At 70.5% G+C, this 56182-nt stretch carries 49 protein-coding genes, 1 tRNA gene and 2 pseudogenes (1 of these 52 running past the window's edge); 28 read left to right on the top strand and 24 right to left on the bottom strand.

The window, feature by feature from the left end; all coding sequences use genetic code 11:
- Together ACIOKD_RS30310 and ACIOKD_RS30305 are read right to left on the bottom strand one after the other, a co-directional pair.
- Nucleotides 1-1589, bottom strand: partial view of a prolyl oligopeptidase family serine peptidase gene (locus tag ACIOKD_RS30310; protein WP_402090279.1) — the 5' portion only. The gene continues 271 nt to the left of window position 1, outside the view; the window shows 1589 of its 1860 coding nt (coding positions 1-1589); the start codon lies at nt 1587-1589; its stop codon lies off the left edge, out of view.
- A 241-nt stretch (nt 1590-1830) separates the two neighbouring features.
- Nucleotides 1831-3918: an NAD-binding protein gene (locus ACIOKD_RS30305; protein WP_402090277.1), complete on the bottom strand. Its 2088-nt coding sequence runs from the start codon at nt 3916-3918 to the stop codon at nt 1831-1833.
- Between the two features lie 324 nt (nt 3919-4242).
- Between ACIOKD_RS30305 and ACIOKD_RS30300 the strand changes: the two genes are divergently transcribed.
- From ACIOKD_RS30300 to ACIOKD_RS30290, 3 genes are all read left to right on the top strand, one after another.
- A complete protein-coding gene (locus ACIOKD_RS30300; RefSeq protein WP_402090275.1) occupies nt 4243-5253 on the top strand; it encodes a permease in 1011 nt (336 codons plus the stop codon).
- Entirely contained in the window at nt 5250-6005 is a 756-nt protein-coding gene (locus ACIOKD_RS30295; RefSeq protein WP_402090273.1) for a TIGR03943 family putative permease subunit, read from the top strand. The genes ACIOKD_RS30300 and ACIOKD_RS30295 overlap by 4 nt, the downstream gene beginning before the upstream one ends.
- A gap of 253 nt (nt 6006-6258) precedes the next feature.
- Entirely contained in the window at nt 6259-7209 is a 951-nt protein-coding gene (locus ACIOKD_RS30290; RefSeq protein ID WP_402090339.1) for an SMP-30/gluconolactonase/LRE family protein, read from the top strand.
- Between the two features lie 76 nt (nt 7210-7285).
- Here ACIOKD_RS30290 and ACIOKD_RS30285 read toward each other — a convergent pair whose 3' ends face one another.
- The 5 genes from ACIOKD_RS30285 to ACIOKD_RS30265 form a co-directional block, all read right to left on the bottom strand.
- A complete protein-coding gene (locus ACIOKD_RS30285) occupies nt 7286-7780 on the bottom strand; it encodes a hypothetical protein (RefSeq protein ID WP_402090271.1) in 495 nt (164 codons plus the stop codon).
- Nucleotides 7781-8692: 912 nt separating this feature from the next.
- Nucleotides 8693-8911, bottom strand: coding sequence for a DUF397 domain-containing protein (locus tag ACIOKD_RS30280; RefSeq protein ID WP_402090269.1), 219 nt, complete (start codon nt 8909-8911; stop codon nt 8693-8695).
- Nucleotides 8884-9684, bottom strand: a complete 801-nt coding sequence (locus tag ACIOKD_RS30275; protein ID WP_402090267.1) for a hypothetical protein — start codon at nt 9682-9684, stop codon at nt 8884-8886. Before ACIOKD_RS30275 ends, ACIOKD_RS30280 begins: the two co-directional genes overlap by 28 nt.
- A gap of 79 nt (nt 9685-9763) precedes the next feature.
- Nucleotides 9764-10135: a hypothetical protein gene (locus tag ACIOKD_RS30270; protein WP_402090265.1), complete on the bottom strand. Its 372-nt coding sequence runs from the start codon at nt 10133-10135 to the stop codon at nt 9764-9766.
- Between the two features lie 254 nt (nt 10136-10389).
- On the bottom strand, nt 10390-10632 hold the full coding sequence (locus ACIOKD_RS30265) for a hypothetical protein (RefSeq protein ID WP_402090263.1): 243 nt from the start codon (nt 10630-10632) through the stop codon (nt 10390-10392).
- A gap of 142 nt (nt 10633-10774) precedes the next feature.
- Here ACIOKD_RS30265 and ACIOKD_RS30260 point away from each other — a divergent pair, with 142 nt between their 5' ends.
- Nucleotides 10775-11014, top strand: a complete 240-nt coding sequence (locus tag ACIOKD_RS30260; RefSeq protein ID WP_402090261.1) for a hypothetical protein — start codon at nt 10775-10777, stop codon at nt 11012-11014.
- Nucleotides 11015-11113: 99 nt separating this feature from the next.
- Nucleotides 11114-11536 (top strand): annotated as a pseudogene (locus ACIOKD_RS30255) (serine hydrolase); the annotation flags it as partial.
- Between the two features lie 151 nt (nt 11537-11687).
- Here the strand turns inward: ACIOKD_RS30255 and ACIOKD_RS30250 are convergent.
- The 3 genes from ACIOKD_RS30250 to ACIOKD_RS30240 form a co-directional block, all read right to left on the bottom strand.
- Nucleotides 11688-11761: transfer RNA gene (locus ACIOKD_RS30250), tRNA-Pro, on the bottom strand.
- Between the two features lie 50 nt (nt 11762-11811).
- A complete protein-coding gene (locus tag ACIOKD_RS30245; RefSeq protein ID WP_402090259.1) occupies nt 11812-12618 on the bottom strand; it encodes a Pr6Pr family membrane protein in 807 nt (268 codons plus the stop codon).
- A 129-nt stretch (nt 12619-12747) separates the two neighbouring features.
- Nucleotides 12748-13692 (bottom strand): metallophosphoesterase, encoded by a 945-nt coding sequence (locus ACIOKD_RS30240; RefSeq protein WP_402090257.1) that lies wholly within the window; start codon nt 13690-13692, stop codon nt 12748-12750.
- A 239-nt stretch (nt 13693-13931) separates the two neighbouring features.
- Between ACIOKD_RS30240 and ACIOKD_RS30235 the strand changes: the two genes are divergently transcribed.
- Complete coding sequence (locus ACIOKD_RS30235; protein WP_402090255.1) at nt 13932-14396, top strand: GatB/YqeY domain-containing protein; 465 nt, start codon at nt 13932-13934, stop codon at nt 14394-14396.
- Nucleotides 14397-14552: 156 nt separating this feature from the next.
- Here ACIOKD_RS30235 and ACIOKD_RS30230 read toward each other — a convergent pair whose 3' ends face one another.
- Nucleotides 14553-16871, bottom strand: coding sequence for a transglycosylase domain-containing protein (locus ACIOKD_RS30230; RefSeq protein ID WP_402090253.1), 2319 nt, complete (start codon nt 16869-16871; stop codon nt 14553-14555).
- Nucleotides 16872-17279: 408 nt separating this feature from the next.
- Between ACIOKD_RS30230 and wblA the strand changes: the two genes are divergently transcribed.
- On the top strand, nt 17280-17618 hold the full coding sequence (wblA, locus tag ACIOKD_RS30225; protein WP_055515737.1) for a transcriptional regulator WblA: 339 nt from the start codon (nt 17280-17282) through the stop codon (nt 17616-17618).
- 348 nt (nt 17619-17966) lie between these two features.
- On the opposite strand, the gene ACIOKD_RS30220 is transcribed toward wblA, so the two are convergent.
- Together ACIOKD_RS30220 and ACIOKD_RS30215 are read right to left on the bottom strand one after the other, a co-directional pair.
- Nucleotides 17967-19532 carry an ArsA family ATPase gene (locus ACIOKD_RS30220; protein ID WP_402090251.1) on the bottom strand — a complete coding sequence of 522 codons (1566 nt, stop codon included), beginning with the start codon at nt 19530-19532 and terminating at the stop codon, nt 17967-17969.
- A complete protein-coding gene (locus tag ACIOKD_RS30215; RefSeq protein ID WP_402090249.1) occupies nt 19529-20506 on the bottom strand; it encodes an ArsA-related P-loop ATPase in 978 nt (325 codons plus the stop codon). The genes ACIOKD_RS30220 and ACIOKD_RS30215 overlap by 4 nt, the downstream gene beginning before the upstream one ends.
- A gap of 222 nt (nt 20507-20728) precedes the next feature.
- Here ACIOKD_RS30215 and ACIOKD_RS30210 point away from each other — a divergent pair, with 222 nt between their 5' ends.
- The 4 genes from ACIOKD_RS30210 (at nt 20729) to ACIOKD_RS30195 (ending at nt 23214) form a co-directional block, all read left to right on the top strand.
- Nucleotides 20729-20890: a DUF4177 domain-containing protein gene (locus ACIOKD_RS30210; RefSeq protein WP_107018142.1), complete on the top strand. Its 162-nt coding sequence runs from the start codon at nt 20729-20731 to the stop codon at nt 20888-20890.
- Nucleotides 20887-21354 carry a RidA family protein gene (locus ACIOKD_RS30205; RefSeq protein ID WP_402090247.1) on the top strand — a complete coding sequence of 156 codons (468 nt, stop codon included), beginning with the start codon at nt 20887-20889 and terminating at the stop codon, nt 21352-21354. The genes ACIOKD_RS30210 and ACIOKD_RS30205 overlap by 4 nt, the downstream gene beginning before the upstream one ends.
- A gap of 106 nt (nt 21355-21460) precedes the next feature.
- Nucleotides 21461-22378 (top strand): NUDIX hydrolase, encoded by a 918-nt coding sequence (locus ACIOKD_RS30200; protein ID WP_402090245.1) that lies wholly within the window; start codon nt 21461-21463, stop codon nt 22376-22378.
- Nucleotides 22375-23214 (top strand): MBL fold metallo-hydrolase, encoded by an 840-nt coding sequence (locus ACIOKD_RS30195; protein WP_402090243.1) that lies wholly within the window; start codon nt 22375-22377, stop codon nt 23212-23214. Before ACIOKD_RS30200 ends, ACIOKD_RS30195 begins: the two co-directional genes overlap by 4 nt.
- Nucleotides 23215-23225: 11 nt before the next feature.
- Here the strand turns inward: ACIOKD_RS30195 and ACIOKD_RS30190 are convergent, their stop codons facing one another.
- Nucleotides 23226-24125: a nucleotidyltransferase gene (locus ACIOKD_RS30190; protein WP_402090241.1), complete on the bottom strand. Its 900-nt coding sequence runs from the start codon at nt 24123-24125 to the stop codon at nt 23226-23228.
- 197 nt (nt 24126-24322) lie between these two features.
- Here ACIOKD_RS30190 and ACIOKD_RS30185 point away from each other — a divergent pair.
- Nucleotides 24323-24484, top strand: a pseudogene (locus ACIOKD_RS30185) (DUF998 domain-containing protein); the annotation flags it as partial.
- A 79-nt stretch (nt 24485-24563) separates the two neighbouring features.
- Nucleotides 24564-24776, top strand: a complete 213-nt coding sequence (locus ACIOKD_RS30180; RefSeq protein WP_402090239.1) for a DUF4287 domain-containing protein — start codon at nt 24564-24566, stop codon at nt 24774-24776.
- Nucleotides 24777-25369: 593 nt separating this feature from the next.
- On the opposite strand, the gene ACIOKD_RS30175 is transcribed toward ACIOKD_RS30180, so the two are convergent.
- Nucleotides 25370-26044, bottom strand: coding sequence for a Crp/Fnr family transcriptional regulator (locus tag ACIOKD_RS30175; RefSeq protein WP_016642758.1), 675 nt, complete (start codon nt 26042-26044; stop codon nt 25370-25372).
- Nucleotides 26045-26432: 388 nt separating this feature from the next.
- On the opposite strand from ACIOKD_RS30175, the gene nth reads away from it, so the two are divergent.
- The 3 genes from nth to ACIOKD_RS30160 all read left to right on the top strand — a co-directional run bounded on the left by nth (nt 26433) and on the right by ACIOKD_RS30160 (nt 29877).
- Complete coding sequence (nth, locus tag ACIOKD_RS30170; protein ID WP_402090336.1) at nt 26433-27680, top strand: endonuclease III; 1248 nt, start codon at nt 26433-26435, stop codon at nt 27678-27680.
- A 166-nt stretch (nt 27681-27846) separates the two neighbouring features.
- Nucleotides 27847-28557 (top strand): NUDIX hydrolase, encoded by a 711-nt coding sequence (locus ACIOKD_RS30165; protein ID WP_402090334.1) that lies wholly within the window; start codon nt 27847-27849, stop codon nt 28555-28557.
- Nucleotides 28558-28677: 120 nt separating this feature from the next.
- Nucleotides 28678-29877: a MarP family serine protease gene (locus ACIOKD_RS30160; RefSeq protein ID WP_402090237.1), complete on the top strand. Its 1200-nt coding sequence runs from the start codon at nt 28678-28680 to the stop codon at nt 29875-29877.
- Between the two features lie 76 nt (nt 29878-29953).
- Here the strand turns inward: ACIOKD_RS30160 and ACIOKD_RS30155 are convergent, their stop codons facing one another.
- From ACIOKD_RS30155 to ACIOKD_RS30130, 6 genes are all read right to left on the bottom strand, one after another.
- Nucleotides 29954-30133, bottom strand: coding sequence for a hypothetical protein (locus tag ACIOKD_RS30155; RefSeq protein WP_398287609.1), 180 nt, complete (start codon nt 30131-30133; stop codon nt 29954-29956).
- A 235-nt stretch (nt 30134-30368) separates the two neighbouring features.
- Nucleotides 30369-31334: an alpha/beta fold hydrolase gene (locus ACIOKD_RS30150; RefSeq protein WP_402090234.1), complete on the bottom strand. Its 966-nt coding sequence runs from the start codon at nt 31332-31334 to the stop codon at nt 30369-30371.
- Entirely contained in the window at nt 31331-31819 is a 489-nt protein-coding gene (locus tag ACIOKD_RS30145; RefSeq protein WP_210881761.1) for a phage holin family protein, read from the bottom strand. The genes ACIOKD_RS30150 and ACIOKD_RS30145 overlap by 4 nt, the downstream gene beginning before the upstream one ends.
- 118 nt (nt 31820-31937) lie before the next feature.
- A complete protein-coding gene (gene nhaA, locus ACIOKD_RS30140) occupies nt 31938-33368 on the bottom strand; it encodes a Na+/H+ antiporter NhaA (RefSeq protein ID WP_402090232.1) in 1431 nt (476 codons plus the stop codon).
- Nucleotides 33369-33599: 231 nt separating this feature from the next.
- Complete coding sequence (gene acs / locus ACIOKD_RS30135; protein WP_402090230.1) at nt 33600-35594, bottom strand: acetate--CoA ligase; 1995 nt, start codon at nt 35592-35594, stop codon at nt 33600-33602.
- A gap of 282 nt (nt 35595-35876) precedes the next feature.
- Nucleotides 35877-38264, bottom strand: a complete 2388-nt coding sequence (locus tag ACIOKD_RS30130) for a bifunctional SulP family inorganic anion transporter/carbonic anhydrase (RefSeq protein WP_402090228.1) — start codon at nt 38262-38264, stop codon at nt 35877-35879.
- 271 nt (nt 38265-38535) lie between these two features.
- Here ACIOKD_RS30130 and ACIOKD_RS30125 point away from each other — a divergent pair, with 271 nt between their 5' ends.
- On the top strand, nt 38536-39858 hold the full coding sequence (locus ACIOKD_RS30125; RefSeq protein WP_402090226.1) for a hypothetical protein: 1323 nt from the start codon (nt 38536-38538) through the stop codon (nt 39856-39858).
- Between the two features lie 19 nt (nt 39859-39877).
- Here the strand turns inward: ACIOKD_RS30125 and ACIOKD_RS30120 are convergent, their stop codons facing one another.
- Nucleotides 39878-40864 carry an ATP-binding protein gene (locus tag ACIOKD_RS30120; RefSeq protein ID WP_402090224.1) on the bottom strand — a complete coding sequence of 329 codons (987 nt, stop codon included), beginning with the start codon at nt 40862-40864 and terminating at the stop codon, nt 39878-39880.
- A 95-nt stretch (nt 40865-40959) separates the two neighbouring features.
- On the opposite strand from ACIOKD_RS30120, the gene ACIOKD_RS30115 reads away from it, so the two are divergent.
- Nucleotides 40960-41826, top strand: a complete 867-nt coding sequence (locus ACIOKD_RS30115) for an oxidoreductase (protein WP_402090222.1) — start codon at nt 40960-40962, stop codon at nt 41824-41826.
- 443 nt (nt 41827-42269) lie between these two features.
- On the opposite strand, the gene ACIOKD_RS30110 is transcribed toward ACIOKD_RS30115, so the two are convergent.
- Nucleotides 42270-43106: an HAD family hydrolase gene (locus tag ACIOKD_RS30110; RefSeq protein WP_402090220.1), complete on the bottom strand. Its 837-nt coding sequence runs from the start codon at nt 43104-43106 to the stop codon at nt 42270-42272.
- A 559-nt stretch (nt 43107-43665) separates the two neighbouring features.
- On the opposite strand from ACIOKD_RS30110, the gene ssd reads away from it, so the two are divergent.
- The 7 genes from ssd (at nt 43666) to ACIOKD_RS30075 (ending at nt 49076) form a co-directional block, all read left to right on the top strand.
- Nucleotides 43666-44769, top strand: a complete 1104-nt coding sequence (gene ssd / locus ACIOKD_RS30105; RefSeq protein ID WP_402090218.1) for a septum site-determining protein Ssd — start codon at nt 43666-43668, stop codon at nt 44767-44769.
- Nucleotides 44766-46127 carry a TadA family conjugal transfer-associated ATPase gene (locus tag ACIOKD_RS30100; protein ID WP_402090216.1) on the top strand — a complete coding sequence of 454 codons (1362 nt, stop codon included), beginning with the start codon at nt 44766-44768 and terminating at the stop codon, nt 46125-46127. The genes ssd and ACIOKD_RS30100 overlap by 4 nt, the downstream gene beginning before the upstream one ends.
- 14 nt (nt 46128-46141) lie before the next feature.
- A complete protein-coding gene (locus ACIOKD_RS30095; RefSeq protein WP_402090332.1) occupies nt 46142-46999 on the top strand; it encodes a type II secretion system F family protein in 858 nt (285 codons plus the stop codon).
- Nucleotides 46996-47799 carry a type II secretion system F family protein gene (locus ACIOKD_RS30090; protein ID WP_402090214.1) on the top strand — a complete coding sequence of 268 codons (804 nt, stop codon included), beginning with the start codon at nt 46996-46998 and terminating at the stop codon, nt 47797-47799. The genes ACIOKD_RS30095 and ACIOKD_RS30090 overlap by 4 nt, the downstream gene beginning before the upstream one ends.
- A 125-nt stretch (nt 47800-47924) precedes the next feature.
- Nucleotides 47925-48167 carry a DUF4244 domain-containing protein gene (locus tag ACIOKD_RS30085; protein WP_402090212.1) on the top strand — a complete coding sequence of 81 codons (243 nt, stop codon included), beginning with the start codon at nt 47925-47927 and terminating at the stop codon, nt 48165-48167.
- Nucleotides 48154-48540, top strand: a complete 387-nt coding sequence (locus tag ACIOKD_RS30080) for a TadE family type IV pilus minor pilin (protein WP_402090210.1) — start codon at nt 48154-48156, stop codon at nt 48538-48540. The genes ACIOKD_RS30085 and ACIOKD_RS30080 overlap by 14 nt, the downstream gene beginning before the upstream one ends.
- A gap of 11 nt (nt 48541-48551) precedes the next feature.
- A complete protein-coding gene (locus tag ACIOKD_RS30075) occupies nt 48552-49076 on the top strand; it encodes an Rv3654c family TadE-like protein (RefSeq protein ID WP_402090208.1) in 525 nt (174 codons plus the stop codon).
- Here the strand turns inward: ACIOKD_RS30075 and ACIOKD_RS30070 are convergent.
- Nucleotides 48967-51597 carry a DEAD/DEAH box helicase gene (locus tag ACIOKD_RS30070; RefSeq protein ID WP_402090206.1) on the bottom strand — a complete coding sequence of 877 codons (2631 nt, stop codon included), beginning with the start codon at nt 51595-51597 and terminating at the stop codon, nt 48967-48969. The two genes, ACIOKD_RS30075 and ACIOKD_RS30070, sit on opposite strands and share 110 nt — an antisense overlap.
- 80 nt (nt 51598-51677) lie before the next feature.
- Between ACIOKD_RS30070 and bldG the strand changes: the two genes are divergently transcribed.
- The 3 genes from bldG (at nt 51678) to ACIOKD_RS30055 (ending at nt 55979) form a co-directional block, all read left to right on the top strand.
- Nucleotides 51678-52019 carry an anti-sigma factor antagonist BldG gene (gene bldG / locus ACIOKD_RS30065; protein WP_003975386.1) on the top strand — a complete coding sequence of 114 codons (342 nt, stop codon included), beginning with the start codon at nt 51678-51680 and terminating at the stop codon, nt 52017-52019.
- A 151-nt stretch (nt 52020-52170) separates the two neighbouring features.
- On the top strand, nt 52171-52614 hold the full coding sequence (locus tag ACIOKD_RS30060; protein WP_402090204.1) for an ATP-binding protein: 444 nt from the start codon (nt 52171-52173) through the stop codon (nt 52612-52614).
- Nucleotides 52615-53573: 959 nt separating this feature from the next.
- Complete coding sequence (locus ACIOKD_RS30055) at nt 53574-55979, top strand: sodium-translocating pyrophosphatase (RefSeq protein WP_402090202.1); 2406 nt, start codon at nt 53574-53576, stop codon at nt 55977-55979.
- Nucleotides 55980-56182: the final 203 nt, after the last annotated feature.

Genomic DNA, 56182 nt, shown 5'->3' with positions numbered 1-56182 from the left:
CCGCCGAGCAGCGTGCGGTCCATCGCCTTCAGGGCCTCCATCTCGTCGTGGTAGGCCGTCACGTAGTCCGCGACCGGTACCGCGGCGATACCGAGCGCCCACGCCTCGGGCTGCGTACCCAGACCGAGAAGGGTGAGGTAGCCGCCCCACGAGCCGCCGGTGAGGATCAGCCGGTCCGGGTCGGCGTACCCGGACGAGACCGCCCACTCCCGTACGGCCGCGATGTCCTCCAGCTCGATCAGGCCGACCCGGTGCTTGAGGGCGTCCGTCCACTCCCGCCCGTACCCCGTGGAACCCCGGTAGTTGACCCGGATCACCATGTAGCCGTGGTCCACCCAGGCCGCCGGGCCCGCCGCGAACGAGTCGCTGTCGTGCCAGGTTGGGCCGCCGTGGATGTCGAAGACGGTCGGGAGAGGACCGCCCGCTCCGGCCGGCCGCTGTACGAGGGCGTGGATACGGCCGCCGGGACCCGTCACCCACACGTCCTCGACGGGCACCGACTGCGGGGCCTTCATACCGGGCGGATCGAGGACGACCTCGCCGGACGTCGAGCGGACCACCGGCGCCTCGGCGGAGGACGACCACAGATACTCCACGCTGCCGTCGGGGCGGGCGGTCGCCCCCGACACCGAGCCCCTCGGCGTCGGTACCCGCTCCAGCCGGCGGGTCGCCAGGTCGAACCGCCACAGCTCGCTGCGCGCCTCGAAGCTGTTGACGACGAGCAGGGCGGAGCCGTCCGGATACCACTCGGCGCTCAGGTCGCCGTCCAGCTGCGCGCCCAGCTCCAGGTCCGTCTCCTCGCCCGACACCACGTCCCACACCATCGGCTCCCAGCGCCCGCGCCGCTGGTGTCCGACGAGCAGCCGCGTGTCCCCGGCCACCGGTGCGAAGCCCAGTACCTCAAGGCCCAGCTCCGCCGTACCGCCCTTGGTGTCGTCCAGCTCGGAGACCGCCGAACCGTCCATCCGCAGCACCCGCAGCGCGGAGTGCATCGCGTCGCCGTGCTCGGTGTGCTCGACCGCGATCAGCGTGCCGTCGTGCGAGAGATCGCCGACTCCCGCCGACTCGCGGTGCCGGTAGACCTCGACGGGGTCCTCACCGGCCCGGCTGACGTAGATCGTCGAACCGTCCTCGTCGGTCGACCTGCCGACGATCGCCGTCCGTCCGTCCCGCCCGAGCGCGAGCCCGGCGGGGTAGGAGGGGTCGAGCCCGGGAGCGGCAGGCGCGTCGGCACCGCCCGTGCCGCCGTCAGAGGCCCCGCCGCCCGCACCGCCCGCCCCGGCGAAGGGCTGCCGGCGCCAGATCCCGAACTCGTCGCCGTCCTTGTCGTCGAACCACCAGATCCACTCGCCGTCGGGCGACAGCACGCCGTCCGTCGTCCCGTTGGGCCGGTCCGTGACCTGGCGCTGGACACCCGTCTCACGGTCCCACGCGTACAACTCGTACGTCCCTGTCGCGTTGGACACGAACAGGGACCGGTGCGGGGCGTCCTCCGCCCAGTCCGGCAAGGACACCCGCGGCGCCCGGAAGCGCTTCTCCCAGTCGGGCATGGTTCCCTCGTGCGGGATGGCCCCGTTGCTCTCAGTCATGGCCCCATATTGCACGCACAGGACGACATCGCGCTGACGGGCCCCTCAGCCTGTGGATAACTCTGCGGCCGGAGTGGGCGGTGGTGCGGCCGAACTTCGAATCCCCGCAGTTCGGGAGTGGTTGTCAGGGGGCGGGCGCGGTTGGTGGAGCGCCGCTGAGCGATCCACGGGAAGCACGGTGACGACCTGCGGGCCGGTGGGGGCCGGTCGCGCGGTTCCCCGCGCCCCTTATGGGGCCCAGCTACGGGGCTTCGCCGACCGTACGTTCCCGGGTGCCGCGTCCCAGCAGCTCGGCGAGGCCTCGTCGGGTGGCGGCGATGACGACGCGGTCCCCGGAGCCGAGCACGTAGTTCGGGGGCAGGTCCCAGACCAGGCCCGAGGGACGGTCTGGGGACGGGGCGTTGCGGTCGCGGTCCGGAGCCGACGAAGGCGGCGGCGGGGCCGGGGCCGGGGCCGTGGCCGAAGCCGCCGTGGCCGAGGCCGCCGTGTTCAGGGCCGCCGTGTTCAGGACCGCCGTGTCCAGGGCGAGGACCCGCCACGCTCCCGCACGGAACGCCTCGGCGACGGTCCGGCCCTCCAGGTGCGGATGCCCCGCGACATCGAGGGCCGCGAAGAGCAGCACCCGGCGTTCCACGGGGATCGCCCCCAGGATCTGGCGGCCCATCATCGCTCCGGCGAAGGCGGGCGCGGCCAGATGGGAGACGCTGCGGCTGCGGGTGAGCGCGTGCGGGTGGGTGGCGCGCAGGGTGCGGTAGACGGCCGTGGCGAAGTCGTCGTCGTACAGACGCAGGACGACCCGCAGATCGGGGCGCACCGACCGTGCGTACAGGGCGGCTTCGAGGTTGGTGGTGTCGGCGCTGGTCAGGGCGAGCAGGGCGTGTGCCCGGTGGATCTTGGCGGCTTCCAGGACGCCTTCCTGGGTGACGTCGCCGAGCACGACGGGCACGCGCAGCCGGCGCGCCAGCGCGAGCCCGCGAGCCTCGGGGTCGGCCTCGACGCACACCACGGGGATGTGGAGTTCGCGAAGGCGCGCGAGGACACGCGTACCGATCTTGCCGACGCCGAGGAGGACGACATGACCGGACAGTCCCCGGGGCGGCTTGCGCAGCGCCGTCCCGCTGCGGAACGTACCGAGGCCTTCCAGGACGGCGGCGAGGAGTACGGGAAGCAGCAGCAACCCGACAAGCCCGGACAGGAGTTGGAGGATCTGGCGGCCGAGGGGATCGTCGAGCGCGGGATCGTTGATCGCGAAGAGGTCGAGGAGGGTCAGGTAGGTGGCGTGCAGCGGATGGGCGCCCGTGACGAGCATGGACGCGACCGCCAGCGCGACCACACAGGCCACCAGACCGGCGAAGGACCAGCGCAGCCGCCGGGAGAACAGCCGCCCCAGGGGCAGCCCGATGGACATCCCGCCCGGCAGGACACCGCGTCCGGCGGGCAGCGGGGGACCGGAGTACGACACGGTCTCCAGGACGACGGTACCGCGGCCGGTCGCGGCGGCCACGGACGCCTCGTCGGGCAGCAGCCGCGGCCCGTGCTCGCCACTGCTCTCCGAACCGTCCGCGCCTGCCGGGTCGTTGGTGGTGGCCGAGAGCAGGGCCAGGGTGCACAGCCCGGGGTCGGCGACCTCTCCCGGCCCCGGTGGCTGCCGTTCCACGGCCCGCAGCATCAGCCCGTCGGTCTGTACGACCTTGCTGGTCCCGGCCACGGCGGTGGCGGCCAGCGCGGGCGCGGCGGTGTCCGCGTCGGAGAGTACGGTCGTGGAGGCGTCGAGGAAACCGGGTGCGGGCGAGCCCGCGGACTCCCCGATCCCCGCCATGGCCAAGGCGGACGCCTGGTCGAGCAGGGCCTCGATGTGCTGGCCGAGACGGCGGTTGTAGAGCCGTATGACCAGGCGGAGGCGCGGGTTGAGCCGGCGTGCCATGAGGGCCGCGCGGATGTTGGTCTCGTCGTCGTCATGGACGAGGGCCAGCGCGTGGGCATGCTCGACCCCGGCCTCGGCGAGCACGGCCTCGGTCAGGACCGCGGCCTCCAACACCTGTTCCGTGCCCGGCCCCTCGGAACCATTCCCGGCACCGCCGCCGCTTCCACTGCCGCCGCTTCCGCCGCCGCTGCTCCCGCCTCCGCCGGTGACGCCGTTGCCCGCCGCCGCCCGGGTCATGGCGGCCGACACCCGGTCGAGCAGGGTCGAGGCGCGGGCCCGTCCCACGACCGGAGGCCGCACGGTCCGCTCGGCGGACGGCACGACCAGCGTCACCCGCTCCCCGTAGACGCCCCGCAACTCGGCTGCCAGCCGGTGCGCGAGAGCGTCGTCCCCGCACACCACCATGTGCGCGGCTCGATTGTCCGCACCGCGAATGTTCGACCCGCGATCGTTCGCACCGCGAATGTCAGGCCCGCGATCGTTCGACCCACGCATGTTCGGTCCGCGGTCGTTCCGTCCGCGGTCGTTCGACCCGCTCTGATTCGGAAGGCTCCCCACAACAGCACAGAGTGCCTCACGGACCCGGGTGGTTGCACGGTGGCCTGCCGCAAGGGGACCGGCGCCAGGCTCCGGTGTCAGACCTGGATGAGAAGCTGTGGCGGAACGGGCGTACTGAAGGTGGAGGGCGATCCACCGACGAAGCCCCTCCCTACCGGAGGTACCTCCCCCGTGACCACAACCGACACCGCTCCGACCGGGGTTGAGGGCAGCGAGCCGGACGAGCCCAAGGGCTGGCAGTTCAACTCCCCTCTCGTTCTGACCATGCTGCTGCTCGCGGGTGTGGTGCTCCAGGGGCCGATTCGCGGGGCGTTGTCCGCGCCGGTGATGCAGAGCTGGATGACCGTGTTCGTCGCGGTGATCGTGCAGGCGCTGCCCTTCCTGGTGCTCGGCGTGATGCTGTCGGCGGTCATCGCGGTGTTCGTCCCGCCGTCGTTCTTCGCCCGCGCGCTGCCGAAGCGTCCGACCCTCGCGGTACCGGTCGCGGGCATGGCCGGAGCGGTGCTGCCGGGCTGCGAGTGCGCGTCCGTGCCGGTGGCCGGGGCGCTGGTACGCCGGGGTGTCACGCCCGCGGCGGCGCTGACGTTCCTGCTGTCGGCGCCGGCGATCAACCCGATCGTGCTGACGGCGACCGCGGTCGCGTTCCCGGGCGAGCCGGAGATGGTCCTGGCACGTTTCGTGGCGAGTCTGCTGGTGGCCTGCGCGATGGGCTGGCTCTGGCACCGGCTGGGCCGCGCGGACTGGCTGCGCCCGCCGGACCGCCCCTCCTGGGAGGGCCTCGGCAAGGGGGCGGCGTTCTGGGGATCGGTACGGCACGACGTGATGCACGCGGGAGGGTTCCTGGTGGTCGGCGCGATGGCGGCGGCGACGCTCAAGGCGGTGGTTCCGGCCAACTGGCTCGGTCTCGCCGCCGACAACATGGTGGTGTCGGTCCTCGCCCTGGCGGTCCTGGCCGTGCTCCTCTCGATCTGCTCCGAGGCGGACGCCTTCGTGGCCGCGTCCCTCACCCAGTTCTCCCTGACGGCCCGGCTGACCTTCCTGGTCGTCGGCCCGATGATCGACCTGAAACTGTTCGCGATGCAGACGGCGACGTTCGGCCGCGGTTTCGCCCTGCGCTTCGCACCCGCCACCTTCACCCTCGCCGTCCTGGTGTCGTCCCTGGTAGGGGCGGTGCTCCTGTGAACCGCCAGGCACAGGCAGCCGTACTCCTCCTCACCGGCGGAGCGATCCTGCACGCGGGCCTCACCGACCTCTACCTGCGGTACGTCAAGGCGGGGTTGCGGCCGTTGCTGCTGGCGGCGGGGGTGGTCCTGATAGCGACGGCGATAGCGACGGTCTGGTACGAACGCCGCGAACGACGGACCCGTACGACTCGCGCGGACCCTCACCCCAAGGCTGAGGCTCACGCCCAGGCTCACGCCCACCGGGAACCCGGCATCGCCTGGCTCATGATCCTCCCCCTCCTGGCCCTCGTCCTGGTGGCCCCGCCGGCGCTCGGCTCGTACAGCGCGATGCGCACGGGGACGGCTCTGCAGAAACAGCCGTGGGGATTCGCCGACCTGCCCGAGGGGGACACCGTCCGCCTGAGCCTCGTCGACTACGCGGGCCGTGCCGCGTACGACCACGGCCGCTCGCTCGACAACCGCCGTATCAAGACGGCCGGCTTCCTGGCGATGGGCAACGACGGCACGCCCTACCTGGTGCGTATGGCGCTCAGTTGCTGTGCGGCGGACGCTCAGCCGGTGAAGATAGGCCTGACCGGCCACACGCCCGCGGTCCTGCGCCCGGACACGTGGCTGGAGGTCACGGGCACGTACACCGAGAAGCAGACCAAGGACCCGGTGAACGAGGGCGTCATCCCGTTCCTGAACGTCACGGAGGCGAAGCCGGTGGCGGCGCCGAGGGACCCGTACGACGAGAGCTGGAACGGCTGACGACGGAAACGGCTGAGACGTTACGTACCCGCGCGGGCCAAGCTGTCGATCCCCTGTCGATGCGAGGTAGGCGAGGGGGAGGGGCGCCGGTGTTGAGCCAGGATGTACGAGCGGCGCGGCCGACATCGCGGTAATGGCCGGACACGCAACCGGAGTTACAGTTCTCAGCCCTCCAAGGAGGCCCGGAACAATGACCCACAAGACCCACAAGACCCACAAGACCCACACGACTTACAAGACCCGCAAGACGAATATGACCGGTGACGGGATGAACCCCTCCAGGCGAGCGCTCCTGGGCGGCGCTGCCCTCACCGCGTTCACGGCGGCGGCAGGCGCGGGCAAGGCGACCGCGGCCACGAGGACGTCCTCGCCCAGGTGGCCGACGGAATTCCCCCTCCCCGACGGCTTCCTCCCCGAGGGGATAGCCATCGGCAGAGAGCCGTACGCGTACATGGGCTCGCGTGCGAACGGCGCGATCTACCGCACCGACCTGCGTACGGGCAAGGGCGGGCTCCTCTTCGCGGGCGGCACGGACCTGGTGGCGGTGGGCCTGAAACTGGACAGCGACGGCCTGCTGTACGTGGCGGGCAACACGGGAGTGGCCCGTACACACGACTCCCGCACGGGCGATGTCGTGGCGACACACCAACTGAGCGAAGCGACCGGCCACTTCATCAACGACGTGACGCTGCTGGGTGACCGGGCGTGGTTCACGGACTCCCGCGCGGCGGCGCTGTACGGGGTCCCGAGGGGCCGCTCCGGAGCGGTACGCACCCTGCCGCTCACCGGCGACTGGGTCCAACTCCCGGACGTCAACAACGCCAACGGCATCGTGGGGGCCCCCGGCGGCCGAGCCCTCATCGTCGTCAAGAGCACCCCGGGTGAGCTGTACAAGGTAAGTACCCGGACAGGCCACGCCACGCGAATCACCCTGGTCGGCGCGGCGAACGTCGTGAACGGCGACGGCCTCTACCGCATCGGCCGCACCCTGTACGTGGTCCAGAACCGCCTGAACGTGATCAGCGTGTTCCACCTGAACCGGTCATCGACCCGGGCCACCCTGACCGGCACGATCACGGACCCCCGCTTCGACGTCCCCACCACAGCGGCCCGCTTCGCCAACCGCCTGTACCTGGTCAACGCCCGCTTCACGAGCCCTCAGATCCCGGAGACGACGTTCACGGGGGTGGCGGTCCCGATCTGACCGAAACCAGAACCAGAACCAGGTCTGTGGGCTGCCCTGGCTCCAGTGGGCGTCCGGTGCCGGAGGTGCGGCACGGTCACCGCGGCCCGTGGTCATGCGGCGTCCCGAGGGTGGGCACCGGTCCATAGTCCTCACCATGGTCCGTCGTCAATGCGGCCAGCAGCTCGGGGTCGGAGTGGACCTCGGCGGTGTGCTGCCAGGCGATGAGCAGTTGCGCGAGGGACGCGCTGTTGCCGAGCGAATCGGCGGCGCGCATGGTGTCGACCAGTTCGACGGCGAAGGCGTGGAAGTCGGGTTCTGGCAGGAAGTGAACCCAGGGGAACGCGTCCGGCAGTATGTCGAGAAGCAGTTCCATGCTGCCGGGCTCCCGACGGGCCATGGCAGCCAGCATCCGGGTGGCTGCCGACACCACGGTCTGGTCCTGTTCGGCCCGCGCGGCGGTCGTGAGCACCAGATCCTCGCCGTCTCTGCGGTGCAGGAGCAGTCTCGGCGACTCCTGGAGGCGGGCAAGAGTCTGCCTGTTCTTGTTCACCAGCTCGGAGAAGTTCACGGCGGCGCCCTCAGTACCCATGACTTTGAAACTACTTCGAAACTCTCATTGGTGCCATCCCCCGAAAGAGGGGCACGGCCCGCCCGGCCGCTCAGCCGGCTGTGCGGAGACGGTGCCGCGATCGGCAGTCGCGGCAGTGTCCGGGCGCGTGAGCGCGAAACGCCCGCTCGCAGTCGTCGCAGGTCTGAAAGGGCACGACCGCCGTCCGAACCGCAGGCCCTGCCTCCACGGTGCCGGCTGTGGTGAGCAGAGGGAGGGGAGTCTCCTTGAGGCGGAAGGCGAGGCTGTTCGCCGGGCGCGCCAGAAGGCGATCCGGGAGCCTCGCTGTGAGGTGCTCGGTGATGTGCGTGGGCAGGAGACCGGCCGCGAGCCAGGCCTCGACCGCCGGAGCGAGCCGGGCCACCTCCTGCCCGGACAGCAGCCGCGAATCGACACAACGCAGCGAGACGGGCAGGGCGACGGCCCGAGGATCGGCTTCCGAGAGGGGAGCCTGGGTCTGGGGCTCCGGTTGCCGCGCGGGGCCGGTTTCCTGCGCAACCGGTACCTCTGCCTCTGCCTCTACCTCCGACGCCGACTCTGCCCCCGGCTGGTCCGGAGCGGGAGCGGGAGCGGGAGCGGGAGCAGGAGCGGCTGCGGTCGCGGGGGCTCTCCGGGACTTCGGCGGTTCGGTCGGTTCGGGCGGTCCGTCGGGGCCGCCGCCCGGCACGGAGCGGAAGTAGGTCCGCGTACGAATGTGCTTGTCGCGGCGAACGTAACGGCCCATATCCCGCATCTGCAAGCTGGTCACTCGGACGGGTGACGAGGACGGGAGGGTGGGTGGGCGGGCGGGTAGCTCTTTCCCTGGTTCTTTGAGGAGTCCCGCGGAGCACCGCCCCCTCGCGAACGAGGCACCGGCACCCCCGAAAGCCGGACACCGACCGGCACTTGGCCAGCTCAGAAGCGGTACGAACCGACCTTCACCCGGGCTATGAACACTGCCCAAGCCTCCGAGTCGACGATCAGAGTGGGCCCGTACGGGACCTTGCTGTCACGGACGGGGACGACGCCGGGGAAGCTGTCGGCCACCTCCACGCAGTTGCCGCCCGCCTGGTTGCTGTAGCTGCTCCCGCGCCGAGCGGCGCCGTTCAGATCGGGACGGGACGTTCGCTCCACGGTGGTTGTCCTCCATCACTGATCGAATCATGTCGAGGGACATGAGCGGGGGCAGGGCTACCGCCCGTAGCCGATCGTAAATGGGCATAGCGCGTGCGGGGATCCTGACTCGTCATGCGCCGCAGCAGCTGACCGTAGGAGATGTCGGTATCGATGCCCTTTTCGATGCTGCGCCCCTTGGCCTCGCAGACCAGCCGCTCCTCGTCGCGTACGGCCTCCAGGTCGGTCCAACGGTCCGTGGGGTCGACCGGCGTCCAGCCCTCGGCGAGCAGCCAGGTGCGGAAGGCGTCGACGACCTGCTCCTCGTCACTGCTGCTGCGGCCCTGGTACTGGTTGGCGGCGTTTCCGGCGGCGGCCAGGATCTTTCTCAGCGCCGCAAGGTCGGCGCTCTCCCTGCGGCGCAGCCGTCCGCGGCCGTCCGCATCGAGATCGGCGGGCCGGACAACGACCAGCCGCAGCCCGTGCGCGGGAATCTCCGTGTCCCGCCGGGTGTCGTACAACGCCCGCTGCTCGCCGCGGTGAACACCGCTGACAGTGAGCCGGTCCGGCTTGTCGAAATGGGGCGTCGGCTGATCGTGCTGCAATTCGCGGTACTCGACCACAAGCCCATGGCCGGGCCAAAAGGCATCGACCGGCAACCTGGCGCGGTGACCGCTGGTTCCGGGATCTCCCAGCAGCCACTCGAACTTGTGCTGCGTCAGGGCGTTCTCGCCGAGGATCAGATCGCACAGACCGACGACATACGCCTCGTCACTGTCATCTCCAGCTCCCATGGCTGCGCATCCTGCCAGCGCCAGCGCCGGCGCCGTAGGTCAGGCCGTTGTCGTCGTAACCGATCGCCGGGTGGCGGCCTCACCATCCGCAGTCGATGTCGGCCGATCCCCCGCTGATGACGGGGTCGGTGCTCGTGCCGCTGATTTGCAGAAGGCCACCGCCCCGCCCCCAGTCCAATGCGTAAGTGCCTGAGGCGACAGGCCGGTATCCGTCGTCGACCGTCCAGGAGCCCGACTCGCCCAGGGCCAGGCCGGTGCGCCCCACCGCGTACGCCTCGCCACCACCGCTCATGAGAAAGGACGTCTCGCGCACCACCGCCGTGCAGCCCCCCGGCCCCGTGGGACGCAGCACGCGGTACTCCGCGCCGAGGAACAGATCGCCCAACGCTCCACCTGCGATGCCGAACACCGCCGTGACGATCAGCAGACGAGTCCCCAGCGGTACCCACACGGTCTGCTTCCGCAGGAGGCCCGCAGCATCCACCGGCGCCGACCGATCCGCCCGGGAAAGTGCCCACCGCAGAACGAGCGCCATGACAAGGAGAACCGCACTCACTCCCCACCCGGGGACCACCCGCCCCCACACGACCAGCAGGAGGCTGCTCCAACTCCCCACTGCCGTGAGGGCCAGGCCTCCGACGCCGAGTGCGGTGGCGCGAGCGGGCGACAACCTCAAGCCGCGATATGGATGTGTACGAGTTCCGGTCACGGCGGGTACGACTCTCCGAAGGCATCGACGGTTGCGGTGCGGGACCCGAACACTTCGAGAACTCCGCGCTCCACGGCGTACCGCGATTCCCGGCGAGCGACCTCGGAGATGGCACTCGTGGAGGTCAGCTCGCCAGGAGGGACGAACCGCGGCTCAGCCAGTTCCGAGAACTTCCAGTACCGCTCGGAACTTTCGATCTCGATGGTGTGCGGCAACAGGCCCTCGATGCGGGTGGCCACTCCCTCGGCACCACGGCGGTCGGCCAACGGGGGCGCCGAACGAGTGGACTCCCCGACACGGGGACGGGCGGTCGGGCGTGCGTCGCGGACCAGGTGGTGACGTTCGTGACGTCCGCCCCCTGTATGGAAGAGGCGCCCTCGAATGAGACGTTCCACCTCCCGCCGTACCCTCTGCGCAGCGCTGCTCGCCGCTTCCCTGTGGGTGCCGACGGCGGCCCACCCCGCCGCGGCCCATCACACCGCGGCCGTTCAGCGACCGGTCACCGGCCATCCCGACAAGGACGACTGCCCGCGCAGCCTGGGGCGCAAGCTCACGTCCCGCCTCGACAAGGCCATGGACGACGTCGGAAAGAAAAGAAGGGGGACATTCCTGGGGCCGTAATCGGTCTGTGGATGCCGGGCAGGGGCTGTTACGTCCGGTCCATGGGCGTCGCCGACACCAGGACCGGCGAGCCGATGGCCGCCGACTCCTTCGTCCGGATCGGCAGCGAGACCGGTCGCGGAGGCGACGGATTGGAACCCCAGCTGGGCCTGGGCGGCGGGGGCGATGGTCTCGAACCTGCACGATCTGCGGCACTGGGCCAAGTCCGTCGCCACCGGTCAGCTGCTCAGCCCCGAGACACAGAAGCAGCGCCTCAAGATGCTGCCCACCGGCATCCCCGGCACCACCTACGGTCTCGGCATCCTCAAGACCAACGGCTGGATCGGGCACAACGGCTCCATCCCGGGCTACGAGACCGTGACGGTCTACCTGCCCTCGGAGAAGGCCACCCTGGTCGTCATGATGAACACCGACATCACGAGCCAGGGCCAGGAGCCGTCCACCCTGCTCGCCCGCGCGATCACAGCGGTCGCCACCCCGAGGAACGTCTACGACGGCTCCGCGACCGCGCCCGCGTCCTAGGCCGCGCCCGGGCGAGACCCTCGGCCTGTGTACACAGCCGCTCCGGCGAAGCAGAGGGAACCGGAGCGCTGGTAACGCACACGGACACGCATGCAGAAACAGGTGAGGCACCTACCGAAATCGGTAGGTGCCTCACCTGCTGTTTTGGCTGTCGGGGTGGCGGGATTTGAACCCACGACCTCTTCGTCCCGAACGAAGCGCGCTGCCAAGCTGCGCTACACCCCGATGTCGCTGGCGGCGAGCCACTCTCGTGGTGTGTGCCGTGGCGACGTCGTTTACTTTAGCCCACCGGTGGCCGGAGACGAAATCCGGTTTTCTGGGGCGCGGTGGCGGCGTGGGCCAGGCCTGACGTGGTCCAGGGCGACGAGGAGGACGGCCAGGGCGTAGCAGGCGAGGCCGAGGATCGTGACGTTGCCCAGGACCTCGACGAAGCCGTGCTCGGACACGTCGAGGAAGGGGTAGCGGTAGCGGGCCGGCGTGCCCGGGGGGAGGAGCAGGCCCCGGGTCACCGTGTACGCCAGGTACGCGACCGGGAGGATCAGCCAGGCAGCCGCGCTGTGCAGGCGCAGCGCCCCCGGGCGGGTCAGCAGCAGCCAGTCCAGCGCGACCGCCACCGGGATCACCGTGTGCAGCAGCTGGTTCGTGACCGCGTGCCAGCCGGTGAGCGCCGCGCCGTCGCTCGTCATGGAGAAGGGGGTCGCGTCGTCGGCCAGGAGCAGGTGGTAGACCAGGCCCGTCCCGACCGCGTACAGCAAGGTGCAGGCGGTGATGGACGGCCGCAGCGGGTGGCAGGCCTTCCATGCCCGCCGGGCCGAGACGGTGAACACCGTGGTCACCAGGATGCCGCTCAGGATCGTGGCGTAGCTCAGGACGCGTAGCGGGTCGCCCAGGAGTAGATCGAGCACCACGCCCACGGCCGCCGCCAGGGCGACGAGGAGGCGGAAGACGGCGACCAGGGGGCGGCGTACGCGCGGGACCACCGCGTACGCGGGCACGACGGGGACGGCGGAGGCGGCGGCGTTGGCGGCTATGCCGGGGATCCTGGGGATGTCCGGGATGTCCGCAGGTATGGGGGTGGTCATCCCCTCACGCTAGGAGGGGTGCACAAAAGGGGCGAGATGGATTGAACCGGACGGGTGGGGAGGGGGTGGGAGAGGAGGGAAGGGAAGGGGGAGCGGTGCGGTCCAGCCCCCCGAGAGCCTGCTGCTCCGCTACGCGGAAGCCGGTCCCCGCCCCGTGAGCGTCAACAGCGTCGCCTCCGGCGGGCACGCGAACCGTACCGGTGTGTACCTGCTCGTCCCGCAGCCCGCCGACACGTGCAGGTAGGACGTCCGGCCGGACTCCGCCTCCGTGTACGTGGACAGGCCCTTCACCCGGTCGGTGTCCAGGTCGCAGTTGGTGACCAGGGCGCCGTAGAAGGGGATGCACAGCTGCCCGCCGTGCGTGTGGCCCGCCAGGATCAGCGGGTAGCCGTCCGCGCTGAAGGCGTCCAGCGCGCGCAGGTACGGCGCGTGCACGATGCCCAGTGAGAGGTCGGCCGCGTCGGACGGGCCGCCGGCCACGCGCGCGTACCGGTCGCGCTTGACGTGCGGGTCGTCGAGCCCGGTCAGCTCGATCTCGAAGCCGTCGATCTTCAGCGAGCCCCGGACGTTCGTCAGGTTCAGCCAGCCCGCCGCGTCGAAGCCGTCGCGCAGCTCCTCCCACGGGTTGTGGGCGACGTCGACGGCGGGCGCGTTGCCGTTCAGCCCGTGCCGGCCCTGCGTCTTCTCGAACAGGTAGCGGGCGGGGTTGCGGAGCGTGGGCCCGTAGTAGTCGTTCGAGCCGAAGACGTACGCGCCGGGGAACTCCATCAGGGGGCCGAGGGCGTCCATGACCTCCGGTACGCCCTCGGGGTCCGAGAGGTTGTCCCCGGTGTTGATGACGAAGTCGGGGCGCAGCCCCGCCAGCGAGCGCAACCAGCGCTGCTTCTTCCTCTGCCCGCTCACCATGTGGATGTCGGAGACCTGCAGCACGCGCAGCGGTCGTATCCCGGGGGGCAGCACCGGGACCGTCACCCGCCGGAGTCTGAACGAGCGGGCTTCGAACCCCGCCGAGTAGAGCAGACCGGCGGCGCCAGCCGCCGCGATTCCCAGTGGTACTCCGTATCGCGCGCGCATACGCCCATCGTGTCAGACCCTGGACGCCCCGAACCCCACGGATGGCCTAGGGATGGCCTAGGGGCGGCCTGGGGATGACCTAGGGGCGGCTCAGGGGCGGCTCAGGGGCGGCTCAGGGGCGGCTCAGGATGGCTCAGGGATGGCTCAGGGATGGCTCAAGTGGGGCCCAGAGGCGGCCTCGGGAGCCGCCCGTCGAAATCCATGGGCGTCCGTCGCACCGCACCTGCGACAATCACCCCATGACCACGCTCAAGTCGAAGCTGCAGGCAGACCTCAATGCCGCGATCAAGGGGCGCGACGAGCTCCGTTCCTCGACGCTCCGGCTGACCATCGCCGCCGTCCAGAAGGAGGAGGTCGCGGGTACGCAGAAGCGCGAACTCTCCGACGACGAGGTGCAGAAGGTGATCGCCAAGGAGGCGAAGAAGCGCCGTGAGGCGGCCGACGCCTTCGCGCAGGGCGGCCGTGCCGAGTCGGCCGAGCGCGAGAAGGCGGAGGGTGAGGTCCTCGCCGAGTACCTGCCCAAGCAACTCTCCGACGACGAGCTGCAGCAGATCGTCGCGCAGGCGGTCGAGGAGGCGAAGGCGGTCGGCGCCGAGGGCCCCCGTGCCATGGGCCAGGTCATGAAGATCGTGAACCCGAAGGTGGCCGGCCTGGCGGAGGGCGGTCGCGTCGCGGCGGAGGTCAAGAAGCGCCTCGCGGGCTGACCCCGAGCACTCCAGCCGGCCGCCGCAGCCAGCCGTACGCCGATGGGGGCGCCCCTCAGAACAAGGGGCGCCCCCATCGGCGTACGGGCTGAGCAAGTGGAGCAGCAGAGCAGGTGGAGCAGGCTGAGCAGCAAGGCAGGTAGGAGTCAGGTCGGTCTACGGCCAGTTGCCGCCGCCACCGTTCCCGTTCCCGCCGCCGTTGTCGTTCCCGCCGATCGTCCACTCGTCGGGGATGGAGAAGGTCGGCGTGGGGATCTGGGGCTGGCCACCGTCGGTGCCGCCCCCGTTGTCATTTCCCCGGTTCTCCCCGTTTCCGTTCCCGTTGTCGTTGCCGTTGTCGCCGTCGTCGCCGTCGTCCCCGTTGTTGTCGTCGTCCCGGTCGCGGTCCTTGTCCCGGTCCTTGGCGTCGGGGATGTTGACGAGGTTGAAGCTCGGGGACTCCTTGCCGGACAGGGCGCCGGTCATGGCGTCCTTCCAGATCGGTCCTGGCACCGCGCCGCCGAAGACCTTCTCGTGCCACGTCCCGCCGATGGTGATGTTGACCATCTTGACCTTCTGGGTGGCGCTGCCGACCCAGACCGCGCCGGACAGGTTCGGCGTGTAACCGACGAACCAGGCGTTCTTACGGAAGTCCGTCGTACCGGTCTTGCCTGCGTTGGCGCGGTCGGTGAGACCGGCCTCCTGGCCCGTACCGGAGTCGACCACACCGCTCAGCAGCGTGTTGATCGTGTCCGCGGTGGTCTCCGACATCGCGCGCGAGCACGACGACTTCGGAACCGGCAGGGACTTCTTCTCACCGCCGAGCTGCTGGCTGATCGACGCGATCGCGACCGGCGTGCAGTACGTGCCCCGGTTGGCGAAGGCGGCGTACGCGCTCGCCATGGTCAGCGGCGAGATTCCGGTGGAGCCGAGGGTCATCGACGAGGGCTGCTCGGGCAGCTTGGTGCCGTTGCCCTGCACGACGCCCAGCTTGTCGGTCATCTCCACCACCGGGCACATCCCGATGTCTTCGAGCATCTGCACGAAGTAGGTGTTGACCGACAGCGCCATGGCCTTCTTCAGCGGGTACGGGCCGACCTCCGCCTCGTCCTCGTTCTCGACCTTCGCGTTCTCGCTGTTGCGCCAGGTCTTTCCGCCGCAGGCCTGGACGCTGTCGGGGTACGGCATCTGGTACGGCGCGGGATAGGACTGCGTGGCCGGCTTGCCGCCCTCCAGGGCCGCCGCGGCCAGGAACGGCTTGAACGTCGAACCGGTCGGGAAGCCGAAGTTCGAGCCGCCCATCTTCTGGTCGACCGAGTAGTTGATCTCGGTCTCGTTCTTGCCGTAGCCGTACGGCTTCGACTGGCCCATCGCCAGGATCTTGCCGGAGCCGGGCTCCACGAGCGTCGACGCCGCCGCGACCTTGTCCGACTTGTTGACGTGGCTCTTGAGCGAGGTCTGGACCGACTTCTGCGCCTGCGGGTCGAGCGTCGTACGGATCGTCAGACCGCCCTGGTTCCAGACCTTGGCCCGCGCCTTCTGGGTCTTGCCGAAGGTCGGGTCGGTCAGGAACACCTCACGCACGTAGTCGCAGAAGAAGCTGGAGTCCTTGACGGCCGTGATGCAGCCGTTGTTCGGCTTGCTGACCTTCAGGCCGAGCGGCTTCTTCTTGGCCGCGGCTGCCTCCGCCTGCGAGATGTCGTGCACCTCGGCCATGCGCTGCAGCACCACGTTGCGCCGCTTCGTGGCCTCGGCCTCGTCGTTGACCGGGTCGTACCGGGTCGGCGACTGGACGATGCCGGCCAGCAGCGCGGCCTCCTGCACCTCCAGGTCCTTGGCGGACTTGGAGAAGTAACGCTGGGCCGCCGCCTCCACGCCGTAGGCCTGCTGACCGAAGAACGTGATGTTCAGGTAGTTCTCAAGGATCTTCTTCTTGCCCAGCTCCTCCTCGACCTGGATCGCGAACTTCAGCTCGCGGACCTTGCGGCCGAGGGTCTGCTGGGTGGCCTGGGCGACCTTCGTCGGGTCGTTGCCGGCCTCCTCCACGAAGACGTTCTTCACGTACTGCTGGGTGAGCGTCGAGGCGCCCTCCGAGACGTTGCCGCTCTGCGCGTTCTTGTTGAGGGCCCGCAGGACGCCCTTGAGGTCGACCGCGCCGTGCTCGTAGAACCGCGCGTCCTCGATCGCGACGATCGCCTTCTGCAGGTACGGCGAGATGTCCTTGAGGTCGACCACCGTGCGGTCACGCGAGTAGACCGTGGCGATCTGGCCGCCCTGGTTGTCCAGGATCGTGGTGCGCTGGCTCAGCGGGGGCCGCTTCAGGTTGGCCGGGATCTCGTCGAATCCCTCGACCGAACCCTTGGCCGCGAGTCCGAGCGCACCGAACGCCGGCACGGCGATCCCGGCCATGACGGCCCCCGCGAGCACACTGACACCGAGGAACTTGGCGGCCTGCTGCGTGGGAGACAGACCACCGCCGGAACGCTTCTTTGGCATGAGGGCAGCCTACGTTCTCATTCGCCGGACACGCGTATAGGCATTGGCCTAAGCTGCTCTCAACTGTCACAGCAGTAGGGCCACGTATCAATACGTCCGGTGACCCCTGATTGGTTCGGTCGACACTCGACTTTTTTGTTGAGGACGTGCCCGAATCCGCCTCATGTGTCACCTGGTGCCCGTTGTGACGCAACTCAACTGCCCCGGTTTGCCGGGAAGGTCATATATGTCGCCGGGTCACTCCGTTGGGTGATCTGTCGCGTACCCATAGTCCATTCGGGCCATTCAAGATTGGGCCCGAAGGGGCTGGTTGACTGTGCCCACCTTCCGTAACGTCCTGAACTGGTAGCGGTGAATATGCCGCTGCCGCCGTGGGGGAGCCTCGATTCGGGAGAGGACGGCGCCGGTATGGGCTGGGTAACCGACTGGAGTGCGCAGGCGGCCTGCCGCACTACCGATCCGGATGAACTGTTCGTTCAAGGAGCAGCGCAGAACCGGGCGAAGGCAGTGTGCACCGGATGCCCGGTGCGCACGGAGTGCCTGGCCGACGCGTTGGACAACCGCGTCGAGTTCGGCGTGTGGGGAGGGATGACGGAGCGGGAGCGCCGCGCACTGCTGCGCAGGCGACCAACCGTCACCTCTTGGCGCAGGCTGCTGGAAACCGCGCGTACCGAGTACGAGCGAGGGGCGGGAATCCTGCCTCTCGACGAGGAAGAGGTGTACGAGAACTACGCAGCGGTGGGCTGACCGGGCTCCGCGCACGCAGCGGACTCACGGTGGTTCCGTATGCGCCAGAGGTGCGAGTGGCGTACTCGGAGGTGCGAGTGACGTCCACATGACCCCCGTACGACGCCGTACGCGATGTACGTGATGTGCGTGCCGTACGTGTGCCGTACGTGCTGTGCGCGCCGTAGGCGATGTACGGCGACCGGGCAACGTAGAGCGCCGTGAGCAACGTGCGACGGCGCACGCCACAAGGGGCCCTCTGGGCCCCGAGAGGCATCTCCGCCCGAGAGGCATCTCCGAGAGGCATCAGATCCCCGAGAGGCATTCAGGGAGCGTCCCTCGGACCGTCCCTCGGACCGTCCCTCGGGCTCAAGAAGCTTCGGTCGGTGAGATGTCGGCCGCGAGCCGGTTCCCGATGTGCCGCAGTCCCGCGAGGTCGTGCACATCGCCGGGGAGCGCGGCCACTTCGGCCACCGCCACCTCGGGGTGGAGCGCGGCGAAGCGATCGCGTGTGCGCTGCTCGCGGGAGAGCAGTTGCATACGTTCGGCGTGCAGCCTCAGCAGGCCTGCGGTGAGTTGTTCGACGGTGCGGCCTTCCGTGCTGCGGTGTTCAGTGCTGCGGTGTTCAGCGCTGCGGTCTTCCGTGCTGGGATCGTCGTCCGTTCCGGCTCCGTCGGCACTGGTCCGGTCCGCGGCGGGGGAGCCTGCGTCGGATGAGGGAGCCTCGGGAACGGCGGTCTCGGTAGCGGGTGGTTCTGAACTGCCGTACGTGTCGGGAGAGTTACGAAGTCCAGCTTTCCCGCCCAACTGATCCACAATGCGGGCCTCGGCAAGATTTTCCGCGGCGGCGAGCGCGCGCTCGGCGGACAGCTGGGTGGCACCGCTGCCATGGACCCGGTTCAGCACGAGACCAGCGAGCGGCATCTCCTCCGCGGCCAGCCGCTCCACGAAGTACGCCGCCTCGCGCAGCGCGTCCCGCTCCGGGGCCGCGACGACCAGGAACGCCGTACCGGGCGCCTGGAGCAGCTTGTACGTGGCGTCCGCGCGGGTACGGAAACCGCCGAAGGTGGTGTCCATGGCGGCCACGAACGTCTGCACGTCCTTGAGGAGCTGGCCGCCCAGCAGCTTGCCGAGGGTGCCGGTCATTATCGACATCCCTACGTTCAGGAACTTCATTCCGGCCCGGCCGCCCAGCTTCGCCGGCGCGGTCAGCAGCCGGATGAGCTTGCCGTCCAGGAACGACCCGAGCCGTTTCGGGGCGTCCAGGAAGTCGAGGGCCGAGCGTGAGGGCGGCGTGTCGACGACGATGAGGTCCCACTCCTCGCGCGCCCTCAGCTGCCCCAGCTTCTCCATCGCCATGTACTCCTGCGTGCCCGCGAAACCGGCGGAGAGCGACTGGTAGAAGGGGTTGTTCAGGATCGTGGCCGCCCGCTCGCGGTCCGCGTGCGCCTCGACGATCTCGTCGAAGGTGCGCTTCATGTCGAGCATCATCGCGTGCAGCTCGCCGCTCGCGGAGTCGTCGATGCCCTTCACCCGGCGCGGGGTGTTGTCGAGCGCGTCGATGCCCATCGACTGGGCGAGCCTGCGTGCCGGGTCGATGGTGAGGACGACCACCTTGCGGCCGCGTTCGGCGGCCCGCAGTCCCAGCGCCGCCGCGGTGGTGGTCTTGCCGACGCCGCCCGAACCGCAGCAGACCACGATGCGGGTCCCGGGATCGTCGATCAGGGCGTCGACCCCCAGGACGGCGGCGGACGCGGGATCGATCGCGCGAACCTCAGACGTGCGGGCCTCAGGTGTGCGGGCCTCAGACGCGCGAACCTCAGACGTGCTGGCCCCAGACGTGCTGGCGGGGCCCGGCGTACCGGTGGCTCCACGTTCTGTGGCGGGTTCGCGTCCGCGGACAGAATCGTTTGCGCGGGCCGGGTCCTGACTCATGAGATCCCTTGCTGACGCAGTGCCTTGGCGAGTTCGTACAGGCCCGCGAGGTCCATTCCCTCAGCGAGCAACGGGAGTTCGTGCAGCGGCAGCTCCAGGCCCTGGAGCACCGCCCGCTGCTCGCGCTCCAGCGCGTACCGCTCGGCGTACTCGTCCGCCTGGTGCAGCAGCGGATCCACCAGGCGCTCGGCGACCCCGCCGCGGCGCGCGCCGCCGAGCCCGGCGGCCGACAGCGACTTGGCGACGGCCGTGCGCGGCGTCTCGCGCGCGAGCTCCAGGTCGACCTCGTCCAGGATCGCGGGCCGCACCATGTTCACGATGGTCCGCCCCACCGGCAGCCGCGCGGCACGCAGCTCCGCGATGCCGTCGGCGGTCTCCTGAACGGGCATCTCCTCCAGGAGCGTCACCAGGTGCACGGCGGTCTCGGGCGACTTGAGTACCCGCATCACGGCCTGCGCCTGATTGTGTATCGGACCGATCCTGGCGAGCCCGGCCACCTCGTCGTTCACGTTCAGGAAGCGGGTGATCCGCCCGGTCGGCGGCGCGTCCATCACCACGTAGTCGTACGCGAACCGCCCACGCTTGTCCTTGCGGCGTACGGCCTCACAGGCCTTGCCCGTCAGGAGTACGTCCCGCAGGCCCGGCGCGATGGTGGTCGCGAAGTCGATGGCGCCCAGTTTCTTCAGGGCACGGCCCGCGCCGCCGAGCTTGTAGAACATCTGTAGGTAGTCCAGAAGGGCCAGCTCGGGGTCGATGGCGAGTGCGTACACCTCCCCGCCGCCGGGAGCGACGGCGATCTTCCGCTCCTCGTAGGGCAGCGCCTGCGCCTCGAAGAGCTGCGCGATGCCCTGTCTGCCCTCGACCTCGACCAGAAGGGCACGTTTGCCCTCGGTCGCGAGGGCGAGCGCGAGTGCTGCGGCGACCGTGGTCTTTCCGGTACCGCCCTTGCCGCTGACGACCTGAAGCCTGCTCACGTCTTCGAGCCTAATTCCTCACTGGGTGGTGCGGTGGCCGTGGGGCCCTGCTTCGCATGGGCCGCGGGGCCCTGCTTCGCATACGGGTGCCCAGGGAGCGCCCTGCCCAGTCATCGGCCCGGTCGTAGCCCCCGGCCTCGTCCCGGCCTCGTCCCGGCCTCGGCCGGGTGGTGGGCGGAGGTCCAGGAAAGGCGGGCCGCGCCAGCGGATACAGTCGCCCCCATGACCAAGTGGGAATACGCAACCGTGCCTCTGCTCGTCCACGCCACGAAGCAGATTCTGGACACCTGGGGCGAGGACGGCTGGGAGCTCGTCCAGGTCGTACCCGGGCCGAACAACCCCGAGCAGCTCGTCGCCTACCTGAAGCGGGAGCGGGCCGCGTGAGCGCTGTCGAGGCGAAACTGGCCGAACTGGGGCTGACCCTGCCGGACGTCGTGCCGCCGCTGGCCGCGTACCAGCCCGCCGTGCGGTCGGGCGTGTACGTGTACACGGCCGGCCAGCTCCCGATGGTGGACGGCAAGCTTCCGCTCACCGGCAAGGTGGGCGCGGAGGTCACCCCGGAGGAGGCCAAGGAACTGGCCCGCACCTGCGCGCTGAACGCCCTCGCGGCGGTCAAGTCGGTCGCGGGTGACCTCGACCGCATCGCGCGCGTGGTGAAGGTCGTCGGCTTCGTCGCCTCGGCGGCCGACTTCACCGGCCAGCCCGCCGTCCTGAACGGCGCGAGCGAGCTCCTGGGCGAGGTCCTCGGCGACAAGGGCGTGCACGCGCGCAGCGCGGTCGGCGTGGCGGTGCTGCCGCTCGACGCGCCCGTGGAGGTCGAGATCCAGGTGGAGCTGACGGAGGCCTAAGCACGCTTTCGCCTGTCTCACCGGGGAGACGACGCGCTGATGGGGCTCTCCTGGGGACCGATTGTTGCCTCTCGAACATCAGCTCACTCCGGGATAGCCTCCGCTCATGGCGAATGGGCAGTGGTACCCCCCGGAGTGGCCCGAGAGGATCCGCGCACTCGCGGAGGGCACGCTCACACCGGTCGTCCCCAGGCGGGCGGCCACCGTCATGCTGCTCAAGGACACCGGCCCGGGCCCCGACCCCGAGGAGACCGGCTCCGGCTCCGGGGGCACCGGCTCCCGTCCTGCCGTGCACATGCTGCGCAGACGCGCCTCCATGGCCTTCGCCGGAGGCGCGTACGCGTATCCGGGCGGCGGTGTGGACCCCAGGGACGACGACCACCACGTCCGCTGGGCGGGCCCCAAGCGCGCGTGGTGGGCGTCGCGGCTCGGCGTCGACGAGGCCTCCGCCCAGGCGATCGTCTGCGCGGCGGTCCGCGAGACGTACGAGGAGGCGGGCGTCCTGCTCGCGGGCCCGGCCGCGGACACCGTGGTCGGCGACACCACCGGGGACGACTGGGAGACCGACCGGGCGGCGCTCGTCGCCCGCGACCTCTCCTTCGCCGAGTTCCTCGACCGCAGGGGGCTCGTGCTGCGCTCCGACCTCCTGGGCGCCTGGACGCGCTGGATCACCCCCGAGTTCGAGCCCCGCCGCTACGACACCTTCTTCTTCGTGGCCGTCCTCCCGAAGGGCCAGCGCACCCGGAACGCCTCCACCGAGGCCGACCGCACCGTCTGGATCCGCCCTTCGGAGGCGATGGACGGCTACGACAGGGGCGACCTCCTGATGATGCCGCCCACCATCGCGACCCTGCGCCAGCTCGGCGCGTACGGGACCGCCGCCGAGGCCCTCGCGGCGGCGCCCGGGCGGGACATGACACCCGTTCTGGCACAGGCCCGGCTGGTGGACGGCGAGCTGGTCCTCAGCTGGCCGGGCCACGACGAGTTCACCAAGCGCATCCCGACCGGTGGAGCCTCCGCATGACCGACGCCGCAGCACTGCCCGGCCAGCCGCGCGGCGGGGTGCTCTCCGGCCCCGCCACCCGGCGTGCCGTCAACGTCCTCGCTCCGAACGCGTCCGCGATGACCTTGGACGGCACGAACACCTGGATCGTGGCCGAGCCGGACTCCGAACTGGCGGTGGTCGTCGATCCGGGGCCCCTGGACGACGTGCACCTGCGCGCTGTCGTCGACGCCGCCGAGAAGGCCGGCAAGCGGGTCGCCCTGACCCTGCTGACGCACGGGCACCCGGACCACGCCGAGGGCGCCGCGCGATTCGCCGAACTGACGGGCACGAAGGTACGGGCGCTCGACCCGGCGCTGCGGCTCGGCGACGAGGGCCTGGCCGCCGGGAACGTGATCACGACGGGCGGACTGGAGCTGCGGGTCGTACCGACGCCCGGCCACACCTCCGACTCGCTCTGCTTCCATCTGCCCGCCGACCGGGCCGTGCTGACCGGCGACACGGTCCTGGGCCGGGGCACCACGCTCGTGGCCCATCCCGACGGGCGGCTGGGCGACTACCTGGACTCCCTGCGGCGGCTGAGGTCACTGACGGTCGACGACGGCGTGCACACGGTCCTGCCGGGCCACGGGCCGGTCCTGGAGGACGCCCAGGGAGCCGTGGAGTTCTACCTGGCCCACCGGGCCCACCGCCTGGCCCAGGTCGAGACGGCCGTCGAGGACGGCTGCACGGACCCGTCCCAGGTCGTCGCGCACGTCTACGCGGACGTCGACCGCTCCCTGTGGCCGGCGGCGGAACTGTCGGTACGGGCGCAGCTGGACTACCTCAAGGAGCACGGGCTCATCGGCCGGGAGTGAACGTCGGGCGCTCAGGGGCGCGCTTTCTTGACGCCGTGCACGCGCGCGTACTCCTCGGCGAGCCATGGGCCGAGATCGTCGGCGTACGACCGCAGGACGGCACGGTCGCCGACCGGCTCGTGGCCGAGGACGGCGGCCTCCCGCAGCTGGGCGGCCCGCCGCGGGTGGTCCCGCTCCGGGTAGTACGCGGCGAACACCTCGGCCATCTCCGCCAGATCGCTCGTCCAACCGTTCCAGAGGGGCATGACGAGCGTGAAGCCCGTCCGGACGAGATGGCGGGACATGTAGCGCACGAGGGGCCGCAGGGCTGCCTCCTCCTCCGAGCCGCCCGCCACGGTGACTCCCGTGACTCCCGTGACCCTCGTGACCCCCGCGGCTTCGGTGACTCCAGCGACTTCGGTAACTCCGGCGATCCGCTCGCGCCAGCGCGGGAGCAGCAGCGCGAGGTCGCCGTTCGTCTCGCGGGCGAGGAGTGGGTCGGGCCGGTAGCGCGGCAGTTCCTCGGCGAGGTCCTCGCCCAGCAGCGGCGTACAGAGGCACGCGACGAACCAACCGAGGTCGTGCCTCTCCAGGTCGCTCAGCACCTGCGCCCGGCCGACCAGCAGCGTCCCGGCCCCGTCGATCTGGGCGAACTCCTTGTCGAGGGCCTCGTCGAGCGTCCGCGCGTCCGCCCGGTCCGCCTCCGTGGGCTCCTCGCGCAGGGCCAGCAGCATGTCGAGGTCGGAACGGCCCACGCGCGCGGTGCCGCGCGGAATCGACCCGTAGAGGTACGCGCTGTGCAGCCGGGCCCCGAAGACGTCCAGCATCCGGTCACGGGCCGCGGCGGCGACCGGCCGGAACGCCGCCTGTACGCGACCGGGGGAACCTTCGCGCTCGATGTAACCCAGGGCGTCGAGCCCTCTCTTCGACATACGACCACTGTGCCCGGGCGAGGGCTGCGCGGGCATGTCATTTTCGCGTCCTGGCCGAGGACCAGGATCGAGGACCCGGCAATTAGGCTGGTCGGTCGACACCCGTTTGTAGACCAGGTTGGCCATGCCGCTCCCCGCTGTGCGGAGATCCAGTTGCTTTTTGACCGAGACGACAGCCCTCTTGTAGGGGTGTCTGGTGGGCCGTCGCCTCCCGCATCGCGCCGGTGGGAGTCCTCGCGGGGTTCGTCGGCTCGTCCGCCACCGTCCTGGCCTTCACCGCCGGAGCCGGACTCGGCCTCCTCTGGCTCGCCGCGGTCACCACGCGTCTGATGGCCGCGGCGCCCCCGGCGAGGCGGTAGCCACCCCCTCCCTTTCCCGCCACTCCCGGCAAGACGACAATCCAAGATCACTAAACACGAACAGACGGGACTCAGCAGCATGACCGAACCAGTGAAGGGCCCCGCCAGCTACTTCCCCTCGATCGAGAAGAAGTACGGCCGCCCGATCGCCGAGTGGAAGAACCTCATCCGCTCCTCGCCCCTGACCAAGCACTTGGAGCTCGTCTCCTGGCTCAAGACCGAGCACGGCCTGGGCCACGGCCACGCCAACGCGCTCGTCGCGCACACCCTCGCCGAAGACAGCGGAAAGTGAACCGCGTCTGACTTCAAACAGGGGTGACCGTGGCCTCTCGCGTGATCAACCGCAGGAGGCCACGGTGCTTGTCCGGTCCCCGGCCCGGTCTCCGGCCCGGTCCCCGGTCGATCGGGGACCGGGGAGGCGCCTGGCGCCGGAAAACGGCAGAGAAGCGACCCCTGCAACCTAGCGGCGGGTTACTTGTTCCCTTATTCCATATCCGGGCTAGGACTCCGGGGCCTTGTCAACGTTCATCGTCGGCGGAACGCGCGCAGGCGGTGGGTGTCCCTGACCGCGTCGGAGACCAACAGCCAAATGGGTCCCGAAGGCGGCCGGACGGGCCTCGAAGGCGAAACCGGGCAGCCCGGCGTTGGGCCAGGACGCGTCCGCCGAGGGGATCGAACACGGTCGCGCGGTCCCCGTAGCGGTGCACGACCATCGGACGGCCTGCGCACAAACGGCCTGCGCACAAGAAGGGCCCTGCCGTGAGGCGGGGCCCTTCTTGTAAGAACCCTTCTTGTAAGAAGCAGGGCCTTCAGTGAGAAGTCGTGAGATGCCGCAGTACGAAGCCGTGACGTACCGTCGGCGCGAGCCCTGTGGCGACGCGACGCCTAGCGTGAGCGCTTCGCGAGGCGCTCCACGTCCAGCAGGATCACCGCACGGGCCTCCAGGCGGAGCCAGCCGCGGCCCGCGAAGTCGGCGAGCGCCTTGTTGACCGTCTCACGGGAGGCGCCGACCAGCTGGGCCAGTTCCTCCTGGGTCAGGTCGTGCACGACGTGGATGCCCTCCTCGGACTGCACGCCGAAGCGGCGCGAGAGGTCCAGGAGCGCGCGGGCCACCCGGCCCGGCACGTCGGAGAAGACCAGGTCGGACATCTGGTCGTTGGTCTTGCGCAGCCGCCGGGCGACGGCGCGCAGCAGGGCGGCGGCCACCTCGGGCCGTGCGTTCAGCCAGGGCTGGAGGTCGCCGTGGCCGAGGCCCAGCAGCTTCACCTCGGTCAGCGCGGAGGCGGTCGCCGTCCGCGGGCCCGGGTCGAACAGCGACAGTTCGCCGATGAGCTCGCCGGGGCCGAGGACCGCCAGCATGTTCTCGCGACCGTCGGGTGAGGTGCGGTGGAGCTTCACCTTGCCCTCGGTGACCACGTACAGGCGGTCTCCGGGGTCGCCCTCGTGAAAGAGCGCGTCACCGCGTGCGAGGGTCACCTCACTCATGGAGGCGCGGAGCTCCGCGGCCTGCTCGTCATCGAGCGCCGCGAAGAGCGGGGCGCGCCGCAGAACGTCGTCCACGAGTTCTCTCCTTGTCGACCTGCTCAGGGGATCTTGGTCCCGGTGTACCAGGGGTCCGTGTTCCCCGTTTTGCTGGACGGTCCAAACAGTGTGATCAGTCACAAGTCTGCCGCACCGGCGTGTCCGACAGTGCGGCAGGGGGCCAATTGGGGGCTGATGGACGGTGGCCGGGGCAGATGTCGGTGGTGGGCTTTAGGCTGGCCGGGTGTCCAAATCGCCGGTGAGAGCACAGGCCAAGGGGGCTGGGCGCGTGGGTGTACGTCGTGATTCCGCTGTGGGCGAACAGGGTTCCGGTGGAGCGAAGAAAACGACAAAAGCGGCAGGGGTGAGACCGGCGACGACTGCGGCGGGGGCCGCCGGGAAGGCCGCGGGGGTCGCTGCCTCGGAGATGGCCGCGGCCGCGAAGAAGGCTGCGGTCGCCAAGAAGGCCGCTGCCGCGAAGAGGACCGCAAAGGAGACCGCGAGGAAGAGTGCGCCGGTGAAGGCACCCACCAGGAAAACGCCCGCCAAGAAGGCGCGGGCGTCTGCGGTGGGCAAGGCGCGGGCGTCCGGGGCGACGAGCGCGTCCGTGAAGGCGGCTGCCGAGAAGGCCGCCCGCGTGACGAAAGCCGTGCCCGTCAAGAAGGCCGCGTCAGCCAAGAAGGCCGCGTCAGTCGAGGCAGCGGTGCCCGTCAAGAAAGCGGTGCCCGTCAAGAGGGCCGCGTCAGTCAAGAAAGCCGTGGCCGAGAAGAAAGCCGTGTCCGCCGAAGTGACCCCCGACCGAGTCGCCCCCGCCAAGCCGCCCCGGAACGAGTCGCACACGGCTCTCGTCCGGCGGGCCCGGCGTATCGACCGCGAGCTGGCCGAGGTGTACCCGTACGCCCATCCGGAGCTGGACTTCGAGAACCCGTTCCAGCTGGTGGTCGCCACCGTCCTGTCGGCGCAGACGACCGACCTGCGGGTGAACCAGACGACACCGGCGCTCTTCGCGAAGTACCCCACGCCCGAGGACCTGGCCGCGGCGAACCCGGAGGAGGTCGAGGAGATCCTGCGGCCCACCGGGTTCTTCCGGGCCAAGACCAAGTCGGTGATGGGCCTCTCCAAGGCCCTGCGGGACGACTTCGGAGGCGAGGTCCCCGGCCGTCTCGAAGACCTGGTCAAGCTGCCCGGCGTAGGCCGCAAGACCGCCTTCGTCGTCCTCGGGAACGCCTTCGGCCGGCCCGGCATCACCGTGGACACCCACTTCCAGCGACTCGTACGACGCTGGGAGTGGACCGCCGAGAAGGAGCCCGACAAGATCGAGCGGGCGATCGGTGAACTCTTCCCGAAGGCCGACTGGACGATGCTGTCGCACCACGTGATCTTCCACGGCCGCCGTATCTGCCACGCCCGCAAACCCGCCTGCGGCGCCTGCCCCATCGCCCCGCTCTGCCCGGCGTACGGGGAGGGCGAGACGGACCCGGAGAAGGCGAAGAAGCTTATGAAGTACGAGAAGGGCGGCTTCCCGGGCCAGCGCCTCAACCCTCCGCAGTCCTACCTGGACGCGGGCGGCATCCCGGCCCCGCCGCTCGGAGCGACCGCCGCCGCCTCACCCGTGCCCACCTCGCCGGCCACGCCCGCGCCCGCGCCTGATTCACCCTCGCGGGGCACCGGATGACGGAACGATCTGCGGCTACGCGGGCGTTGAGAGCAGCAGAACGGGGGTGGCGATGACGCGCGCGAGCCATACGCACGACCTGCAGGACGGCACGCACAGCATGACGCACGATCTGCAGGACGGCACGCACAGCATGACGCACGACCTGCAGGACGGCACGCACGGCATGACGCACGACCTGCAGGACGGCACGCACGGCATGCGGTACGGCGATCCGGCCGTGACCAAGGCCGGGCTGCCGGGCTGGCTGGACCCGGTGGTGCGTGCCGTCGAGACGGTCCAGCCCCGCCAGTTGAGCCGCTTCCTGCCGCCGGAGGACGGCGCGGGACGTCAGTCGGCCGTACTGATCCTGTTCGGCGAGGGCGAGCGCGGTCCCGAGCTGCTGCTCATGGAGCGCGCCACCTCGCTCAGATCGCACGCCGGACAGCCGTCCTTCCCCGGTGGCGCCCTCGACCCCGAGGACGGCGACCCGCAGGCCGACGGGCCGCTGCGGGCCGCCCTGCGCGAGGCCGAGGAGGAGACCGGGCTCGACCCCCGGGGCGTCCAGCTCTTCGGTGTGCTCCCGAAGCTCTACATCCCGGTGAGCGGCTTCGTGGTGACCCCCGTCCTCGGCTGGTGGCGCGAGCCGACACCGGTCGACGCGGTCGACCTGAACGAGACCGCGAGGGTCTTCACCGTGCCCGTGGTGGATCTCACGGACCCGGCCAACCGCGCGACGGCGGTCCACCCCAGCGGCCACCGAGGTCCGGCATTCCTGGTCGAATCGGCCCTGGTGTGGGGCTTCACAGCCGGAATCATCGACCGACTGCTGCACTACGCCGGCTGGGAGCGCCCCTGGGACCGAGACAAGCAGGTCCCGCTCGACTGGCGCGCATGACAGGGTGGCCCCTGTGCTGTGTCTTCCCGGGAGGCTCCGTGTCCCCCTGCCGCCGCGCGGCAGGCCGGCCCCCCGGCCAGGACGTGGCTACCGCAAAGTGATGAGGCGAGGCTTGAAGCAGTGAACGTGCTGGACATCCTGTTGCTGGTCGCCGCCGTGTGGTTCGCGATCGTGGGCTATCGCCAGGGGTTCGTCGTCGGCATCCTGTCGGTGATCGGTTTCCTGGGCGGTGGCCTCGTCGCTGTCTACCTCCTGCCCGTCGTCTGGGGCGCGGTGACGGACGACGCGAAGGTCGACACGACCGCCGCCGTCGTCGCCGTGGTCGTGGTCATCGTCTGCGCCTCCGTCGGCCAGGCCCTCACCACCCACCTGGGCAACAAGCTGCGCCGGTACATCACCTGGTCCCCGGCCCGCGCCCTGGACGCCACGGGCGGCGCCCTCGTCAACGTCGTGGCGATGCTCCTCGTGGCCTGGCTGATCGGCTCGGCCCTGGCCGGTACGACGCTGCCGACGCTCGGCAAGGAGGTCCGCGGCTCCAAGGTGCTCCTCGGAGTGGCGCGGGCCCTGCCCGCCCAGGCCGACACCTGGTTCGACGGCTTCTCCTCGGTCCTCGCACGGAACGGCTTCCCGCAGGTCTTCAGCCCCTTCTCGGACGAGCAGATCGACGAGGTGGCCGCTCCCGACCCGGCCCTCGCGACGAGCCCGGTCGCCACCCGTGCCCAGCGCTCCATCGTCAAGGTCACCGGCACCGCGCAGAGCTGCGGCAAGGTCCTCGAAGGCACCGGCTTCGTCTTCGGACAGCGCCGCGTGATGACCAACGCGCACGTGGTGGGCGGCGTGGACGAGCCGTACGTCCAGATAGGCGGCAAGGGCCGGCGGCTCGCGGCGAAGGTCGTGCTCTACGACTGGGAGCGCGACATCGCCGTACTCGACGTACCCGAACTGCAGGCACCCGTCCTGCAGTTCTCCTCCCGGGCGGCGGTCCGATCGGACGGCGCGATCGTCGCGGGCTTCCCGGAGAACGGCTCGTACACGATCAACGCGGCGCGGGTGCGCGGCCCCATCACGGCCAACGGCCCGGACATCTACCACCGGGGCACGGTGAAGCGAGAGGTGTACTCGCTCTTCGCGACCGTGCGCCAGGGCAACTCCGGCGGCCCCCTGCTCACCCCGGACGGCAAGGTGTACGGCGTGGTGTTCGCGAAGTCCCTCGACGACCCCGAGACGGGTTACGCGCTGACCGTGGACGAGATCCAGGAGGACATCACCAAGGGCCGCACCGCCAACCAGCAGGTGGACAGCGACAGCTGCGCGCTCTGAGGCCCGTCACACGGGTCGCGCGAGCTGCCTGTCCTGCCTGTCCGCAAGGGCCACGCGGGTGAAGGTCCTGGGCGGTTCAGCCGCGGGGATGACGCAAGCGCGCCGAGACCCACCGGGCCCGGCGCCTCAGAATGTGCGGGATGCCCAGCCGGGGGTCCGTGCCCTGCAACCGCGGGGCGCCCCTCCGGTGGGAACTCAGCCCGCCGATCGAGCGGCGGTTGCGTGCTGCGTCACTGTAGTCGTGCGTCCAGCCCATACACCGACGTCTGCCCCAGCCCCAAGGTCGATAACCGCCCCCACGCCCCCCAATTGGCCTATGCGCGAGGCAATTGGCGTTCGTAGAACAGGCGTTCCTGGGACCCGTGTGACGCACGGGGCGACAGCCCCCGCGGCCGGCCGCCCGACCTGCGGTGCGACCTGCGGCGGGACCTCTCACTGGCCCTCTGACGGACCCTGCGATCGGCCCGTGCTCGGCCCTCCGAGTGGCCGCCTCAGCGGTCCGGCTCGGGGTCCTTCAGCCAGTTCACCAATTCGGTGGAGAACGCCACAGGGTCCTCCTCGTGCGGAAAGTGCCCGAGCCCGTCGAACAGCCGCCAGCGGTACGGCGCTTCGACGTACTCCCCGGACCCCGCCGCACTCCGTGTGCGCATCACCGGATCGAGCGATCCGTGCAGATGGAGCGTCGGCACCCGCACCGGCCGTTTCATACGCCGGTTGAACTGGATGCCGTCGGGGCGGGCCATCGAGCGGACCATCCACCGGTAGGGCTCGACCGAGCAGTGCGCGGTCGAGGGGATGAGCATGGCCCGCCGGTACGTCTCCACGACGTCGTCCTCCGGCAGCCGGGGCCCCGACCAGTCGCGCATGAGCCGGCCGACCAGGGCGCCCTCGTCGGCGATCAGTTGGCGTTCCGGTATCCAGGGCCGCTGAAAACCCCAGACGTACGAACCGGCCGCGGTCTGCTTCATGTCCGAGAGCATCGCCGAGCGCCAGCGCCGGGGGTGCGGCATCGAGGAGACCACGAGCCTGCGCACCAGCTTGGGACGCATCACGGCCGCCGTCCACGCCAGATAGCCGCCGAGGTCGTGGCCGACCAGCGCGGCGTCGGGCTCACCGAGGGACCGTACGACCCCGGTGATGTCGAGCGCGAGGTTCGCGGGGTCGTAGCCGCGCGGGGTGCGGTCGCTGCCGCCGACGCCCCGCAGGTCCATGGCGACCGCGCGGAAGCCCGCGTCGGAGAGCGCCACCATCTGATGGCGCCAGGCCCACCAGAACTGTGGGAAGCCGTGCAGCAGCAGGACCAGCGGCCCGTCACCCATCTCGGCGATGTGGAAGCGCGCCCCGTTCGCGGCGACATCCCGGTGGACCACCTCTTTCGCGCCGGGCACGTCGAGCCGTACGACAGAGGTGGGTTGCGCCGAGGGTGATTGCCCCGCAGGGATGGAGGAGCCCGTCATGAGGACGAGCGTGTCACAGCCTCGACCCCGTCACCGACCCGGTACACAGTGGTCATCTCACGGGGGTGCGGCTTCACGTTCTGCAGTACGGCCGCCGATTCCTTGACCGAGGCCGCCGTCTTCTGCGGGCCCTTCCCCTTCTTGGCCTTCTTCGCGAAGACCACACCGATCAGCGCGAGGACCGCGGCCACCAGCACGTTCGCGGCGAACGACAGCAGGAAGCAGACGGCCATGTTCCAGCCGCTCCAGGTGCGGATGCCGTACGCCAGGGCGAAGCTCAGCATCGGCAGGGAGAAGATCAGTACCGCGCCGGCCGCGCTGAACGCGCCGCCGCCGACCGCCCCGCGCTTGACGTCCCGCTTGAGCTGCGCCTTCGCCAGTGCGATCTCGTCGTGCACCAGCGCGGACATCTCGGTCGTCGCCGAGGCGAACAGCTGGCCGATGCTGCGTTCGGCGCCGACCGGGCTGCCGTCGGGTGCGCTCATCGCGTTCTCCCTGTTGTCTTGGTTGTCGTGTCGCCGCTGTCTTGACTGTCCGTATGTTCCGGCCGGTGGTTTCGGACCGTCAGGTCCGGGCCGTACGTTTCGGACCGTGTGTGTCAGATCATGCCGGACCGTCGTGCTCCACGCCTGCCCCGCCCGTCACTTCGGCAAGCCTTCGGTGTTCGGCGGCCTTGCGCTCGTAGATCTCGGCCATGCGCAGGTGGTAGGACGGATCGTCCTGCTCGTACACGTCGGGGACGCCCGAGAGGTCCTCGTCGCGTTCCTCGTGCTCCCACAGCCCGCGATACCTGGCGTTGCGCATCTTCAGCAGTACGCCCGACAGCACGGTCGCGATCAGGGAGCCCGTCAGGACGGCTGCCTTGACGCCGTCGGTGAGCGCCGGGTCGTCCGTGAAGGCGAGTTCGCCGATGAGCAGCGACACGGTGAAGCCGATGCCCGCGAGGGAGGCGACCGCGAAGACGTCCGGCCACGCGAGGTCGTCGGAGAGCGAGGCACTGGTGAAGCGGGCCGTCAGCCACGTACCGCCGAAGATCCCGACCGCCTTGCCGACGACGAGGCCGAGCACGACCCCGAGGGTCTCCGGCTGGGTGAACACGTCGCCGAGCGCGCCGCCCGACACCCCGACCCCGGCGCTGAACAGTGCGAACAGCGGTACGGCGAGGCCCGCCGACAGGGGACGTACGAGATGTTCGACCTGTTCGCCCGGTGAGTGCTCCTCGCCCTCGTCCGCGCGGGTGGTGCAGCGCAGCATGAGGCCCATCGCGACGCCGGCGACGGTGGCGTGGATGCCGCTGTTGTACATCAAGGCCCAGACGACCAGGGCGAGGGGCACGTACACGTACCAGCCCCGTACACCCTTTCTGAGCAGCAGCCAGAAGACGGCGAGGCCGACGACGGCGCCCCCGAGCGCGGCGAAGTCCAGGTCGTCGGTGAAGAAGACCGCGATGATCAGGATCGCGAAGAGGTCGTCGACGACGGCGAGGGTGAGCAGGAAGGCGCGCAGGGCGCTCGGCAGCGACGTACCGAGGACGGCGAGGACGGCGAGCGCGAAGGCGATGTCCGTCGCGGTGGGTACGGCCCAGCCGGCCAGCGAGCCGCCGCCGGTGACAGCGACCAGGGTGTAGACCAGCGCGGGCATGGCCATGCCGCAGAGCGCGGCGACCACGGGGAGCGCGGCGGCCCGTGGGTCCTTGAGGTCACCGGCGACCAGTTCGCGCTTGAGCTCGATGCCGGCGACGAAGAAGAAGACCGCGAGGAGTCCGTCGGCGGCCCAGTGCTCGACGGAGAGGTTCAGGCCGAGGGCGGCGGGCCCGACGTGGAAGTCGCGGACGGACTCGTAACTCTCCCGCAGGGGGGTGTTCGCCCAGATCAGCGCGGCGACGGCGGCGATGAGCAGGAGGACGCCGCCGACCGTCTCGGTGCGCAGCGCGTCCGCGACGAAGGTCCGCTCGGGCAGCGAGAGCCGTGCGAGGACCTTGCGGTTCTTGGCGACCTGACGGTCATTGCCTGGCGTGGGGGTGGGCGCGGACACGAGGTCGACCTCCGGTCGGTGGGCAGGGGAGAGCACATGCCGACCAGACTTCCCGGCGCACCTATGGAAACTCCGGGCTCGTTCCGAGCGCGGACGTTGTGTTGTCGCGTATTTACGTGTTTCGCAGCCTACCTGTGACGGAGAAGGGGCACCCGGCGAGGCTGCCGCCGGGTGCCCCTTCGAAGTCCGTGTCCGTACGAGACCTGGGTCCGCGCCCGTACGGGACCTGCCTCAGTCCTCGCTGGACGCCGCGGGGAGCTTCGTCTGGATGAGGTCCATGACGGTGGAGTCGGTCAGCGTGGTGACGTCACCCAGCTGGCGGTTCTCCGCGACATCGCGCAGCAGCCGGCGCATGATCTTGCCGGAGCGGGTCTTGGGCAGCTCGGCCACCGGCAGGATCCGCTTCGGTTTGGCGATTGGGCCGAGTACCTTGCCCACGTGGTTGCGCAGCTCGCCCACGAGGGTCTCGGTCTCCGACGCGGAGCCGCGCAGGATCACGAAGGCCACGATCGCCTGGCCGGTCGTCTCGTCGGCCGCCCCTACGACGGCCGCCTCGGCGACCGAGGGGTGCGAGACGAGCGCCGACTCGACCTCGGTGGTCGAGATGTTGTGCCCGGACACGAGCATCACGTCGTCCACCCGGCCGAGCAGCCAGATGTCGCCGTCGTCGTCCTTCTTGGCGCCGTCGCCCGCGAAGTAGAGGGGGGTCTGGGGGGTGTTCCCCCCCAGGGAATGCAGCCCCGAGAAGCGCGACCAGTAGGTGTCGATGTACCGCTGGTCGTCGCCCCAGATGGTGCGCAGCATCGACGGCCACGGCTCGGTCAGGACGAGATAACCGCCGCCGCCGTCGGGAACCTCCCGCGCCTCGTCGTCGACGACCGTCGCCGAGATGCCCGGCAGCGCCCGCTGCGCGGAGCCCGGCTTGGTCTCGGTCACGCCCGGCAGCGGCGAGATCATCATCGCGCCGGTCTCGGTCTGCCACCAGGTGTCCACGATCGGGGTGCGGTCGCCGCCGATGTGCTTGCGGTACCAGATCCACGCCTCGGGGTTGATCGGCTCACCGACCGAGCCGAGGACCCGCAGGCTCGACAGGTCGAACTTCGCGGGGATGTCGTCGCCCCACTTCATGAACGTACGGATGGCCGTCGGGGCCGTGTAGAGGATCGTCACGCCGTACTTCTGGATGATCTCCCAGAAGCGCCCCTGGTGCGGGGTGTCGGGCGTGCCCTCGTACATCACCTGGGTCGCGCCGTTCGCCAGCGGCCCGTATGTGATGTACGAGTGCCCGGTGACCCAGCCGATGTCGGCGGTGCACCAGTAGACGTCGGTCTCCGGTTTGAGGTCGAAGACGGAGTGGTGCGTGTACGCGGCCTGGGTGAGGTAACCGCCGGAGGTGTGCAGGATGCCCTTGGGCTTACCCGTAGTCCCCGAGGTGTAGAGGATGAACAGCGGGTGCTCGGCGTCGAACGCCTCGGGCGTGTGCTCGGCGGACTGCTTCTGCGTGATCTCGTGCCACCAGACGTCGCGGCCCTCGGTCCACGCGATGTCCTGGCCCGTACGCCGTACGACGAGGACCTTGTCCACACCGTCGACCCGGGAGACCGCCTCGTCCACGGCGGGCTTGAGCGCGGCGGGTTTGCCGCGTCGGTAGCCGCCGTCCGAGGTGATGACCAGCTTGGCGTCGGCGTCCTGGATGCGGGTGGCGATGGCGTCGGCGGAGAAGCCGCCGAAGACGACCGAGTGCGCGGCGCCGATGCGGGCGCAGGCCAGCATCGAGATGACGGCCTCGGGGATCATCGGCAGATAGACGGCGACCCGGTCGCCCTTCTCGACCCCCAGCTCGGTCAGGGCGTTGGCCGCCCTGGAGACCTCGTCCTTCAGCTCGGCGTAGGTGAGGGAGCGGCTGTCACCGGGCTCGCCCTCGAAGTGGATGGCCACCCGGTCGCCGTGGCCGGCCTCGACATGCCGGTCCACGCAGTTGTACGCGACGTTGAGCTTGCCGTCCTTGAACCACTTCGCGAACGGGGGGTTCGACCAGTCCAGCGTCTCGGTCGGCTCGGTGGCCCAGGTCAGCCGACGGGCCTGCTCGGCCCAGAAGCCGAGCCTGTCAGCCTTGGCCTGCTCGTACGCCTCCGCGGTGACGTTGGCGTTCGCGGCCAGGTCGGCGGGCGGCGCGAACCTGCGTTCTTCCTTGAGCAGGTTGGAGAGGGAGGACGGCTCGCTCATACTTCTCCCTCCTCGCTCAGCAGGTCGGCCAGGCTTTCGTTGCTCACGACATCTCCCTTGCGGTGCTGTGCCAGGGGCGCCCCTTGTGTCCCGGGCCACAGCTCATCAGACGCGGGCCCCTGGTGACAAGGGCCGTCCGAGAATTGGTTTAGACCTGTGTGCCGGATCGGATGCGCGGGATCCTGCGTGCGTGTGGCCTGCCCGCGGATACGGGCGGCCACACGTTCCCACGGACGGCGGAAGGGAGTGGTTCAGGCCGGAGGGTCGTGCCGGGCCGGCGGTTCAGGCCTGGGTGTCGTACAGGGCAGTGGCCGCGACCCTGTCGAAGAGCTCGCCCTCCTCCTCGTCACGGGATGTGGCCTCCGTGAGGAGATAGGCCTGGGCCTCTCCCACGTGGAAGTACATCCCGTGCAGTTCGAGCACGCCCTCCTCCAGGGCTCGGGCCACCGCCTCGTACGCCCGCAGGTGCTCCAGCTGCTGCACGACGTTGGTGAGACAGAGCTGCTCGGTGGCGTCGGCGGGCGCGCGTCCGGCGATCCGGGTCCAGGGCCGGTCCTCGGCGGTCATGCGCTCCACGCTCGGCAGCCCGTGCCGCAGCCACCGCTTCAACGGTGTCCGGGCGCCTCCCGGTTCGGTGTTCATCAACGCCTGCATCGCCCCGCATCCGGAGTGCCCGCACACGGTGATGGACCGCACCCGCAGCACCTCCACCGCGTACTCGATCGCGGCCGCCACCGAGTCGTCACCGCTCTCCTCGCCGGGCGGCGGTACGAGATTGCCGACATTGCGTACGACGAAGAGGTCACCGGGGCCGCTGGAAGTGATCATCGATGTGACCAGCCGGGAGTCGGCGCACGTCAGGAAGAGCTGTGAGGGCTGCTGCCCCTCCCGGGCGAGCCGGGCCAGCTCGCCGCGCACCAGGGGCGCGGTGTTGCGCTGGAACGTGCTGATGCCGCTGGCCAGTTGATGCCCGCTGCGATGCCCGCCGGGCGGCGGTGTCTCGGGGCTCTCGCAGTGGTGGTTGCGCCAGGGCGTCCAGGGACGGCAGTGGCAGTGCGCCGTCTGCCCGCCGTCGTCCTTGACGTGCGGTTCCGCGAGCCGGGCTCCGGTGCGCCCGGTCAGCTCGACGGAGCCGCCCTGGTTGGTGTGCGCGCTCTGCCAGTCGTGCAGCGACTCGTACGCCGCGTGGTCCATGAAGGAGCCGTCCAGCTCGATCACGGCCTCGGCCCCCGGCGGCACCAGATGCAGTGCCCGGCTGAGGCGGGGCACGGCGAGGAACGTCAACTGCCCGCGCACCCGCACGTGGTGGACGCCGTCCGGGCCGACCGAGCGGGTGATCCGCGTCCGGGTGAGGCGGTGCAGGGCCACGCCGACGGCCATGGCGATCCCGAGTGTGACGCCCTCAAGGACTCCGAGGACGACGACGCCCAGGGTGGTGACGGCGTACACCAGCACCTCTCGGTGCCGGGTGACCGTGCGGATGTGGTGCAGGGACACCATCTGGATGCCGACGGCCATCACCAGGGCGGCCAGCGCCGCGAGGGGGATCAGCTCCAGGAGCGGCACCATCAGCAGTGCGGCCACCGTGATCCAGACGCCGTGCAGCATCGTGGAGCTCCGGCTGACGGCGCCGGCCTGGACGTTCGCAGAGCTCCGTACGGCCACGCCCGCGACGGGGAGCCCGCCGAGTGCGCCGGAGACGATGTTGGCGGCGCCCTGTCCGAACAGCTCGCGGTCGAGGTCGGAGCGCCCCTGCTGAGCCGGGCGCCCGGCCGTGAGCTTGTCCACGGCGACGGCGCCCAGGAGCGACTGGACACTGCACACCAGTGTGGTGGTGAGCACGGCGGCGATGATTCCGAGCGACGGGCCCTCGGGCAGCCCGGCCAGCGCGTGACTCCGCCAGGACGGCAGATCGACCTTGGGGAGGGTGAGTCCGGCGAGGGCGGCCGTCGTGGTGGCCGCGGTGACGGCGACGAGCGCGGCCGGGACGATGCGCAGGAGCCGGCCCGCGCGCCCGGGGATGCGGGGCCAGGCCAGCAGGACGGACAGGGTCAGGGCGCTCATCGACAGTGCTGCCACCTGTGGGTGGGCCAACTGGGCGGGGAGCGCGCGGATGTTGTCGACGACCGAGCTGCTCGGGGATCCGCCGAGCACGATGTGCAGCTGGGCGACGGCGATGGTGATGCCGATGCCGGCCAGCATGCCGTGCACGATCGCGGGGCTGACGGCCAGCGCGGAGCGGGCCACCCGCAGGAAGCCCAGGCCGACTTGGACCAGCCCGGCGAGGACGGTGATGGCGCAGGTCGTACGCCATCCGTACTTCTGGATGAGGTCGGCGGTGACCACGGTGAGCCCCGCGGCGGGTCCGCTCACCTGGAGCGGTGCCCCACCGAGCCGGCCGGCCACGAGCCCGCCCGCGGCGGCGGCCACGAGCCCGGCCTGCAGAGGTGCTCCGGTGGCGAGGGCGATGCCCAGGGACAAGGGCAGGGCGATCAGGAAGACGGTGGCCGAGGCCGACAGGTCGGCGGCCGCGATCCGGGGGAGCCGAGGGGGTCGTGGGACCCGTGGGATCCGGGAAGCTCGGCGGCCGGGCGGGGAGGGGCTGTGCGGCCGCCCCCCGTCGGGGGTGTGCGAAGAGTCGTCGGTGCGAGTGGGGACGAAGGCAGTCATGGTTTCCCGTCTCCTCCGGGGCTACGCGGTCGCTTGGGGGCGCGGCCGTGGGTCACGGCGTACAGCGGCGGGATTTATCAACGCTCGGTAAATGAATCGTAATGGAGAGTAAAGGGCGTGTCAGGAAAAATAGCGCAAATAGTCCATTGATTCACTCCGGAGAGTGATTAGTAATCTTGATCGGCTTGTCGTACCGCCTCCTTTCGGGACCCCTGCGATCTTGGCCTCGCTGTCTGTTTTGTCCCGATCGAAGGAAGAAGGTGGGCGGAACATGGCCGCCACTCAGCGGTTCACCACGGGCGTCGCCGTCATCGCGGTCTGTGCCGCGGCGCTCGCCGGATGCGGGATCGGCGACCCCGGCGCCAGGAAGGGCGCGCACGGCGTGGGATCCCACGGTGAGAAGGCGCGCGGCGAGGGTGCGCACGGTGCCAGGAAGGCCGTAGGTGCTCCGGCGCCGAAGCGGGCGGTCCGGCTGATCGGCGACGGCTCCACCGCGTTCACCGGCGCGCAGCCGCGGCTGCCCCGGGCAGCGCGGCTGAAGCCCGGTCAGCGGCCCCCGCAGTTCGTGGTCTTCTCCTGGGACGGGGCCGGAGAGGACAGCCAGAAGCTGTTCTCGCACTTCCGCAAGGTGGCCAAGGACAACCGGGCGACCATGACGTACTTCCTCAGCGGCGTGTACATGCTTCCGGAGGGCAAGCGCGACCTGTACCGGCCGCCTCAGCACTCACCCGGGCGCTCCGACATCGGCTTCAACGACAAGCAGGGCATCAGGGACACCGTGAAGCAGCTGCGCGGCGCCTGGCTTGAGGGCAGTGAGATCGGCACGCACTTCAACGGCCACTTCTGCGGCAGTGGCGGCGGAGTGGGCGAGTGGTCGGTCGGGGAGTGGAAGGACGAGATCGCGCAGGCCAAGTCCTTCGTCAAGTCATGGAAGACCAACACCGGTACGGCGAAGGGCTCACCGCTGCCCTTCGACTACGACAAGGAGCTCATCGGCGCCCGCACGCCCTGTCTGGAGGGGCGGAAGAACTTCATGCGGGCCGCCCGCGATCTCGGCTTCCGCTATGACACCAGTGGCGTCAACGACCAGGTCTGGCCCAAGAAGAAGGCGGGTCTGTGGGATCTGTCGATGCAGCTCGTCCCGGTCCCGGGCCGTGGGTTCGAGACGCTGACCATGGACTACAACTTCATGGTCAACCAGTCCGGCACCACGTCCCAGGGTGATCCCGACAAGCACGAGTACTGGGGCGACCAGATGCGTGACGGTCTGCTCAAGGGCTTCTCCCGCGCCTACCGGGGCAACCGTGCGCCTCTGATCATCGGCAACCATTTCGAGTCCTGGAACGGCGGCACGTACATGCGGGCCATCGAGGAGACCATCGAGCGCGTATGCACCAAACGCGAGGTGCGGTGTGTGTCCTTCCGGCAGCTCGCCGACTGGCTCGACGCCCAGGACCCCAAGACGCTCGACAAGCTCCGCACGCTCAAGGTGGGCCAGGCCCCGAAGCGGGACTGGGCGTCGTTCCTGTCCGGCCGGTCGGCCCCGGCTCCGGCCCCGAAGGGGGTGCCGGGCGCCCCGGCGGTCAAGCCGTAGCGCCCGGGCGGCGTGCGGCTCACGCCGTGGCGGTCTCGGCCTCCCGCAGGACGAAGGCGGGGTCGACCTGGGCGGCGAGGTCGGCACCCGTGCGCTCATTGCCCCACGACTGCGCGTTCTTCAGATGGAAGTGGACCATCTGCTGTGTGTAGCGCTCCCAGTCGCGCTGTCCGTAGGTCGCGTCGGCAGCCGCCTGGAGAGCGCTCAGCGCACGTCGGTTGCCGTCCTCCAACTGCTCGAACCGGGGCGGGCGGCCCTTCTCCATGGCGCGTACCCAGTCCGAGTGGCCGACCGTCAGCAGCAGGTCGTCGCCGACCTCGTCCTTGAGGAAGTCGATGTCGTCCTGGCCCTGCACCTTGTTGCCCACGACCTTCAGGGTGACGCCGAAGTCGCGCGCGTACTCCTTGTACTGCCGGTAGACCGAGATGCCCTTCCGGGTGGGCTCCGCGACGAGGAACGTGATGTCGAAGCGGGTGAACATGCCGGAGGCGAAGGAGTCCGAGCCCGCCGTCATGTCCACGACGACGTACTCGCCGTGGCCGTCGACGAGGTGGTTCAGGCAGAGCTCCACCGCGCCGGTCTTGGAGTGGTAGCAGGCCACTCCCAGGTCGGCCTCGGTGAACGGGCCGGTGACCATCAGACGAATGGCGCCGCCGTCGAGTTCCACCGGTCGCGCGCAGGCCTCGTACACCGGGTTGTTCTCGCTCACCCGCAGGAGCCGGGAGCCCTCGCCGGGCGGGGTGGTCTTGATCATCGTCTCGGCGGAGGTGATGCGCGGGTTGGAGCCGCGCAGGTAGTCCTTGATGAGGCCCAGGCGGTCGCCCATGGCGGGCAGGTTCCGCGCTTCGGTGTCGGTGAGGCCGAGTGCCGGGCCGAGGTGCTGGTTGATGTCGGCGTCCACCGCGACGACCGGCGATCCGGTGGTCGCGAGGTGACGGACGAAGAGCGAGGACAGGGTGGTCTTGCCACTGCCGCCCTTCCCAACGAAAGCAATTTTCATGTTCATGTAGCGTAGTGGTGCCGCTGCGCCGGAGTGACGTCGAACGTGAAGAAGACCACTCGTTCGTGGGGCGCGGGCCGGGGGTGCGTAGGGTCGTACTCATGAGTACGACAGGAGCGGGTGCGACAGGTGCGAACGCCGACCCCCTCGCGGCCCTTGGCTCGCTGCCCGGTGTGGCGGAATCCGTGGAGTCCGTGCGCAGGGCCGTGGACCGGGTCTACGGGCACCGCATCATGCGACGCCGCAGCAACGAGATCACCGGAGAGGCCGCACTGCGGGGCTCCCGCGGATCCGCGGCGCTGTCCGGCGCGGACTGGGCCCTCGAAGAGGTGCGCCGAAGGGCCGACTTCAGTGGGGACGACCAGGCCAGGGTGGTGGGTGCGGCCCTCAGACTGACCGCCGAGTCGGGCGAACTCCTGTCCATCTGGCGTCAGTCGCCCCTGCGGGTGCTGGCAAGGCTGCATCTGGTGGCCGCCGCCGGCAACGGGGACGCGGTCGGACGTCCGCGACGGAACGGGGAGCCTGCGACGGAGACCCCGGCGGCAGGCACCGCGGGGCCGCCGCTGATCGAACTTCCGCTGCCGGACGCCGGCGAGGTCGAGGGCCGACTCGACGGTCTGGCGCGGCTGGTCATCGCGGGGAGCTCGGCGCCCGCCCTGGTGACCGCGGCCGTGGTGCACGGCGAACTGCTCGCGCTGCGCCCTTTCGGCTCCCACAACGGCCTGGTCGCCCGCGCGGCCGAACGGATCGTCCTCATCGGCAGCGGCCTCGACCCCAAGTCGGTCTGCCCGCCGGAGGTCGGCCACGCGGAACTCGGCAGAGCGGCCTACGCCGCCGCTCTCGACGGCTACGCCTCCGGTACTCCGGAGGGGATGGCGGCCTGGATCGCCCACTGCGGCAGAGCGGTCGAACTCGGCGCCAGGGAGTCGACGGCCGTGTGCGAGGCGCTGCAGCGAGGCGCGGCATGAGCCCCTGAACAGGGTTGCGGCGGTACGGAGTCCGTACCGCCGCTGGCATGTCCACTGGGGTACCAAGCGTCCTCGGAGTGTTGCCCATCAGGTCGGGAACTGTTGCCCGTCGCCTGGTGCGGCTGGCCCGTAATCGACGGGTCGACGTCGCGTGGGTGCCCGGTGTTCATGCGCGGTCCGTGGGGCCTCGGTTGCGTTCTAAGGTGATCCTCTCGGATGTCCTTGGTCTCGCGGGCCGTTAATTCCCTTTGTACTCCGGGTGCGGGGCAAGCGATACCCCTCGCTGTACTTCTTTACTTTTGGCCTCAAAAGCGAGCGAATCGGGCGACCGATCGAAGGACTGGACATGTCGGCTCGAAGGGCTGGACATATCGGCTCGAAGGACTGGGCAAAGAGGGGTCTGTGAGGGGCGAGGGGGTTGCAGTGGCGCCTGTTCGACGGGGTCAGTTCACCGTCGCGCGGCGCCGGCTGGCGTACCAGACGAGCCCCGCGGTGGCCGCCGCCGCCCCTATGGCCGCCGCGGCGACGATGGCGGGCCGGGGCGGCACGGACAGCCGCTGCTTGAGGCGCACCGGATGGTGGAAGTCGAGGATGGGCCACGCGCGCGCGAGGGCCTCGCGGCGCAGCGCACGGTCCGGGTTCACGGCGTGCGGGTGGCCGACCGCCGAGAGCATCGGGATGTCGGTCGCCGAGTCGCTGTACGCGTAGCAGCGCGACAGGTCGTATCCCTCGGACTCGGCCAGCTCCTTGACGGCCTCTGCCTTCGTGGGGCCGTACGCGTAGTACTCCACCTCTCCCGTGAAGCAGCCGTCGTCGCCCACGACCATGCGGGTGGCCACCACCCGGTCGGCGCCCAGGAGCTCACCGATCGGCTCGACGACCTCCGCGCCGGAGGTCGAAACGATCACGACGTCCCGGCCGGCGATGTGGTGCTCCTCGATGAGGGAGGCGGCCTCGTCGTAGATGATCGGGTCGATCAGGTCGTGCAGGGTCTCGGCGACGATCTCCTTCACCTGCTGGACGTTCCAGCCGCGGCACAGCGCGGACAGGTACGCGCGCATCCGCTCCATCTGGTCGTGGTCGGCGCCGCCGGCGAGGAACACGAACTGGGTATATGCGGTACGCAACACCGCCCGGCGGTTGATCAGGCCACCTTGGTAGAACGACTTGCTGAAGGTGAGCGTGCTCGACTTCGCAATGACCGTCTTGTCCAGGTCAAAGAAGGCCGCTGTACGAGGCAAGGAGTGGTTTTCCACGGGTTGAGCATATGCGCCCGCCATTCGGGCTAGTGTGGGACGTGTGGGTTTGCCTGAGAGAGCTCTCGGGTACACCATGGAAGTCACGGATCGTTCGCGACCGTGCTAACCCGGTTTGGCTCCTCCCCCCCCGAGTCAAACCGTGGAGACGACCCCCGCTCTCCCCCCCGGCGGGGGTCGTCGCATGTCCGGATGGGTTTTCCCGTCCGTTGTTGAGAGCGCCGGGCCCCGCACTGCGGGGCCCGGCGTTTCTCTGTCTCCGCACAGGATTCGTCACTGTGCGTAGCTGTGGTGTCGCGCCGAGGAAGTCGTACAACGGTCACCGGTTTGGGTGAAGGCGATATTCACAGGCGCCGGGTTGTCCACAGATATCGACCAAGATCCACACGATTTCCGGCTTCGCTGCACCGTGATTCCAGCGCGCACCGCTTGCGGAAGTTCATGGCCGGTTCCGTTTGTCCGGCGGCTATGGCCGGTTCGTATCGGCGGTTCATATGGAGGGCCGGTCGGCGGCTCTTGCGCCGGGCGGGAATCACGGGGCCGCAGGGGTCCCGCGAGGAAGCAGCGAAGGGGGATGGACAGCGTGGCGGGAGCCATCACACACGACCGGCCGTCGGCAGCCGAAGGGCGGCAGGGCGGACCGTTGATCCTCACTGAGGACGCGGATCTGCTGGACGACCTGCTGCGGCTGTGCGCCGCGGCCGGCGCCCGGCCCGAAGTCCACCACGGGGTGCCGGAACGCGGCGGCGGCTGGGACACGGCACCGCTGGTGCTCGTCGGCGACGACGCCGCGCGCCGGGTGCGCGGCGCCGCACGCAGACGCGGAGTCGTGCTGGTGGGTCGGAATCAGGACGATCCGGGGGTCTGGAGAAGGGCTGTGGAGATCGGCGCCGACCATGTGCTGATGCTGCCGGATGGCGAACAATGGTTGGTCGACCGCATCGCCGACGTGGCCGAGGGAGTGGGACCGCCCGCCCTCACCGTCGGAGTGATCGGCGGTCGTGGGGGCGCCGGATCGTCCACGCTCGCCTGCGCCCTCGCGGTCACCTCGGCGCGCCAGGGCGCCCGCACCCTCCTTGTCGACGCGGACCCACTGGGCGGCGGACTCGACGTACTCCTCGGTGGAGAATCCGTCGAGGGACTCCGCTGGCCCGCCTTCGCCGCCTCGCACGGACGGGTCGGCGGCGGCGCCCTGGAGGAGTCGCTGCCCTCACTGCACGCCCTGCGGGTCCTCAGCTGGGACCGCGGCGACTGCGTCACCGTGGCGCCCGAGGCCGTCCGCGCGGTCCTGGCCGCCGCCAGACGGCGCGGCGGAGTGGTGGTCGTCGACCTGCCGCGCCGGATCGACGAAGGGGTCGCGGAGGCTCTCGCCCAGATCGACCTCGGGGTGCTCGTCGTCCCGGCCGAGCTGCGCGCCGTCGCGGCGGCCGGACGGGTGGCGTCCGCGGTCGGCATGGTCCTGCGGGACCTGCGCGTCGCGGTCCGCGGGCCGTACGCGCCAGGTCTGGACGACCGGGAGGTGGCCCGGCTTCTCGGACTGCCCCTGATGGGCGAGGTGCCCACGGAGACGGGGCTGCCGGCGGCCCAGGAGCGGGGCGCCCCACCCGGCGGGGACGGACGCGGGCCGCTCGCCCGCTTCTGCTCGGCGTTCTGGGAGCGGGCCGTGATCGCCGGAGGGGGCGTATGAGCGGGGCTACGGGCCTGCGTGGCGGTTTTCCGGTGCACGCGGGGCCGTCGGGGGGTGGCCTCTCCGGAGGCCGCACCGGCACGGGCACGTTCGGCCGACCGGGCACGGGTCCGCTCGTGGGCGGGCAGCCGCGCGGCGGCCCGGACTCCGACACGGGACTGCTGGACGGAGTCCGGCAGTGGCTGGCGGAGAGCGGAGGCGAACCGACTCCCGCGCGCGTGGCGCAGGCCCTGCGGGAGCAGGGGCGGGTGCTCGGGGACGCCGAAGTCCTCGGCGCGGCCGAGCGGTTGCGGTCGGAGCTGGTCGGAAGCGGCCCGCTGGAACCACTGCTCGACGATCCCTCGGTGACCGACGTGCTGGTCTCGGCGCCCGACCGGGTGTGGGTGGACCGCGGCGGCGGCCTGGAGCTGACAGCCGTGTCCTTCCCGGACGCGGCGGCCGTACGACGGCTGGCACAGCGACTCGCGGCCGTGGCCGGGCGGCGGCTGGACGACGCCCACCCGTGGGTGGACGCCAGGCTTCCCGACGGCACCCGGCTGCACGCGGTGCTGCCACCGGTCGCCGTCGGCTCCACCTGCCTGTCCCTGCGGGTCGTACGGCCGAAGGCGTTCACGCTCACCGAACTGGTGGCCGCGGGGACGGTACCGCCGGGCGGGGACCGGCTGCTGCGCGCGTTGCTCGACGCGAGGCTGTCGTTCCTGATCAGCGGAGGCACGGGCACCGGCAAGACAACATTGCTGAGCGCGCTGCTCGGCCTCGTCGGGCCAGGCGAGCGGATCGTGCTGGCCGAGGACTCGGCGGAGCTGCGCCCCGACCACCCCCATGTCGTACGGCTGGAATGCAGACCGCCCAACCAGGAGGGCGCCGGACTCGTCACGCTCCAGGATCTGGTGCGCCAGGCGCTGCGCATGCGACCGGACCGCTTGGTGGTCGGTGAGGTCCGGGGGCCCGAAGTGGTCGCGCTGCTGGCCGCTTTGAACACGGGGCACGAAGGCGGCTGCGGGACCGTGCACGCCAACGCCGCCTCGGGGGTGCCGGCCCGCCTGGAGGCGCTGGGCACGGCCGCCGGGCTCGACCGGGCCGCGCTGCACAGCCAGGTGGCGGCGGCGCTGGCGGTGGTGCTCCATCTCGTACGCGACCGGACGGGTCGGCGGCGGATCGCCGAGGTGCATGTGCTGGAGCGGGATCCGGCGGGGCTGGTCGTGACGGTGCCCGCTCTGCGATGGGGTGCGGAGGCCTTCACCTACGGGCGCGGGTGGGGGCGGCTGCGAGAACTGCTCGGCGGCACGGGTGACGTGAGTGGCGTGGGAGATGTGACGGGCGTGAGTGGCACGAGCGGGCGGAGGGCCGGGCTGTGACGGGGGTCGCCGGGATGTCGGTGGCGGCGGCGGTGGTGTGCGCCGGGGCGGCGGTCTGGCTGACGGGCGGGCCGGGGCACGGGACGCGGCGGGCGCGGCTGGTGTGCGCGAGTGGCGGGGCGGTGGGCACGGGGCCGCCGTCGTGGGAGCGGGCGCTGAGGGCCGGTGAGCGGCTTCGGCGGCTGCACGGGACGCGGGGCGAGTGGTGGGCACTGGTCGCCGGGTCGGTGGCCGGACTCCTGGGAGCGTCCGTGGTGCCGGTCGTCCTGGGGGCGCTCGGAGTTCCCCTGGTACGGAGTGTCCGGCGGGCCGGAGTGGCGCGGCGGGCGCGGGAGCGGCGGGCCGCCGCGGTGATCGCGCTGTGCGGAGCGCTCGCGGGGGAGGTCCGGGCCGGACGGCAGCCGGGCGAAGCGCTGCTGGGCGCCGCCCGGGACTCGGGAGGGCTCGGGGACATGCAGGCGTCGGTCCTGGCGGCTGCGAGGTTCGGCGGCGATGTGCCGGGCGCGCTCACCGACGCGGCCAGGCGGCCCGGGGCCGAAGGACTGCTGGGGCTCGCCGCGTGCTGGCGTGTCGCCGTGGACCGGGGTGCGGGCCTCGCGGCCGGGCTCGACCGGCTGGAGGGGGCGTTGCGCGCGGAGCGAGATCAACGTGCCGACTTGCGAGCGCAGTTGGCGGGCGCCCGGTCGACGGCGGTGCTGCTCGCGGGGTTGCCGGTGCTCGGGCTGCTTCTGGGCACCGCGCTCGGCGCCGACCCGCTGCACATCCTGCTGCACACCGGGGCGGGCCTCGGCTGCCTGCTGGTCGGCGGGGTTCTGGAGGGCATCGGCCTGTGGTGGGCGCTGCGGATCGTACGGGGAGCGGAGGACGGATGAGTACGGAGGTTGTCCACAGGCTGGGGGCGGCGGTGTGCGTGGCGGCGGGACTGTGGGCGCTCGCCCGGTCCCTGGGAGCGGCACGGCGGAAGCGGAAGGTCCACGGGCGGCTTGAGGCCCTGCTGACAATCCTGGCCGCCGAGCGCGAACCGGCTGTGGAGGCCGCCTCCTTCGGGCGGCGCTCGCCACTGTGTGACGTGGTGCGACGGTGGCTGCCGGTGATCGGAGCCATCAGCGCCTGCTGGGTGTTCGTCGGTGGCACGGCCGGGGTGGTGGTGGGACTTGTGGCCGCGTTCGCAATGTGGAGGTGGCAGCGCAGATCGACGCCGACGGAGGAGTTCGACTCGGTGCGGGCCGCGCGCCAACTGCCTCTTGCCGCTGATCTGCTGGCCGCCTGCATCGCGGCGGGCGCGAGTCCCGTCATGGCTGCCCGGGCGGTGGGGGAGGCGCTGGAGGGGCCCGTGGGGGCGCGGCTGGCGCGGGGAGCGGCCGAGGTGCGACTCGGCGGTGAACCGGCGGAGGCATGGCGCGCGCTGGCCGCGTTGCCCGGGGCCCGGGGACTGGCCCGGTTGCTGGAGCGGGCCGGCGAGTCGGGAGTACCGGCGGCGGTGCCGGTCGCACGCCTCGCCTCCGAGGCCCGCGCGGAACGTGGGCGCGCCGCAACGGCTCGGGCGCGACGTGCGGGCGTCCTGATCACCGCTCCCGTCGGACTGTGCTTCCTGCCCGCGTTCATCGCGATCGGCGTACTGCCGGTGGTGCTCGGGTTGGCGAGCGGGGTGCTGGGTGGGGGTGATGGATGACGGGCGGAACCACGAGTGGGCAAGGTCAGCGCTCAGACGTCACACGTCAGCGGTCACACGTCACACGTCACACGTCACACGTCAAACGTCGTAGGTCAACGGGACAGAGCTGTACGGGGGTTCGGATGGGCAAGGCAGTGCGGGTGCGAGTGCGGGCGTGGGTGTGGGTGTGGGTTCTGGAGGGCTGGGCCCGGGTGGGACGGGCAGGGTCGGTGCGCAGGGATGCCGGCATGGTCACCTCCGAGTACGCGATGGGGCTGATCGCGGCGGTGGGGTTCGCCGCGCTGCTCTACGAGGTGCTGACCAGCGGGCAGGTGCGCGGGGCCCTGCAGGACATCGTGGGGCGGGCGCTCAGTGGGAAGTTCTGAGGCGGGTGCGGGCGAGGGTTCGGTGGCCCGGGACCGCGGTTTCGTGACGGCGGAGGCGGCTGTGGTGCTGCCGGTGCTGGTCGCGTTCACGATGGCGCTGGTCTGGGCGTTGCTGGCCGCGGCCGCGCTGATCCAGTGCGTGGACGCGGCCCGGGCGGGCGCTCGCGCGGCGGCCCGGCAGGAACCGCCGGGCACGGTGCTGGAGACCGCCCGGCAGGCGGCGCCGAGCGGTGCCAGGATCTCCGTCCGGCGCGAGGGTGATCTGGTACACGTTCGGGTCGAGGCCGAAACCCCCGGCCCGGACGCGCTGGCCCTTGACCTCGTACAGGAGGCGACCGCCCTGGCGGAGGAGACGGTCGGGGCGGTGCGGTGAGAACGGCGGGGATGGCAGAGACGGCGAGGGCACTGAGAACGCCGGGGGGATTCGGGGGACGGGAAGGGGCGGGAGGACCCAAAGGACCCGGAGGACCCGGAGGATCGGGAGGGGCGAGGAGAGGTGGCCTTGGGCGGCGTACGAGGCCATGGGCGGCGGGGTCGGTGTCGTCGGACCGGGGGTCGGCCACTGTCTGGACCGTGGGTGCTCTGGCGGTGCTGTGCGTGGTCTTCGGTGCCGTGCTCGCGATGGGGCAGGCGGTGGTGGTCCGTCATCGAGCGGGCGGCGCGGCCGACCTGGCGGCGCTCGCGGCGGCCGACCACTGGATGTACGGCGGAGCGGAGGCCTGCGTCCGGGCGGACCGCGTGGCACGGGCTCAGGGCACCCGGATCGTGCGGTGCGCCGTCCGGGGCGAGATCTCGGACGTCACGGTCGAGGCGGGACGGGGGCCGCTGACGGCCGAGGTGAGGTCCCGGGCAGGCCCGCCCGGACCCGTGGCGCCGGGTCCTGGCCCTCCGCGGGCTCGGCCGCGGTGACGACGTCCGGCTGTCGGTCGCCCGGTCTCTCCGCCTCCTCGGAGGGACCTTCCCCGGAGTGTTCCTCCGGTGCTGTCGGCGCTCCCTGCAGAAGGACTGTCAGCAGCCGCACGGCGCCCCTCTTGTGCAACGGTTCATTGCCGTTGCCGCACTTGGGGGACTGGATGCAGGACGGACAGCCGGCGTCGCACTCGCAGGAGGCGATGGCCTGGCGGGTGGCGGTGAGCCATTCGCGCGCGGTGTGGAAGGCGCGCTCCGCGAAGCCCGCGCCGCCGGGATGGCCGTCGTACACGAAGACGGTGGGCAGGAGGGTGTCCGGGTGCAGCGGGACGGAGACGCCGCCGATGTCCCAGCGGTCGCAGGTCGCGAAGAGCGGCAGCATGCCGATCGAGGCGTGCTCGGCGGCGTGCAGGGCGCCGCCGAGGATCTCGGGGTTCACCCGGGCGGCGTCGAGCTGGTCCTCGGTGACCGTCCACCACACGGCACGCGTACGGAGCGTGCGGGGAGGCAGATCGAGTTTCGTCTCGCCGAGCACCTCGCCGGTCATGAGACGACGACGCAGAAAGGAGACGACCTGATTGGTGACCTCGACGGAGCCGTAGCACAACCGGCCGTCGCCCCAGGGGATCTCGACGTCCGTGTCCAGGACGGAGATGGCCGTGGTGTCACGGGCGACCGTCGAATACGGCGGGTTGGCCTCCGTGACCAAGGCGACCGAATCGTCCAGGTGCAGCTCGTCGACCAGGTACGTACGGCCCTGGTGGAGGTGGACCGCGCCTTCGTGGACGCTGGTGTGCGCGGCCGACGCGTCGACCGTGCCCAGGAGTCGTCCGGAGCCGGCCTCCACGATCTGCACCGGGTTGCCGCCTCCGCCGCGGATGTCGGTCAGGTCGGCGGCCCGTTCCCGGCGGGTCCAGTGCCACGCCTTCGTGCGGCGGCGGAGCAGCTTCGCGGCCTCCAGTTGCGGCATGAGTTCGGCGGTGGCCGGGCCGAAGAGGTCGAAGTCCTCCTCGGTGAGGGGGAGCTCGGATGCCGCGGCGCACAGGTGGGGCGCGAGGACGTACGGGTTGTCCGGATCGAGGACGGTGGACTCCACCGGCTGGTCGAACAGGGCTTCCGGGTGATGGACGAGGAAGGTGTCCAGCGGGTCGTCACGGGCGACCAGCACCGCGAGCGCTCCCTGTCCGGAGCGGCCCGCGCGACCTGCCTGTTGCCACAGGGACGCACGGGTGCCCGGGTAACCGGCGATGACGACGGCGTCCAGTCCGGAGACGTCGATGCCCAGTTCGAGAGCGGTGGTGGCGGCGAGGCCGAGGAGTTCACCGGAGTGGAGGGCGTGTTCGAGGGCGCGGCGTTCCTCGGGGAGGTAGCCGCCGCGGTAGGCGGCCACGCGGCGGGCCAGGGAGCGATCGATCTCGGAGAGCCGTTCCTGGGCGATCACCGAGATCAACTCGGCCCCGCGGCGGGACCGTACGAACGCGACCGAGCGGACGCCCTGCACGGTCAGGTCGGTGAGGAGGTCGGCGGTCTCGGCGGTCGCGGAGCGGCGGACCGGGGCGCCCTTCTCGCCGTGCAGATCGGTGAGGGGCGGTTCCCAGAGTGCGAAGACCAGTTCCCCGCGGGGTGAGGCGTCGTCGGCGACCTCCACCACGGGCAGGCCGGTGAGGCGGGAGGCGGCGACGGAGGGCTCGGCGGCGGTCGCCGAGGCCATGAGGAAGACGGGGGAGGAGCCGTAACGGGCGCACAGGCGGCGCAGTCGGCGGAGCACCTGCGCGACGTGCGACCCGAAGACGCCCCGGTAGGTGTGGCACTCGTCGATGACGACATAGCGCAGGGCGCGCAGGAAGGAGGCCCACCGGGGGTGGGAGGGAAGTATCCCGCGGTGCAGCATGTCGGGGTTGGTGAGGACGTAGTTGGCGTACTGGCGTACCCACTCGCGTTCCTCGACGGGGGTGTCACCGTCGTAGACCGCGGACCGTACGGCGTGGCCCAGCGGATGTGAGAGTTTCTTCACGGATCGGCGCTGGTCCGCGGCGAGGGCCTTGGTCGGCGCGAGGTAGAGGGCGGTCGCGCCGCGACCGTTCGGCGCCTCGGAACCGTCGAGGAGTGTCGACAGTACCGGGACGAGGTACGCCAGGGACTTGCCGGAGGCCGTGCCCGTGGAGACGATCACCGATTCGCCGTCCAGGGCGTGCTCGGCCGCGAGTGCCTGGTGGGCCCAGGGGTGTTCGATACCGGCGGACTGCACCGCCGCGACGACCTCCGCGCGGATCCGGTCGGGCCACACGGCATGGCGACCCTCACGTGGGGGCAAGTGCTCCGTATGAGTGATGCGCGAAGCCCGGCTCGGCCCAGAGGCCAGCCGGTCCAGGATCTCGCCCGGCGAGGGGCGGGACGCGGTGTCCGTCGAGGTGCGATCGGGTCCGAGATTATTGGCCATCGGCATCGAGTGTGTCACTGGCATGACGGACAATGGGCTCAAGGCGTCGTGCACGCCTGCCGGTAAGTGATTGAATGCCATCGCGGCTGGCGAACCGTCCCGGGGGCTCCGCCGAGGTGTCCCTTGGGATGACCGCTCGATAGCAAGGTGCTGGAGGATCCGTGGACCTGTCCCTGTCGACCCGTACCGTCGGCGATCGTACGGTCGTCGAGGTCGGTGGCGAAATCGATGTATATACCGCGCCCAAGTTGCGCGAACAGCTGGTCGAGCTGGTGAACGACGGCAGTTTCCATCTTGTCGTCGACATGGAGGGCGTGGACTTCCTCGACTCGACCGGTCTCGGCGTTCTGGTGGGTGGCCTGAAGCGGGTGCGTGCCCATGAGGGTTCGCTCCGGCTGGTCTGCAACCAGGAGCGCATTCTGAAGATCTTCCGCATCACCGGTCTCACCAAGGTGTTCCCGATCCACACCTCGGTCGAAGAAGCGGTGGCGGCCACCGACTGAGCGGCCACGGTCCGGCCCGTCCCTGCTGACTGGCCGGTCAGCCGTCACAGCCGAATCCCGGGCACGGCCCGGGAGGCAGAAGTCAATGGAGGGGGGCAGGTCTCGGCGACCCGACCCCCCGACCGCACGCCCGTAGTTTCGAGGGGGATGCATGGCCACCGTTGAACTCCGCTTCAGCGCGCTGCCCGAGCACGTCAGGACCGCCCGACTGGTGGCGGCAGCGGTGGCGCGCAGGGCCGGAGTGGACGAGGCCGTCCTCGACGAGGTCAGGCTCGCCGTCGGCGAAGCCTGCACCCGGGCCGTCGGCCTGCACCAAAGCGCCGGAATTTCGGCGCCGGTGCGGGTCTCACTGATCGAGGAGGAGAAGCTTTTCTCCATCGAGGTCGGTGATGAGGCGCCGCACACGGTTCCCGGTGACAAGTCGCCGGGTGCCCATGGCGGAGCCGACGGCGCGGACGTCGAGACCGAAGAGGACGAGATGGGCCTCGCGGTCATCAGCGGCCTCGTCGACGACGTGGAAGTGACCGCCGGTGAGAACGGCGGACTGATCAGAATGAGCTGGCCCACCACGCCGCCGGCCACGCTCATTTCCTGATCCACCCCTCTTGGTACTGCCTGAACCTGTGCGAAAGGGCCCTGCTCACCAGGGCCCTTTGGCATGTCCGGCCGCTGCCCGGCCACGCTGCTGCCCAGCTCGGCTGCCCAGCCACGGCCCTGCTTCGCTGCCCGCACCGTCGCCGGATGCTGCTGGTCGGCATCCGCCCCGCTGTCACTCCGGTGCCCTTCTCCGGCATGTCTGCCCCTGGGGCGGAGCTCGCCCGCGGCTCCCCCGTCGCACCCCTCAGGTGTCGACAGCGGCCCCCGCACGTCTCCTGGAGGGCGGCGACGCCCACCGCTGCCCGGTTCAGCCCCTCCGGCACCCTCCGGCACCCTCCGGTCATCGCTGACGACCCTGCCGGGCGTCCTCCGGCGTCCTCCGGGGACGCTGCCCCGACATTCCTGCGATCGTCGCCACGGCAGCCCTGTCGGCCATTCGGTGATCGCTTTGAGGCTGGCCGCCGGGCACTCGCCGGTGGCCTTCGCATGACCCGTCGGTCGCCCAACAGTTGCCCACGACCCGTTCGTCAGTTGCCCTGAGTCGCTCCTGGGCTGCCCGTCGGGCTGCTCGGCAGGCGTCCCTCGCACTGGTCGGCCGACCGGTCGCTGATGGATCACGGCTCATGCACCGGTGGAGCTTTGACCGTGCGTCGGCCGGGCCCTTGATGCCCCCGATGCCCCCGATGCCCTCCGGATCAAGCCACGCGTATTTCGTGAATTAATTCACGATCTCGATTACGATCAACAATACGATCAGCTGCAAGTCGCGCCGCAGGTAATGGACCTGGCGTCAATGCGTTTGAGGCATTACCACTTTCGGGCCCCCTGTGGATGCCCGGATCATTTGCTGAAGAGCATGTGAAGGCCAATTCCGCTTACCGCGCACTGTTTTGATCAGGTTCCGGTACCTACAATCCGTCCACATCTTGAGCTCGGTCCAAGCGTCAAGGAGGACGAATGGCGGGGCTTCTTACCCCTCACCAGTTTGACCAGCCCACTACCCTCGCAGCCGCAGTACTGACAGACGACAACCGCCTCATCGTCGTGGTGATCGCGGTCGTCGCCCTTGCGGCGCTTGCCGTCGCCGGAGTCCTGGTCCGCCAGGTGCTCGCGGCGGGCGAGGGCACCGAAAGCATGAAGGAGATCGCGGTCGCGATCCAGGAGGGCGCGAATGCCTACCTGGGGCGGCAGATGCGTACCCTCGGGGTATTCGCCGTCGTGGTGTTCTTCCTGCTCATGCTGCTGCCCGCGGACGATTGGAATCAGCGTGCCGGCCGATCGGTCTTCTTCTTGATCGGCGCGGCGTTCTCGGCGACCACCGGATATATCGGCATGTGGCTCGCCGTACGCAGCAATGTCCGCGTGGCCGCCGCGGCACGGGAAGCGACCCCGGCGGAGGGTGAGCCCGAAAAGGATCTCACCGCCGTCTCGCACAAAGCAATGAAGATCGCTTTCCGCACGGGCGGCGTCGTCGGCATGTTCACGGTGGGGCTCGGTCTGCTGGGCGCCTCCTGTGTGGTGCTGGTGTACGCGGCCGACGCGCCGAAGGTGCTGGAGGGCTTCGGTCTCGGCGCCGCGCTGATCGCCATGTTCATGCGTGTCGGCGGCGGCATCTTCACCAAGGCGGCCGACGTCGGCGCCGACCTGGTCGGCAAGGTCGAGAAGGGCATCCCTGAGGACGATCCGCGCAACGCCGCGACCATCGCGGACAACGTGGGCGACAACGTCGGCGACTGCGCCGGTATGGCCGCCGACCTCTTCGAGTCGTACGCCGTCACGCTCGTCGCCGCGCTGATCCTCGGCAAGGCGGCGTTCGGCGACTCCGGGCTCGCCTTCCCGCTGATCGTGCCCGCGATCGGCGTACTCACCGCGATGATCGGCATCTTCGCGGTCGCTCCGCGCCGTGCGGACCGCAGCGGGATGAGTGCCATCAACCGCGGCTTCTTCATCTCCGCGGTGTTCTCGCTGGTGCTGGTGGCCGTGGCGGTCTTCGTCTATCTGCCGTCCTCGTACGCCGATCTGGACGGTGTCACCGACGAGGCCATCCTCGGCAAGTCCGGCGACCCGCGGATCCTCGCGATCCTCGCGGTCGCCATCGGCATCGTGCTGGCCGCGCTGATCCAGCAGCTGACCGGCTACTTCACCGAGACGACCCGTCGCCCGGTGAAGGACATCGGCAAGACCTCGCTCACCGGCCCGGCCACTGTCGTCCTCGCCGGTATCTCGCTCGGTCTCGAATCGGCCGTCTACACCGCGCTGCTGATCGGCCTCGGCGTCTACGGGGCCTTCCTGCTCGGCGGTACGTCGATCATGCTGGCGCTGTTCGCGGTGGCCCTCGCCGGAACGGGTCTGCTCACCACGGTCGGCGTCATCGTCGCCATGGACACCTTCGGACCCGTCTCCGACAACGCGCAGGGCATCGCCGAGATGTCGGGCGACGTCGAGGGCGCGGGCGCGCAGGTGCTCACCGACCTGGACGCCGTCGGCAACACCACCAAGGCCATCACCAAGGGCATCGCCATCGCCACCGCGGTACTGGCGGCGGCGGCGCTCTTCGGCTCGTACCGGGACGCCATCCTCACGGCCGCGAACGACGTGGGGGAGAAGGTCTCGGGCCCGGGCGCCCCGATGAACCTGATGATGGACATCTCGCAGCCCAACAACCTGGTCGGGCTCATCGCGGGCGCCGCGGTCGTCTTCCTCTTCTCGGGGCTGGCGATCAACGCGGTCTCGCGGTCCGCCGGGGCCGTGGTCTACGAGGTGCGGCGGCAGTTCCGCGAGCACCCCGGGATCATGGACTACACCGAGAAGCCCGAGTACGGGCGCGTCGTCGACATCTGTACGAAGGACGCGTTGCGCGAGCTGACCACGCCGGGTCTGCTCGCCGTACTGACGCCGATCGCGATCGGGTTCACACTCGGGGTCGGCGCGCTCGGCTCGTTCCTCGCGGGCGCCATCGGCACCGGCACGCTGATGGCGGTCTTCCTCGCCAACTCCGGAGGTGCGTGGGACAACGCCAAGAAGCTCGTCGAGGACGGCCACCACGGCGGCAAGGGCAGCGAGGCCCATGCCGCGACGGTGATCGGCGACACGATCGGCGACCCCTTCAAGGACACCGCGGGCCCCGCGATCAACCCCCTCCTGAAGGTGATGAACCTGGTGGCGCTGCTCATCGCGCCGGCAGTGGTCAAGTTCAGCTACGGCGAGGACAAGAGCGTGGGCATGCGGGTCCTCATCGCGGTGCTCTCGTTCACCGTCATCATCGGCGCGGTGTACGTGTCCAAGCGGCGCGGCATCGCCGTGGGCGACGAGGGCAACTCCGATCGGGTGGCCAAGCCGGTCGATCCGGCGGTGGTTTCGTAGCCTCCGGGCCATCGACTCCGGGCCATCGACTCCGGGCAATCGACTGAGCGGGTTCCGCTCAACGGGCGGGGGGGGGGGGGGGGGGGGGGGGGGGCGCCCCCCCCCGCCCCCCCCCCGGGGGGGGGGGGGGGGGGGGGGGCAGTCAGGAGGTTGGTAGGCCTTCTGCCAGTACCTCTGCCAAGTGGTGGGCCCGTGTCCTCGAC

The sequence above is a fragment of the Streptomyces sp. NPDC087844 genome, assembly GCF_044742785.1.
Lineage (GTDB): Bacteria > Actinomycetota > Actinomycetes > Streptomycetales > Streptomycetaceae > Streptomyces.
Note: the sequence above shows the minus strand (reverse complement) of the source record. Positions and strands in the feature narration are given on the sequence as shown.

Bases quoted from the DNA above. Each gene is read 5' to 3' on its own strand.
- ACIOKD_RS30305 (WP_402090277.1), bottom strand. From the start codon at position 3,918: ATGGTGGTGTGCGGGGACGACGCTCTCGCGCACCGGCTGGCAGCCGAG.
- ACIOKD_RS30110 (WP_402090220.1), bottom strand. From the start codon at position 43,106: ATGGCGGGCGCATATGCTCAACCCGTGGAAAACCACTCCTTGCCTCGT.
- ACIOKD_RS30190 (WP_402090241.1), bottom strand. From the start codon at position 24,125: ATGTCGAAGAGAGGGCTCGACGCCCTGGGTTACATCGAGCGCGAAGGT.
- ACIOKD_RS30070 (WP_402090206.1), bottom strand. From the start codon at position 51,597: ATGGCATTCAATCACTTACCGGCAGGCGTGCACGACGCCTTGAGCCCA.
- ACIOKD_RS30285 (WP_402090271.1), bottom strand. From the start codon at position 7,780: ATGGGTACTGAGGGCGCCGCCGTGAACTTCTCCGAGCTGGTGAACAAG.
- ACIOKD_RS30155 (WP_398287609.1), bottom strand. From the start codon at position 30,133: ATGGGCTGGACGCACGACTACAGTGACGCAGCACGCAACCGCCGCTCG.
- ACIOKD_RS30150 (WP_402090234.1), bottom strand. From the start codon at position 31,334: ATGACGGGCTCCTCCATCCCTGCGGGGCAATCACCCTCGGCGCAACCC.
- ACIOKD_RS30210 (WP_107018142.1), top strand. From the start codon at position 20,729: ATGACCAAGTGGGAATACGCAACCGTGCCTCTGCTCGTCCACGCCACG.
- wblA (WP_055515737.1), top strand. From the start codon at position 17,280: ATGGGCTGGGTAACCGACTGGAGTGCGCAGGCGGCCTGCCGCACTACC.
- ACIOKD_RS30195 (WP_402090243.1), top strand. From the start codon at position 22,375: ATGACCGACGCCGCAGCACTGCCCGGCCAGCCGCGCGGCGGGGTGCTC.
- ACIOKD_RS30085 (WP_402090212.1), top strand. From the start codon at position 47,925: ATGGGCAAGGCAGTGCGGGTGCGAGTGCGGGCGTGGGTGTGGGTGTGG.
- ACIOKD_RS30075 (WP_402090208.1), top strand. From the start codon at position 48,552: ATGGCAGAGACGGCGAGGGCACTGAGAACGCCGGGGGGATTCGGGGGA.
- ACIOKD_RS30180 (WP_402090239.1), top strand. From the start codon at position 24,564: ATGACCGAACCAGTGAAGGGCCCCGCCAGCTACTTCCCCTCGATCGAG.
- ACIOKD_RS30290 (WP_402090339.1), top strand. From the start codon at position 6,259: ATGACCGGTGACGGGATGAACCCCTCCAGGCGAGCGCTCCTGGGCGGC.
- ACIOKD_RS30095 (WP_402090332.1), top strand. From the start codon at position 46,142: ATGTCGGTGGCGGCGGCGGTGGTGTGCGCCGGGGCGGCGGTCTGGCTG.
- ACIOKD_RS30165 (WP_402090334.1), top strand. From the start codon at position 27,847: ATGACGCACGACCTGCAGGACGGCACGCACGGCATGCGGTACGGCGAT.
- ACIOKD_RS30115 (WP_402090222.1), top strand. From the start codon at position 40,960: ATGAGTACGACAGGAGCGGGTGCGACAGGTGCGAACGCCGACCCCCTC.
- ACIOKD_RS30145 (WP_210881761.1), bottom strand. From the start codon at position 31,819: ATGAGCGCACCCGACGGCAGCCCGGTCGGCGCCGAACGCAGCATCGGC.
- ACIOKD_RS30120 (WP_402090224.1), bottom strand. From the start codon at position 40,864: ATGAACATGAAAATTGCTTTCGTTGGGAAGGGCGGCAGTGGCAAGACC.
- nth (WP_402090336.1), top strand. From the start codon at position 26,433: ATGGCCGCGGCCGCGAAGAAGGCTGCGGTCGCCAAGAAGGCCGCTGCC.
- ACIOKD_RS30245 (WP_402090259.1), bottom strand. From the start codon at position 12,618: ATGACCACCCCCATACCTGCGGACATCCCGGACATCCCCAGGATCCCC.
- ACIOKD_RS30260 (WP_402090261.1), top strand. From the start codon at position 10,775: ATGAGACGTTCCACCTCCCGCCGTACCCTCTGCGCAGCGCTGCTCGCC.
- acs (WP_402090230.1), bottom strand. From the start codon at position 35,594: ATGAGCGAGCCGTCCTCCCTCTCCAACCTGCTCAAGGAAGAACGCAGG.
- ACIOKD_RS30230 (WP_402090253.1), bottom strand. From the start codon at position 16,871: ATGCCAAAGAAGCGTTCCGGCGGTGGTCTGTCTCCCACGCAGCAGGCC.
- ACIOKD_RS30275 (WP_402090267.1), bottom strand. From the start codon at position 9,684: ATGGGAGCTGGAGATGACAGTGACGAGGCGTATGTCGTCGGTCTGTGC.
- ACIOKD_RS30100 (WP_402090216.1), top strand. From the start codon at position 44,766: ATGAGCGGGGCTACGGGCCTGCGTGGCGGTTTTCCGGTGCACGCGGGG.
- ACIOKD_RS30090 (WP_402090214.1), top strand. From the start codon at position 46,996: ATGAGTACGGAGGTTGTCCACAGGCTGGGGGCGGCGGTGTGCGTGGCG.
- ACIOKD_RS30055 (WP_402090202.1), top strand. From the start codon at position 53,574: ATGGCGGGGCTTCTTACCCCTCACCAGTTTGACCAGCCCACTACCCTC.
- ACIOKD_RS30060 (WP_402090204.1), top strand. From the start codon at position 52,171: ATGGCCACCGTTGAACTCCGCTTCAGCGCGCTGCCCGAGCACGTCAGG.
- ACIOKD_RS30130 (WP_402090228.1), bottom strand. From the start codon at position 38,264: ATGACTGCCTTCGTCCCCACTCGCACCGACGACTCTTCGCACACCCCC.
- ACIOKD_RS30125 (WP_402090226.1), top strand. From the start codon at position 38,536: ATGGCCGCCACTCAGCGGTTCACCACGGGCGTCGCCGTCATCGCGGTC.
- ACIOKD_RS30220 (WP_402090251.1), bottom strand. From the start codon at position 19,532: ATGAGTCAGGACCCGGCCCGCGCAAACGATTCTGTCCGCGGACGCGAA.
- ACIOKD_RS30235 (WP_402090255.1), top strand. From the start codon at position 13,932: ATGACCACGCTCAAGTCGAAGCTGCAGGCAGACCTCAATGCCGCGATC.
- ACIOKD_RS30240 (WP_402090257.1), bottom strand. From the start codon at position 13,692: ATGCGCGCGCGATACGGAGTACCACTGGGAATCGCGGCGGCTGGCGCC.
- ACIOKD_RS30200 (WP_402090245.1), top strand. From the start codon at position 21,461: ATGGCGAATGGGCAGTGGTACCCCCCGGAGTGGCCCGAGAGGATCCGC.